This is a genomic window from Streptomyces sp. NBC_00859 (genome assembly GCF_045161865.1).
Lineage (GTDB): Bacteria > Actinomycetota > Actinomycetes > Streptomycetales > Streptomycetaceae > Streptomyces.
Map to the genome: position 1 here is coordinate 567,278 of NZ_CP108826.1, position 57,671 is coordinate 624,948.

Annotated in this window: 42 protein-coding genes (2 of these 42 running past the window's edge); 22 read left to right on the plus strand and 20 right to left on the minus strand. The window is 68.8% G+C overall.

Going from position 1 to position 57,671, the window contains the following annotated elements:
- From OG584_RS02615 to OG584_RS02630, 4 genes are all read right to left on the minus strand, one after another.
- A protein-coding gene (locus tag OG584_RS02615) for a SpoIIE family protein phosphatase (protein ID WP_405774551.1) crosses the window boundary here: on the minus strand, positions 1–1,731 show its 5' portion. 342 nt of this gene lie to the left of the window's left edge; only the first 1,731 of its 2,073 coding nucleotides appear in the window; its start codon is at positions 1,729–1,731; its stop codon lies beyond the left edge, outside the window.
- Positions 1,732–1,854: 123 nt separating this feature from the next.
- Positions 1,855–4,242: an alpha-L-fucosidase gene (locus tag OG584_RS02620; RefSeq protein ID WP_405774553.1), complete on the minus strand. Its 2,388-nt coding sequence runs from the start codon at positions 4,240–4,242 to the stop codon at positions 1,855–1,857.
- Between the two features lie 203 nt (positions 4,243–4,445).
- On the minus strand, positions 4,446–4,610 hold the full coding sequence (locus tag OG584_RS02625; RefSeq protein ID WP_405774555.1) for a hypothetical protein: 165 nt from the start codon (positions 4,608–4,610) through the stop codon (positions 4,446–4,448).
- A gap of 779 nt (positions 4,611–5,389) precedes the next feature.
- Complete coding sequence (locus OG584_RS02630) at positions 5,390–6,844, minus strand: SDR family NAD(P)-dependent oxidoreductase (RefSeq protein ID WP_405774557.1); 1,455 nt, start codon at positions 6,842–6,844, stop codon at positions 5,390–5,392.
- 283 nt (positions 6,845–7,127) lie between these two features.
- Between OG584_RS02630 and OG584_RS02635 the strand changes: the two genes are divergently transcribed.
- Positions 7,128–7,538: an SH3 domain-containing protein gene (locus OG584_RS02635; RefSeq protein WP_405774559.1), complete on the plus strand. Its 411-nt coding sequence runs from the start codon at positions 7,128–7,130 to the stop codon at positions 7,536–7,538.
- 404 nt (positions 7,539–7,942) lie between these two features.
- Positions 7,943–8,983, plus strand: coding sequence for a fatty acid desaturase family protein (locus OG584_RS02640; protein ID WP_405774561.1), 1,041 nt, complete (start codon positions 7,943–7,945; stop codon positions 8,981–8,983).
- Positions 8,984–9,031: 48 nt separating this feature from the next.
- Here OG584_RS02640 and OG584_RS02645 read toward each other — a convergent pair whose 3' ends face one another.
- On the minus strand, positions 9,032–9,805 hold the full coding sequence (locus OG584_RS02645) for a helix-turn-helix domain-containing protein (protein ID WP_405774563.1): 774 nt from the start codon (positions 9,803–9,805) through the stop codon (positions 9,032–9,034).
- A gap of 49 nt (positions 9,806–9,854) precedes the next feature.
- On the opposite strand from OG584_RS02645, the gene OG584_RS02650 reads away from it, so the two are divergent.
- Complete coding sequence (locus tag OG584_RS02650) at positions 9,855–11,234, plus strand: MFS transporter (protein WP_405774564.1); 1,380 nt, start codon at positions 9,855–9,857, stop codon at positions 11,232–11,234.
- Here the strand turns inward: OG584_RS02650 and OG584_RS02655 are convergent.
- From OG584_RS02655 to OG584_RS02665, 3 genes are all read right to left on the minus strand, one after another.
- On the minus strand, positions 11,128–13,470 hold the full coding sequence (locus OG584_RS02655) for a GH92 family glycosyl hydrolase (protein ID WP_405774566.1): 2,343 nt from the start codon (positions 13,468–13,470) through the stop codon (positions 11,128–11,130). The two genes, OG584_RS02650 and OG584_RS02655, sit on opposite strands and share 107 nt — an antisense overlap.
- Positions 13,471–13,554: 84 nt before the next feature.
- Positions 13,555–16,713, minus strand: a complete 3,159-nt coding sequence (locus OG584_RS02660; RefSeq protein WP_405774568.1) for a discoidin domain-containing protein — start codon at positions 16,711–16,713, stop codon at positions 13,555–13,557.
- Positions 16,714–16,899: 186 nt separating this feature from the next.
- Entirely contained in the window at positions 16,900–19,443 is a 2,544-nt protein-coding gene (locus tag OG584_RS02665) for a PA14 domain-containing protein (protein WP_405783838.1), read from the minus strand.
- Between the two features lie 198 nt (positions 19,444–19,641).
- Between OG584_RS02665 and OG584_RS02670 the strand changes: the two genes are divergently transcribed.
- The 6 genes from OG584_RS02670 (at position 19,642) to OG584_RS02695 (ending at position 26,545) form a co-directional block, all read left to right on the plus strand.
- The gene (locus tag OG584_RS02670) at positions 19,642–20,691 is read left to right on the plus strand and encodes a LacI family DNA-binding transcriptional regulator (protein ID WP_405774570.1); all 1,050 of its coding nucleotides are present in this window, start codon (positions 19,642–19,644) and stop codon (positions 20,689–20,691) included.
- Positions 20,692–20,846: 155 nt separating this feature from the next.
- Positions 20,847–21,932, plus strand: coding sequence for an ABC transporter substrate-binding protein (locus OG584_RS02675; RefSeq protein ID WP_405774572.1), 1,086 nt, complete (start codon positions 20,847–20,849; stop codon positions 21,930–21,932).
- A 23-nt stretch (positions 21,933–21,955) separates the two neighbouring features.
- Positions 21,956–23,467, plus strand: a complete 1,512-nt coding sequence (locus tag OG584_RS02680; RefSeq protein ID WP_405783840.1) for a sugar ABC transporter ATP-binding protein — start codon at positions 21,956–21,958, stop codon at positions 23,465–23,467.
- Entirely contained in the window at positions 23,460–24,422 is a 963-nt protein-coding gene (locus OG584_RS02685) for an ABC transporter permease (protein ID WP_405774574.1), read from the plus strand. The genes OG584_RS02680 and OG584_RS02685 overlap by 8 nt, the downstream gene beginning before the upstream one ends.
- A 5-nt stretch (positions 24,423–24,427) precedes the next feature.
- Complete coding sequence (locus tag OG584_RS02690; RefSeq protein ID WP_405774576.1) at positions 24,428–25,438, plus strand: ABC transporter permease; 1,011 nt, start codon at positions 24,428–24,430, stop codon at positions 25,436–25,438.
- 138 nt (positions 25,439–25,576) lie between these two features.
- Positions 25,577–26,545, plus strand: coding sequence for a DMT family transporter (locus OG584_RS02695; protein ID WP_405774578.1), 969 nt, complete (start codon positions 25,577–25,579; stop codon positions 26,543–26,545).
- Here OG584_RS02695 and OG584_RS02700 read toward each other — a convergent pair.
- On the minus strand, positions 26,535–27,842 hold the full coding sequence (locus tag OG584_RS02700) for a transglycosylase family protein (RefSeq protein WP_405774579.1): 1,308 nt from the start codon (positions 27,840–27,842) through the stop codon (positions 26,535–26,537). The genes OG584_RS02695 and OG584_RS02700 overlap by 11 nt on opposite strands.
- Before the next feature lie 147 nt (positions 27,843–27,989).
- Here OG584_RS02700 and OG584_RS02705 point away from each other — a divergent pair, with 147 nt between their 5' ends.
- Together OG584_RS02705 and OG584_RS02710 are read left to right on the plus strand one after the other, a co-directional pair.
- Positions 27,990–30,518 carry a glycoside hydrolase family 3 C-terminal domain-containing protein gene (locus OG584_RS02705; protein ID WP_405774581.1) on the plus strand — a complete coding sequence of 843 codons (2,529 nt, stop codon included), beginning with the start codon at positions 27,990–27,992 and terminating at the stop codon, positions 30,516–30,518.
- Positions 30,519–30,624: 106 nt separating this feature from the next.
- Positions 30,625–31,407, plus strand: a complete 783-nt coding sequence (locus tag OG584_RS02710) for an SAM-dependent methyltransferase (protein WP_405774583.1) — start codon at positions 30,625–30,627, stop codon at positions 31,405–31,407.
- A 104-nt stretch (positions 31,408–31,511) separates the two neighbouring features.
- Here OG584_RS02710 and OG584_RS02715 read toward each other — a convergent pair whose 3' ends face one another.
- Entirely contained in the window at positions 31,512–32,837 is a 1,326-nt protein-coding gene (locus tag OG584_RS02715) for an ROK family protein (protein WP_405774585.1), read from the minus strand.
- Between the two features lie 142 nt (positions 32,838–32,979).
- Between OG584_RS02715 and OG584_RS02720 the strand changes: the two genes are divergently transcribed.
- The 5 genes from OG584_RS02720 to gndA all read left to right on the plus strand — a co-directional run bounded on the left by OG584_RS02720 (position 32,980) and on the right by gndA (position 39,523).
- The gene (locus tag OG584_RS02720) at positions 32,980–34,305 is read left to right on the plus strand and encodes an ABC transporter substrate-binding protein (RefSeq protein ID WP_405774587.1); all 1,326 of its coding nucleotides are present in this window, start codon (positions 32,980–32,982) and stop codon (positions 34,303–34,305) included.
- A 12-nt stretch (positions 34,306–34,317) separates the two neighbouring features.
- On the plus strand, positions 34,318–35,379 hold the full coding sequence (locus OG584_RS02725) for a carbohydrate ABC transporter permease (protein WP_405774589.1): 1,062 nt from the start codon (positions 34,318–34,320) through the stop codon (positions 35,377–35,379).
- Complete coding sequence (locus tag OG584_RS02730; RefSeq protein WP_405774591.1) at positions 35,372–36,280, plus strand: carbohydrate ABC transporter permease; 909 nt, start codon at positions 35,372–35,374, stop codon at positions 36,278–36,280. Before OG584_RS02725 ends, OG584_RS02730 begins: the two co-directional genes overlap by 8 nt.
- A gap of 59 nt (positions 36,281–36,339) precedes the next feature.
- The gene (locus OG584_RS02735) at positions 36,340–37,695 is read left to right on the plus strand and encodes a GH1 family beta-glucosidase (protein WP_405774593.1); all 1,356 of its coding nucleotides are present in this window, start codon (positions 36,340–36,342) and stop codon (positions 37,693–37,695) included.
- A gap of 388 nt (positions 37,696–38,083) precedes the next feature.
- The gene (gndA, locus tag OG584_RS02740; protein ID WP_405774595.1) at positions 38,084–39,523 is read left to right on the plus strand and encodes an NADP-dependent phosphogluconate dehydrogenase; all 1,440 of its coding nucleotides are present in this window, start codon (positions 38,084–38,086) and stop codon (positions 39,521–39,523) included.
- A gap of 734 nt (positions 39,524–40,257) precedes the next feature.
- Here the strand turns inward: gndA and panD are convergent.
- Entirely contained in the window at positions 40,258–40,683 is a 426-nt protein-coding gene (gene panD, locus OG584_RS02745) for an aspartate 1-decarboxylase (protein ID WP_405774597.1), read from the minus strand.
- A gap of 514 nt (positions 40,684–41,197) precedes the next feature.
- Between panD and OG584_RS02750 the strand changes: the two genes are divergently transcribed.
- Positions 41,198–41,449 (plus strand): helix-turn-helix domain-containing protein, encoded by a 252-nt coding sequence (locus tag OG584_RS02750; RefSeq protein ID WP_328540694.1) that lies wholly within the window; start codon positions 41,198–41,200, stop codon positions 41,447–41,449.
- A gap of 637 nt (positions 41,450–42,086) precedes the next feature.
- Here the strand turns inward: OG584_RS02750 and OG584_RS02755 are convergent.
- The 3 genes from OG584_RS02755 to OG584_RS02765 form a co-directional block, all read right to left on the minus strand.
- Positions 42,087–42,877 (minus strand): IS5 family transposase gene (locus OG584_RS02755; RefSeq protein ID WP_405783841.1). Its coding sequence is split into 2 segments (ribosomal slippage): positions 42,087–42,562 and positions 42,562–42,877, totalling 792 coding nucleotides; the frame shifts between segments, so codons are not numbered across the junction.
- A 242-nt stretch (positions 42,878–43,119) separates the two neighbouring features.
- Positions 43,120–44,337 (minus strand): hypothetical protein, encoded by a 1,218-nt coding sequence (locus OG584_RS02760; protein WP_405774599.1) that lies wholly within the window; start codon positions 44,335–44,337, stop codon positions 43,120–43,122.
- Positions 44,338–45,283: 946 nt separating this feature from the next.
- Positions 45,284–46,783, minus strand: coding sequence for an FUSC family protein (locus tag OG584_RS02765; RefSeq protein ID WP_405774601.1), 1,500 nt, complete (start codon positions 46,781–46,783; stop codon positions 45,284–45,286).
- Between the two features lie 444 nt (positions 46,784–47,227).
- On the opposite strand from OG584_RS02765, the gene OG584_RS02770 reads away from it, so the two are divergent.
- A complete protein-coding gene (locus OG584_RS02770) occupies positions 47,228–47,917 on the plus strand; it encodes a 4'-phosphopantetheinyl transferase family protein (protein WP_405774603.1) in 690 nt (229 codons plus the stop codon).
- A 124-nt stretch (positions 47,918–48,041) separates the two neighbouring features.
- On the opposite strand, the gene OG584_RS02775 is transcribed toward OG584_RS02770, so the two are convergent.
- Positions 48,042–48,437, minus strand: coding sequence for a siderophore-interacting protein (locus tag OG584_RS02775; RefSeq protein WP_405783843.1), 396 nt, complete (start codon positions 48,435–48,437; stop codon positions 48,042–48,044).
- Between the two features lie 122 nt (positions 48,438–48,559).
- Here OG584_RS02775 and OG584_RS02780 point away from each other — a divergent pair, with 122 nt between their 5' ends.
- Together OG584_RS02780 and OG584_RS02785 are read left to right on the plus strand one after the other, a co-directional pair.
- Complete coding sequence (locus OG584_RS02780) at positions 48,560–49,339, plus strand: phosphotransferase (protein WP_405774605.1); 780 nt, start codon at positions 48,560–48,562, stop codon at positions 49,337–49,339.
- A gap of 46 nt (positions 49,340–49,385) precedes the next feature.
- Entirely contained in the window at positions 49,386–50,153 is a 768-nt protein-coding gene (locus OG584_RS02785; protein WP_405774607.1) for a transposase, read from the plus strand.
- Between the two features lie 234 nt (positions 50,154–50,387).
- Here the strand turns inward: OG584_RS02785 and OG584_RS02790 are convergent, their stop codons facing one another.
- The 5 genes from OG584_RS02790 to OG584_RS02810 form a co-directional block, all read right to left on the minus strand.
- Positions 50,388–50,621 (minus strand): siderophore-interacting protein, encoded by a 234-nt coding sequence (locus OG584_RS02790; RefSeq protein ID WP_405774609.1) that lies wholly within the window; start codon positions 50,619–50,621, stop codon positions 50,388–50,390.
- Positions 50,622–50,808: 187 nt separating this feature from the next.
- Complete coding sequence (locus tag OG584_RS02795) at positions 50,809–51,909, minus strand: prephenate dehydrogenase (RefSeq protein WP_405774611.1); 1,101 nt, start codon at positions 51,907–51,909, stop codon at positions 50,809–50,811.
- 132 nt (positions 51,910–52,041) lie between these two features.
- Positions 52,042–53,082 (minus strand): transcriptional regulator, encoded by a 1,041-nt coding sequence (locus OG584_RS02800; RefSeq protein WP_405774613.1) that lies wholly within the window; start codon positions 53,080–53,082, stop codon positions 52,042–52,044.
- A gap of 507 nt (positions 53,083–53,589) precedes the next feature.
- Positions 53,590–53,871, minus strand: a complete 282-nt coding sequence (locus tag OG584_RS02805; protein WP_405774615.1) for a hypothetical protein — start codon at positions 53,869–53,871, stop codon at positions 53,590–53,592.
- A 1,289-nt stretch (positions 53,872–55,160) separates the two neighbouring features.
- A complete protein-coding gene (locus tag OG584_RS02810) occupies positions 55,161–55,928 on the minus strand; it encodes a transposase (RefSeq protein ID WP_405773694.1) in 768 nt (255 codons plus the stop codon).
- Between the two features lie 142 nt (positions 55,929–56,070).
- Between OG584_RS02810 and OG584_RS02815 the strand changes: the two genes are divergently transcribed.
- Positions 56,071–57,069 carry a LuxR C-terminal-related transcriptional regulator gene (locus OG584_RS02815; protein WP_405774617.1) on the plus strand — a complete coding sequence of 333 codons (999 nt, stop codon included), beginning with the start codon at positions 56,071–56,073 and terminating at the stop codon, positions 57,067–57,069.
- Positions 57,070–57,442: 373 nt separating this feature from the next.
- On the plus strand, positions 57,443–57,671 hold the 5' portion of the coding sequence (locus OG584_RS02820) for a threonine/serine dehydratase (protein ID WP_405774619.1). 809 nt of this gene lie beyond the right edge of the window; the window shows 229 of its 1,038 coding nt (coding positions 1–229); its start codon is at positions 57,443–57,445; the stop codon falls past the right edge of the window.

Sequence of the window (57,671 nt, forward strand, 5' to 3'; positions counted from 1 at the left end):
CGCGGCGGTCAGCGCCTCCGGGTCGGACTGCGCGACATGCTGCTGGAGCCTTCCACCACTCTGCGGGGCGTCCAGCCCCTGCCTGCGCAGCAGCAGGAGCGCGACATCGTCGTCGCCGCCCCAGCCCTCGACGACCTCGCACAGCTGGTCGGCGAGCAGCTGGAGATCCCGGGGGCCGCTCTGGACCAGATCGGTGAGCCGCCGCATTCCGTCGTCCAGGTCCGTGCCCGGCTGCTCCACAAGACCGTCGGTGAAGAGCAGCAGGGTGTGGCCGGGGTCCAGTTCCAGCGTGGCGACCGGGTAGTCGTGCCGGCCGAACTCGGCGGAGAGCCCCAGCGGCAGCCCGCCCTCCACCGGCACCCGGCGGCAGGTGCCGTCCGGCGCCCGCAGCAGTGGATCGACGTGTCCGGCACGGACGAGCTGCACCACTCCGGTGGACAGATCCGCCTCCGCGTATAGGCAGGTCGCGAACCGATCGGTGTCCAGGTCGTGCAGGAAGTCGGAGGCGCGCGCCATCACGGTCGCCGGGCTGTGCCCCTCGGCTGCGTACGCCCGCAGCACGATGCGCAGCTGGCCCATCACGGCGGCCGCGTGGGTGTCGTGCCCCTGCACATCTCCGATGACCGCCCCGAACCGGCCGCTGGGCAGTGGAATCACGTCGTACCAGTCACCGCCGATATCGCGGCCCACGCTGGCGGAGCGGTAGCGGACCGCGAGCTGCCCGCCGGGGATCTCCGGTATGCGGCGCGGCAGCATGGCCTGCTGGAGCCCCTGGGCGAGATCGTGTTCCTGCTCGTAGAGCATGGCCCGCTGGAGGCTCTGTCCGATGGAGCTGCCGAGCGCGATGAGCAGGTTGCGTTCGTCCGTGCTGAAGCCGACCTTGTCGCGGTAGAGCAGCCCGAGGGCGCCGATCGGCCTGGCCTGCGCGATCAACGGCAGATAGGCGGCCGATGTGATGCCGAGACCCTTGATGTCGGGCCACAGCCGGGGGTAGGACCGGGCGAAGTCGTCCGCCGACTCGATGAATCGCGGGGCGAAGGTCCGGATCACCTCGCTCATCGGGAACTGCTCGTCCACCCGGGTGTACCGGGTGCCCGGTACGAAGCTCCCCTCGGGCCCGTCCGCGACGAGATGGATCCGGCCGGCCTCGACCAGCCCCATCACCAGGCTGGTCGCACCCAGGTATTCGAGTCCCTGGGAGTCGTTCAGCACGTCGATGACGTCCTGCACGGTGCGGGCATGCGCCAGGGCCGCGGTGGTGCCGGCGACGACACTGGTCCGGTGGTGGCCCTCGTTGTCCAGAGCGATACGCACCGAGGCGTCGGCCAGTTCCTGGGCGGCGTGTCTGACGATGCCGATGATCCGGTGCGGACGCCCCGAGACGTCCCGCCGGACGGCTCCCTGCGTATGGGTCCACCTCAGCGATCCGTCACGGCGCCGGATGCGGAAGTACGCTCCGTAGAACGTGCTTCCGCTCTTGAGCGCCTGGGACACCATGGCGTCCAGCCGGGTCGACTCCTCCGGGGGGACCCGGCGGGCGAGAGTCTCCGGGCGGCCGTCGTACTCGTCGGCGTAGAGGTCGAACACGTCAAGGGCGGCCTGATCGAGGTGCATCAGCCCGGTGTCGAGATCCCAGTCGAAGCTGCCCATACGGTTGAGGGCAAGGCTCAGATCGGGGTGGGCGGGCCAGTCCGACGGTAGGGACAGGGCGCCCTGTGCCCGTTCAACCATGCGATCACTCTGTCATGGTTCGTCCCAATCTTCGAGGGATCCCGCCATCGATAAGGGAACTTGTGTTCTATTTTCACCGGACGGGAAGGTCCGCCGGAACGGTACCCGGCGGACCCGGCCCGGCTACCCGGCCTGCTCCACCTTGAAGACCCAGACGTACTCCCCTGCGGAGCGCGCGCCCGCGGGGACATCGATCACCAGCTTGTCCCCGCTCGTACGCCACCTGAGCGGCCGCCGGTAGCCGAGCATGGTCACCCGGTCCCCGCTGCGGATCGGCACCGGCGCCTCGACGGTCAGCGCGGCACCCGGCCTGACCAGTGAATGGATGTAGAACGCCTTGCCCGGCCGGACCGTGAAGCGCAGGTCGTCACCGAGCTGGGGCATCCGAGCCCAGTAGGTGCTGCCGTGGATGGCCTCACCGTTGACCTCCAGCCACTTGCCCGTCTGACGCAGCCTGGTCTGCATGATCTCCGGAATGGTGCCGTCGGCGCGCGGGCCGATGTCGAGCAGGAAGTTCCCGTTCTTGCTCGATGTGTCGACGATCGTGTGCACGATCTCCTCGGCCGACATGTACATGCTGTCAGGCGTTGCCTGGTTGTAGCCGTAACTGTACGGATCGAGCCCCCGGCTGGCCTCCCACTTGTCGGTGACGATCGAGTCGTACGTCGTGTACTCGGGTGTCGTGAAGTCGTGCGGGCCGATACCGGACCGGTCGTTGACCGCCACCCCGATCGGCCGGGCCCGTTCCTTCGCGTGGTTGTAGTACTCGGCCACCACGCGGTGGCTGTCGTTCGGCCCCCCGATGTCGCACCAGAGCACCTCGGGGTCGTATCCGTTGATCAGCTCCAGCATCTGCGGGGCCTGGTAGTCCTTGACGTAGTCCTTGCCCGCCGTGTAGCCGGTGTAGGGAACGGGCTCCAGGGTGTACGGATTGCGCGGCGGATAGAGTTGCCCGCTCCAGGGGTTGTCCGGGTTGAACCACTCGGGCATGGAGAAGTAGAGCCCCCGGTGCAGCTCCGGCGTGTACTGGCGCGAGGCGTCGAACAACGCCTTCACCAGGTCGCGCTTCGGCCCCATCTTCACCGCGTTGCGGTCGGAGACCTTGGTGTCCCACAGCGCGAAGCCCTCGTGATGCTTGGAGGTGAGGACGTGGTACTGCGCCCCCGCGTCCCGGAACAGCTCCACCCAGGCGCGCGGATCGAACTTCTCCGCCGTGAACCTCGGGATGAAATCGTCGTAGTTGAAGTTCTCACCGTAGACATCGCGGTGGTGGGCGTAGGCCGGATTGTTCGGGTCCTGCATCTGGTTCCAGTACCACTCGGCGTACTGCTTGCCGACCGGGGCCCAGGCGGGCACCGAGTAGACACCCCAGTGGATGAAGATCCCGAACTTGGCGTCCTGGAACCAGTACGGCGCACGGTGCGTGGCGAGCGAGGCGTCCGTGGCTTCGAACTCCGGCACGCCGAGGGTGAGCCTGCTGCCGGCAGCGGCCGCGTCGGCCCCCCGTCCGTGCGCCACGACTCGGCCGTCGCGCTCCGTCCCGGGCTTCACTCCGGGCTTGCTGCGGATACCGATCCGGACTCTGGCCTGGTCACCTGGGGCGAGCCGGGGCACCCGGGCGGGCGCGACCGTACGGGCTCCCTCGACGTCGACGGAGAGCGTGAGCGCGTCGGTCCCGAGGACGGCGACCGTGCCCGCGTTCACGACCGTCGCCTCGACGCTCTGTGCTCCCGAGTCGAGCAGGCTGGTGGTGGAGCGGGCGTCGCGTACGGCCAGCGCGCGGCCGTCGGCGGCAGGCTGGAGTGACAGCGCGAAGACGTGCAGGCACGACTTGCCCGCCTCGGCCGGATTGGTTTTCGGCAGGGTGACCCCCACCAGTTCCCTGGCCGCGTCCACCGCCAGTTCGGACATGCCGATGACGACCTGATGCTCGTCCTTCCCACCGCCCGGGGTATAGCGGTACGGAGCCGAGAGCGGACCGCTGCCGGCGTACCAGTCGGGCCCGCCGAGCCCCCCGGTGCCCGTGGAGCCGTCCGCGTAGTGCAGGGTCGCCTGTCCCGACGTCTGCCCATAGCTGCACGCCACCAGGAACGATCCGGACAGATAGCGGCCACGGGGCAGGTCCAGCCGCTGCCCGAGGGCGACGATGTTGTTCTTGGCCCCTGCCGACCCGTCCGGGAAGTCGAACTGGATGCCGTTCAACCGCACGGCACCCGAGGGCAGTTCCTCGCCGGGGAAGGTGTAACCGGATCCGTCGAAGTCGCCGCCGCGGGCGCCCTCGGTGTCGATGCCGTCATTGTCGAACCACTTGTCGAGCGATACGGGGACAGCGGCCGGGACCGCCCCCCAGCCTCCCGTCGCTCTTCCACCGGCAGTCCCCGCTTGCCTGCCGGGAGCCTCGGCTCCCGGACTGCCGGTGTCCGCGTCGGCCGTGGCGGGGGCGAGAAAGGCGGCGCCGACTGCCGCCCCCGCCGTCATTCCGAGTACATGGCGTCTTGGAAGTTCGGTCATGAGGTCCGATGATTGGAGCATGACGAGTGCCTGTCAAGACACCTGACGCCGCAGAACGACACTCGGAGAAATAATCCTCCGCCAGACATCCGATGCTTATTCCGTTCCCCGAACCCGGCAGGAACGTGCCGTCGCAGTGGGAGTCAGCAACGCGAACGGCCCGCTCCAGGATGGGAGCGGGCCGTGAGGCGTGCGTGCAGCGGTCAGTCGATCCCCTGCAGGATGTGGGGCTCGGCGAGGTCGTCCTCGTATCCGGCCAGCCGGATCGGGGCCGACCTGGCCCAGACGTCCAGATTGAGGAGCTTCTCGGCCCGGCCGATACGTTCGGCCGGGTGCTGCTCGCGCTTCGTGATGGTCTCTGATGTCACCGCGCACTCCTTTGTGTCGCGTAACCGCGTGGACAGGGGCAGTTCGGACGCGGTGGCGCCGGTTTTCTGGCGGGACCGCGGCCGTGGTGCGTGCCTGTCCCAGACGGGACGAGAGATTTGGTGGAACCCCATCGACTGTCCGTCCACAACAGAGTAACCAAATGAGCGGGGTTCCGCTCGGTAGTGGCGGCAGTCGGATGGCCAAGTTTTCTTTGCCTTCCGTCCGGAGGGATGTTCACCCCGCCATGATCTGCACATCCACCGCTGTTCCGCAGATCAGAGAGGCCGCCGGGGCCACCACGGAGTCTCCGCCCGTCTTACCGCCGGTGCCGCCGGCACTTCGCCGGCACTCGTGCGGCCGCAGAACGGATCCGGCGGTCGAAGACGGTTGGCCGATCTCATCGGATGGCCGGAGACATGCCGGGTCGCGGACCCGGCCGAGGTATCGGGAGCGTCGGCCGAGACACCGGAACTGCCGGGCAGCGGAACGCTGTTACGCGGCGGTAGTGACGAGCGGCCCGCCCTCCGCGCGGGACGTCACCGCGGAGAACCCGGGCGTCCGAGGACCACCGCGGGAATCCCTCCGTGGCCGGTACGGCGCCGCAGGCCCGGTCGTCTTCGCCGGTCGGCCCACGCCACCGCGGACCCGCCCGGGGCAGCGGGAACACCGGCCGAGCGTCGCAGCACCCATCAGGACGAAGCCGTACGCGACTGGCCGCGTGGGACCCTCTCCGTCCCGGCGGCGCCCTGCGTCCCACGCACGGGCCGCGTGCGGGGGCCTACCAGTTCGCGGGGGCGTAGTCCTTGAGGAAGACGCTGTGCAGATCCTCGCCCGCCTCACCGCGCACGATGGGGTCGTACACCCGGGCCGCGCCGTCGACCAGGTCCAGCGGAGCGTGGAAACCCTCGTCCGCGAGGCGCATCTTGTCGGGGTGCGGGCGCTCGTCAGTGATCCAGCCGGTGTCCACGGCGGTCATCAGAATGCCGTCGGCCTCGAACATCTCCTGACCGCTGGTGCGGGTCAGCATGTTCAGCGCGGCCTTGGCCATATTGGTGTGCGGGTGACCGGCCCCCTTGTAGCCGCGGCTGAAGACACCCTCCATCGCCGAGACGTTCACCACATAGGTACGGCCGGCCTTCGCCGCGGCCATCGCCGGGCGCAGCCGGCTGATGAGGATGAACGGAGCGGTGGAGTTGCAGAGCTGGACTTCGAGCAGCTCGACCGCGTCGACCTCCTCGACGGTCTGCACCCAGGTGTTGGTGTCGTGCAGATCCGGCACGAGTCCGCCCGCGTCGATCGCGGTGCCTGCCTCGATCCGGGCAAGCGACGCGGACCCGGTGACCAGGGCGAGCTCGGCGACGTCCTGGGCGCTCAGCCCACCGGGCCTGGCGCTGGGCAGCGAGACCTGCGCCCCACTGCCGAAGGCGCCGATGACCTGCGACGAGGGCAGCTCACCCGCGGGCAGCGGGGCGGTCTCCGCGGTGATCAGTTCGCTGTACGCCTGCGGGGAGCGGCGCACCGTCTGCGCGGCGTTGTTGATCAGGATGTCGAGCGGGCCCGCTGCCGCGACCGAGTCGGCGAGCGCGACGACCTGGGCGGGGTCGCGCAGGTCGATGCCGACGACCTTCAGACGGTGGATCCACTCGTCGCTGTCCGGCATCGCCTTGAACCGGCGGATGGCGTCCTTCGGGAAGCGGGTGGTGATGGTGGTGTGGGCGCCGTCGCGCAGCAGCCGCAGCGCGATGTACATGCCGATCTTGGCCCGGCCCCCGGTGAGCAGGGCCCGCCGGCCGGTCAGGTCGGTGCGTGCGTCGCGGCGCGAGCGGTTCTCCGCGGCGCAGTCACGGCACAGCTGGTGGTAGAAGACGTCGACCTCGACGTACCGGGTCTTGCAGATGTAGCAGGACCGGGGGCGCTGGAGTATGCCCGCGATCTCCCCGACGGCGGACGACGACGGGAGCACGCCCTGCGTCTCGTCGTCGATGCGCTCGGCGGATCCGGTGGCGGTGGCTTCGGTGACGGCCTTGTCGTGAGCGGTCTTGGCGGCGCGGCGCTCCTGGCGGCGGCGCTGCTTCACGGTGCGGTAGACGCCTGCGGTGGCCCGGCGCACGGCGATGGCGTCGGGGTGGTCGACGTCGATCTTGTCCAGCTCGTCGAGCACGCTCAGGCACAGGGCCAGTCGCTCCGGGTCGATGCCGGGGCCGAATGCCTGGCTGTCCTCTGTCACCGTCATCGTCGTTCCTCTGTTGTTCCGTAGCCCAGGGTCAGCCGTCGGCCATCGACCAACTGACGAAGATATACGCAGCTGGTCAGGAAGCCAAAACCGCTGACGGCACACCGCAGGGGCGGCAGGGGCCGCGCGACGCTCCCTCTGACCGGCCACGACGGAATCCGGCCTGACACGTTCGGCCCAACACCGCGTTTTCCGCCGGTCGTTGGGCATTTTGCGACGTAATGTCTCATTTGCGCCAATGAGTCTCATTGCGCACCGCAAGATCGAGAAACAGGAGAACCTCTTGTCCACAATCGCAGTCCTCCGTACTGTCCGCGGCCGGAACCTCATCGCCGGCGCAGGCGCGCTGGCCACCGCCGCGACCCTCGGAGCCACGCTGATGGCCGCCCCGGCCCAGGCCACCCCGCAGAGCTCGTACGGCACGGTCACCGCCGGTAACGGCCTGATCAAGCGCCAGTTCCCCAGCACGGACTCATCCGTGAAGGGCTCGCTGCGCTACCACCAGCAGGTGAGCCTGACGTGCAAGGTCCGCGCCCAGAACATCGAGGGCAACACCATCTGGTACCTGCTCCGTGACAACACCTGGGTCTCGGCGAAGTACGTGGACAACCACGGCTACGTGAACTACTGCAAGGACGTCCTGCGCACCAGCCGTGACATGCTCAACTCGGTGCCGAAGGGTGCCAAGGGCTGATCACCTCAGTCACCTGAGGGCGTCCGGGAGCCGCGGGACACCGCAGTCGCGCGGCTCCGGGCGAGTACGCTGGAGCGAGGATGCCCCAAGGCTGCACCCTCCCCCGGACCCGGGCGGGAGCACTGGCGCCGGCACCAACGGCGGGAAGCACCGGTCGCACGGGCCGCCGAAGGTACGGGCCCGATCTGCTCCAGCCGGCCCACGGCCGGCATCACACGCACCGCACACCGGTACCTCCAGAACCGCGTCAGCCCTACGGCGACGCGGCTCCGGCCGTCCGGGTCCGGGAATCGAGGCGCCATGCCGTACAGCTCCCGTCACCACCACCACCGGACCCGCCCGGCGAGCCGGGCCGTCCGCCGTTCGCGCGGCCGCGGCGCCGGGCCCGTGTCAGGGGTGCGGGGATGAGTGTCCAGGAACTCCCCAGGCCCGCGGGGCCGCCCGCCACCGCTGGAAGCGACTTCGCCCGGCTCTCGCAGCGGATCAGGGATGCCGGTCTGATGGACCGCAGGCCCCTCTACTACGCCGTGCGCATGGCACTCGTCACCGCGCTGTACGTGGCCGGCTGGGCCGCGTTCGTGCTGGTCGGCAACGACTGGTGGACGCTGGCCGTCGGCGCGTTCCTCGCCGTCACCTTCGGACAGGTGGCCCTCGTCGCACACGACGTGGGCCATCGCCAGGTGTTCCGGCTGAGCAGGGCCAGTGCCCTCGCCGGGCGGATCGCCGGGAATCTGGGCATCGGCATGGGATACGGCTGGTGGCAGGACAAGCACTCCCGGCACCACGCCAACCCCAACCACGAGGAACTCGACCCGGATGTCACGCCGGACATCCTCGTGTGGAGTCAGAAGCAGGCCCGCGAGGCCACCGGTCTCCCCCGGCTGATCGGCCGGGCCCAGGCATTCCTGTTCTTCCCGCTCCTCACACTGGAGGGCTTCAACCTGCATGTGTCCGGGGTACGCGCGCTGGCGAACCGGTCACTCAAGCAGCGACGGGTGGAAGGCGCCCTGCTGATCGGGCACTTCGTGCTCTATCTCGCGGCACTGTTCCTGGTGCTGCCACCGGGGAAGGCCCTGGTCTTCCTGGTGGTGCACCAGTGCCTGTTCGGCGTCTATCTGGGCTCGATCTTCGCCCCCAACCACAAGGGCATGCCCACACTGACCGGTGAGGACCGGCCGGACTTCCTCCGCCGGCAGGTACTCACCTCGCGAAATGTGCGCGGTGGCCGGCTCACCGATGCCGCGCTGGGCGGGCTGAACTACCAGATCGAGCACCATCTGTTCCCCAGCATGCCCTCGCCGAATCTGCGCCGCGCACAGGTCATCGTCCGTGCGTACTGCGAGGAACTGGATGTGCGCTACCTCGAGACCGGCCTCTTCGCGTCCTACGGGCAGGCACTCAGAAGTCTGCACCGCGCGGGAGCCCCCATCCGCCGGGGCGCCTGAGAAATACCGGAGCCGAGGAACCCCCGGGCTCCCGGCGGACGGCCGCGCTCACCGCCCCGAGGCGAAGTACGCCGTGGGGCTGGTACCGAGCGCACGGCGGAACATCGCGGTGAAAGCACTGGGAGTCGCATATCCCAGCGCGCCGGACACCGACGTGACCGGTGCTCCTCCGGCGAGCAGCGTCACCGCGTGGATGAGCCTGGCCTGCTGCACCCAGCGGGCCAGGCTCATCCCGGTGGCGGCCGGGAATCTGCGCTGCAGGGTGCGCGGGCTCAGATGCGCCAGTGCCGCGGCCTCCCCGGTCCGCCACGTGGCGCCGGGGTCCCGCTCGATCGCCGCGCAGAGCGGCACGAGAGCGGCGTCGTCCGGAGCCGGGAGGTGCAGCGCGGGGACCGGGTGCGGGGCGAGCAGGAGGAGAAGCAGCTCCATGACCTTGCCGTCACGGCCCTCGCGGTCGTACTCCACGGGCAGCCGTACGGCCTCCTCGATCAGTTCCCGCAGCAGGGGGGAGACGGAGACGACGGTCGGCTCCCGGGGCAGTTCCGGCCGCGGCTCGACGTAAAGGGTGCGCATGGCGACCGCCCCCGCGCAGCTCATCCCGTGGCTGAGGCCGGCCGGCACCCAGACCCCGCGGGTCGCCGGGACCACCCACGTCCCGTGACCGGTGACGACGGTGATGGCGCCGGTCGTGCCGTAGATCAGCTGGGCGCGCCGGTGGTGGTGCGGCGGGATGCGGTGACCGTCGGGCAGGTCCCTGGCCATCGCCGCCAGTGGTCTGGGAACCGACTGGTAGTCGTCGCGCTGTTCGCTCTTTCCGTACATTGGCGCATTCTCGATAGACATTGGCGTACCGGCGAAAGTATGCCCGCCGGTGTCCGTCCTAGTGTCGGCCCATGTGATCGAGTCCACCGTTTCCGCAGGCCACGACCGTTCGAGCGTCCGCAGGCTGACCTCGCTGCTCACCGCGACCAGCGCCGTCACGGCCGCCAATGTCTATCTCAGTCAGCCGCTGCTGGGAGCCGCGGCCGTCTCACTCCATGCCGGGCCCGACACGCTCGCGGCCGTTCCGACGGCCACCCAGCTCGGCTATGCGGTGGGCATCCTGCTGCTGGTGCCGGCCGGTGACAGCCATGACCGGCGGAAGCTGATCCTCGGCCTTGTCACGGCGTCCGCGGTCGCACTCGCCGGCTGCGCGCTGGCCCCTTCGGTGGGCCTGCTCGTCGTGTCCGGGTTCGCCGTCGGTCTGCTGTCACCGGTCCCCCAGCTGATCACCCCGCTCGCCGTGGCACTCGCGCGTGACATGGGGACAGCGGGCGCGGGCGCGGGGCGGATCGTCGGCACCGTGCAGGGCGGACTGCTGGTGGGGGTGCTCGCGTCCCGCGCCTACTCCGGCGCCCTGGCCGAACTGGCGGGCTGGCGAGCAGTGTTCGGATGCTCGTGTCTGCTGACCCTGCTGCTCGTACTCGTACTGCGCGGCGCCCTGCCGCACGTACCGGCCGCCACGTGCGCCACCTCCTACCGCGCCACCCTCTCGTCGCTGCCCCGGCTGCTCCTGCGCCATCAGCCGGTCCGCCGGATCACGGTGTCGGGGGCGCTGGTCGGGATCGCGTTCGGCGCCTTCTGGACCACTCTCACCTTCCTGCTGGAGCAGCGGTACCACGTGGGCCCGACCGGCATCGGGCTCTTCGGCCTTGTCGCAGCGGCAAGTGCTCTTCTCTCGCCGCTCGCCGGACGGCTGGCGGACCGGGCCGGCCGTCGCCGTGCACTGGCCGCCCTGATCGGGCTGGTTGTCGCGGGGTGGCTGGTCCTGCTGCCCGGCGGCACCCGGTTCTGGTGGCTGGTGGCCGGGGTCGTCGTGCTCGATGCAGGGGTGTGGGGCGGTCAGGCCGTCAGCCAGACCGTGCTGTTCACGCTGGATCCGCGCATCCACAGCCGTCTCAACACCCTCTACTTCACCTTCCGTTTCCTCGGGATCGCGCTGGGATCACTGGCCGGTTCACTGGCGTGGGCGGCCGGCGGATGGCCCGCCGTGGTGGGCACCGGGCTCGTCGCGGCCGTGGCCGGACTGGTCGTCGGTGTCCTGCCCGGCGGCGACGGAGACCGCCCGCCCCCGGATGCGGGAGCGGGCGGTCCTGGTCAGCCGGTCAGCGGATGGCGGGCGGGGCGGCGGACGGGTCCGTACCCCAGTCGGACGGCTTGGCTCCGACGTCGAAGGACAGCGTGCGGCCCGAGCGGATCTCGTCCGTCGTGAGATACGTCTTCGCGTGCGCCGCACCGTCCACGGCGGCCGACTGGATGTACCGGTCGGTGTCCGAGGCACCCGGCGCCTTCACGGTGAAGCCGCCGTGCGGGTAGTAGCGGCGGTCCAGCTTCAGGTCGACGCGCTGGAAGGCAGGTGTCGACAGACCCCAGGTGTCGGTGCCGGGCTGGACCGGGAAGACACCGATGGAGGACAGGACGTTCCAGGCGGACATGGTGCCCAGGTCGTCGTTGCCCGTCATACCGGTCGGAGCGTCCGTGAAGAGCGTCAGAGCGGCGTGCACCACGTCGGTCGTCTTCCACGGCTGGCCGGTGGAGAGGTAGGTGTACGGGGCGATCAGGTCGGGCTCGTTCTGCGGGTTGTACTTATCCGCGTTGTAGTAGTCGTACGGGCCGTTGACCCACACATCGGTGGCCGTCTTCGCCGGGTCCGCGAGCAGCTGGTCGTAGGCGAAGAAGGAGTCGAGGCGCTGGTTGGCCGCGTCCTTGCCGCCGATCAGGCCGACCATTCCGGACAGGTCCTGCGGGACCATCCACTGGTACTGCCAGGCCGTGCCCTCGTGGAAGCCCTCGCCCTGCGCCGGGTCCGCGGGGCCGGTGAAGTTCCCGTTCTCGTCACGGGCCCGGAAGAAGCCGGTCGACGGGTCGAAGATGTTGCGGTAGTTCTGGGCACGGGCCGCATAGCGCTTGGCGTCCGCCTTGTGGCCGAGGTCGCCCGCCATCTGGCCGAGCATGGCGTCGGAGAGCGCGTACTCCAGGGTGGCCGATGCACCGTGGTCGAAGTCCGAGTCGCCGGGCTTCACATGGGTGCGGTCCTTGATGTACGGCGCGAAACCGTCCTTCAGATACTGGACGTTGGCCTCACGGCCGACCGCCGGTGAGTCCGCCGGCGGGGTGCCGTCGGCGTTCTTCTTGAGGGCGCGGTAGGCCTGGTCCTCGTACCCCTTGAGGAGTCCCTGCCGGTAGGCGTTCGTGAGGAACGGGGTGACCGGGTCGCCGGTCATGATGTTCGTCTCGACCGTGCCGTACCCCCACTTGGGCAACCAGCCGCTCTGCTCGTCGATCTTGAGTACGGAGATCGCCATGTTCCTCTCCTCGCGCGGCGCGAGGAGGGAGAGGAGCTGGGTCTGGGTGCGGTAGGTGTCCCACAGCGACCAGTTCTGGTAGTAGTCGAACCCCTTCGCGCGGTGGATCTTCTGGTCCCAGCCCGTGTAGCGGCCGTCGGCGTCGCTGCCGATGTTGGGCGCGAGGAAGGACCGGTAGAGCGAGGAGTAGAAGGTGCGGCGCTGGGTGTCACTGCCGCCCTGGGCCTGTACGTCGTCGAGCCGGTCCTCCCAGCTCGCCTGCGCGGCGCGCTGGACCCGGTCGAAGCTCTTGCCGCCCTCGGCCCGCAGGTTGCGGGCCGCGCCGGTCGCGTCCACGTAGCTGATGGCAGTGGTGGCCTCGACCGTACGGTCCTTGGAGGTGTCGAAGCGCACCCAGGCACCATTGCCGCCCGTACCCGTGGACTTGTCCGAGCCCTCGGTGACCTTGCCGTCCTTCCACGTGCCCGATGTGGTGAAGGGGCGGTCGAAGTGCGTGACGGTGTAGAGGGTGTACGGCTTGGTGTCCTGGCAGAATCCGCTGCCGGTGATGGCGGTGCGGATGGTGCGGGAGTCGAGAACCTCGACGGAGGTCGACACCGTCTTGTGCAGCGACTGGCCCGCGTTCAGCAGGATGTTGGCCTTGTCGGTGGCGGGGAACGTGTAGCGCTGCACTCCGGTGCGCTTGGTGGCGGTGAGCTCGGCGGTGATGCCGGAGTCGAGGCCGACCTTGTAGTAGCCGGGGCTCGCCTTCTCGTTGTCGTGGCTGAACTTCGCCGCGTACTTGGCGTAGTCGGTCTCGGTGACGTCACCGGTGGTCGGCAGAGTCGGCAGGTCGCCGCCGAGTCCGCAGCCCACTCCCGAGATGTGCACGCTGGAGAAACCGCGTATCTCGTTCTGGGCGTGGTCGTAGCCGGTGTTGTGGCCGGTGTCCGGCGAGAGCTGCACCATCCCGAAGGGCACCGCGGCGCCCGGATAGGTGTTTCCCTCGTTCTCCGTTCCGATGAACGGGTTGACCAGGTCCGTCAGCCGCCCGCCGTGCGGAGCGCCCGCGGCCTCGGCCGTCGGCACGGCGAGGACCCCGCCTATGAGCGCGGCGGCGGCTACGGCCGTCCCTGCTCCGCGCAGCCGTTGTGTCCAGTACATGGGTGGAAACCTCCGGGAGGAAGAAGGCGAACGGTGTGTCCGGACTGTGGGCTGTGGGGGATGGAACGTGCCGGGAGCGCCGGGTCAGGAGACGCTGAGCGAGACGAGCGTGGCGTCTCCGTGGCGCCAGCCGGTGACGGCAAGGGCGACATAGCGGGCTGTGCCGTCCGCGGTCAGTGCGCTGTCGTGACCGCGGCGGGAGAGTTCGCCCGCCGGCCGGTAGCTGATGCCGTCGGTGCTCAGCTCCGCGTGCGCCACCGGTGCCCTGCCGCCGGCCCACACGGCCCGTATCCCGGTCAGCGGCCGTACGGAACCGAGGTCGACGACCATCCGGCCGCCGGGCCCCGGCGTCCACGAGGTGTCACGCGACCCGTCGACGGCAGCCGCCGGATCCGACATCCCGGGCGGCAGCGGCGCGGTCGGGAAGGTGGTCCGGCCGAGCGCCGCGTCGTTGAGGGGGTAGGGGGTGACTCCGGGGACACCGACCGTGCGCGGGCGGCCCTGGCGCAGCGTCACCCGGGTGCTGTGCCCGCCGGATGCGGTGACGGCGTAGCGCCCGGAGGGACCGGTGAGCCGTACGGTGCCCGCGTCGGTCACCTCGGCCCGCAGGCCGGAGGGGACACGGCCGCCCGACGACGTACGCAGGGTGAGGCGCGCCGGTGCGAGTACCGCGGCCGCGGCGCCGAGTTCTGCCACGTACGTGGTGCCCGAACCGGTGACGCTCTGGTCGCCCGGATAGAGCCGGACGGATCGGGTGTCCTGCGGGAGCGTCACGGTGGTGGTGACCGGCTTCCCCGAGAGGTTGAAGAGACTCAGCCAGCCCTCAGCGTCGCTGACCAGGACGCTCTCGTGGCCGGACGCCGGGACGGCCCTGGCGGCGGCCTCGCGGGTCCGGCCGGCGCCGACCGACGGATAGCCCTCCACGAGCAGCGGCTGCGCGGGCCCGTCACAGAGGACGACGGTGTCGCCGTACACCGAGAGCGGGCTGTGCGCGCCACGCACGACGAGTCCTGCCCGGCCGTCCACGCAGAGCCAGCCCCCCTCGCTGGTGAGGTCGGGGCGGGGGTAGCGCGCGAGGTCGGTCCACCGCTGCCCGTCGGACGATCCCTGCACGGTGTACGCACGGCCGGCCGCGGACTCCCAGTGCAGCGTGACACGGTCGAAGCGGTGCTCCGTGCCGAGATCGACGGTGAGCCGGCTGTCCGCGCGGCTCCGGTCGGCGTGCGACACCGCCCAGCGGGTGGCGGGGTCGCCGTCGACCGCGAGGGCCGCCTCCTTGCCGGTGTCCGAGGAGGACGCGGTCGCGGTGGCGCCCCTGGCGAGGTCGGTGCCGGACGCGCCGTCACGTACCTCGAAGGAGTAGAGCGAGTATCCGTAAGCAGGGTCGGGGGTGATTCCCTGCATCCGAACGTATCTGAACGTTCCTGCTTCCAGGGGGAGTTCGTCGGTGCGGCCGCCCGTCGGCGCGGGGCCGGCGCTGTCCCCGGCGGGCACGGTGGCCGCGCCGTCGGCCGCGGTGTAGGTGCGGCTGCCGTTCAGTCCCGGGATGCCGGGCATGGTCAGGTTCCGGACCTCCAGATGCCCCTCCCCCACGCCGGTGCCCGTGGTGGCGTAGACGACCGTGCCGGAAGGCAGTGTGGTCAGACCCGCGAAGCCGGTGCCGAGGGTGAGCAGACTCGCGCTTCCGTCGAAGCCGTCGCGCAGGGCGCTGTACGTCACAGCGGTGCGGGTGGTCACCGTGGTGCCGCTGCTGGGCAGGAACATCGGAGTGTGGCCGCTCAGCGCGAAGAGCCAGTCGTCGTGGGCGGGTTGCCAGGCGAACTTCACGAAGCCGGGTTTGGTGACGGTGGCGGCCCAGGCACCCGGTGACTGGTGGGCCAGCAGCCCCGGTCCTGTCCCGAAGTCCTTGGCGCCGCTCGCGCGCGCGAACAGCTCCTGTTCACCCAGCGGTCGCACCGGCGAACCGGTGCGGGCCCGCCACTCGTGCAGCAGATAGCTGATCGCGATCTCGGCGCGGGCCTCGGGTTCGTACTTGGGCTCACCGGAGAACTTCGCCATCCGGTGCTCCGGCGGATACGCCTGGTACGCCAGGAGGCGCCCGGCCAGCGCGGCCTCGGCGGCGGCCGCCGACCGGTCGCCCGCGACCTGGGCGAGGAACGCGAGCGGGATGACGTCGCGTCCGTACAGGTGCTCACGGTCCTCGACCATGGGCATCAGCGGTTCGCCCGCGTCACTCATCACCGTGAGCAGGGTGTCCCAGAGCAGGCCCGCGTTCGGCTGGGCGGTGAGGACCTCGGGCAGCGGCTGCCCCGCGGTGATGAAGTGGGCGGCGTTGCGGCCCGAGGTGCGCCAGAGTTCCGCCTGGTAGTGGGGGCCGAACGAGCCGTGGTTCTCGACGATGAAGGTGTCGTACAGATTCTGCGCGGTGTTGTCGCTGACCGGGACCGAGTCCACCCGTACCGGGTTGGCGCGGTCGGCGGCCGGCAGCCCGGTCTCGTTGCGGCTCCAGCGGCCGAACGCGGCCCGCCAGTCGCCCTGTTGGCCGTCGCCGGGCGCCCAGGCGATTCCCGGGGCCAGCGACTGGGCGTAGACGCCCATCTCCTCCAGCTTGGTGTCGCCCTGGAATCCGCCGGTGAGACCGTGCGGGGTCCAGTCACCCGACCCGGGGTCGTCGGCCGTGCCGAGGGACGTCGTGTACGCGGCCTGCGCACGGGCGATGGTGTCGATGTTGCGCCGGGTGTCCTCGTCGAGGCTGGTCCAGAGCAGCCTCGCGGCGAGGATGAAGTACGACTGGAATGTGGTGTCGAAGAAGAGCGTGCGGCCCCACTCGCTACCGCCGGTGAGCCGGTTGGAGGCCGCGAAGTGCTTCAGCGTGGCCAGGGTCCGGGCCCGCAGGGTCTCCTCGTCGACCCCGGCCGCGGTGGAGTCGTAGGTGCCGCGGGTCAGCAGCAGGGCGTTGCCCAGGACGACGGCGAAACCGAAGTCGGTGGCGGTGTAGTGGCCGAGCTTCGCGTCCCACTGGGTCTCGGACCAGCGGGTGTGGGCCAGCAGAACCTGGTAGTAGGTGTGGGCCACGTCGTCCGGGGCTTGCGCGCTCCCGTGCTGTGCGTCCGGGGCCGGCGAGCCGGGCTGCGCGGCGGCCGGGGCCGCCCCAGTCGCGAGCGGAACGGCGCTCAGTGCGGCTGAGAGACCGAGCAGTTGGGCGAATCGGCGTCGGCTCAGCTCGTACGGGTGATGAGACACGCCGTTCAACCTCCCTGGACAACGTTGTCAGAACGCGATCATTGTTGGTTCCTGTCGGGCTCGCGTCAAGAGTGGCGACCGGAATGCTCCGTGCGGTGCCGGACCCGCCCCCGCGCCTGCTCCCTGCGGCTGTGCACCGCAGGGAGCAGGAGGCGCGAGGCGCGAGGCCAGGGGCACACGGCCAGGTCAGGAGGACGGGCACCCTGCCGGAACGGCCTGGGACGCGTCATGGACCAGCGCGTCCTGGGCGGCCTTGACCCGCTTCACGTCAGGCTTGACGATCTTCCGGTCGTAGGTCATCAGACCGTTCAACTCGCCCTCCACATCGGAGATCTGGGTGTAGACGGCACCGTTACTGCCCTGGCAGGCGAGCTTGCGCACCTCGCCCAGCTTGTCCAGGTAGTCGTCGGTGTACGTGGCCGGGTCGACCGCGACGTACGACTGCTGCACCGCCCACGCATGACCGGGGACGGCAAGCCCCAGTCCGCCGTACTCACCACTGACGAGCGCGCGTCTCCCGTCGGGTGCGGGCAGTGCGGGGCTCGGATAGCCGTGCTCGTCGATGATGTCCCCGGTGCCGCCGTCGGCTCCCAGGTTGATCCCCGACATGCTGTTGACCAGTCGTGTCGGGTCCCACGCCTTGGCCTGATCAGCGATGCGCGCCATGTCGTACTGGCCCCAGCCCTCGTTGAAGGTCACCCACATGACGACCGAGGGATGGCTGCTGTGCTGGTCGATCATCTGCTTCATCTCGTGCTCGTACTCGGCGCGAGCGGCCTTGGACGGATTGGTGCCCGCCTCCATGGCCGGCATGTCCTGCCAGACGAGCAGCCCGAGCTTGTCCGCCCAGTAGAACCAGCGGTCGGGTTCGACCTTGATGTGCTTGCGCACCGAGTTGAAGCCCATCGCCTTGTGCATCTTGAGGTCGTGGGCGAGGGCCTCGTCGGTCGGCGCCGTGTACAGGCCGTCCGGCCAGAAGCCCTGGTCGAGGGTGGCCATCATGAAGACCGGCTTGCCGTTCAGCACGGTGCGCGGGGTGCCGTTCACCTTTTCGACGGCGATCGAGCGCATCCCGAAGTAGCTACCGACCCGGTCGGAGCCGACCGTGACCTTGAGCTGGTAGAGATGCGGATCGTCCGCCGACCAGAGATGCGGCTTCGGCACGGGTACGCTCAGCGCCGCGCCGGTCCGGCCCGTGGCGGTGCCCACCTTCCGCTTCCCGTCGTACGCCGTGGCCGTGACAGGGACACCGCTGCGAACGCCCTGCACGTCGACGGCGACCTTCTGCGCGGTGATGTCCGGAGTGAGCTTCAGCGAGTCCGCGTGGTCGGGTGCGACCGGCTCCATCCACACGGTCTGCCAGATACCGGAGGACGGCGTGTACCAGATGCCGCTCGGGTCGAGCCGCTGCTTGCCCATCGGCGGGTTCTCGCCGTCCTTGGCGTCGGTCGGGTCGTAGACGCCGACGATCACTTCCTGGGTACGGCCGGGTTTGAGCGCGTCGGTGATGTCCGCGCTGAACTTGTCGTAGCCGCCCTTGTGTTCGGTGACCTTCTTGCCGTTGACATACACCTCGGCCTGCCAGTCGACAGCCCCGAAGTTGAGCTGGAGGCGCTTGCCCGAGCCGACCTTCCAGCCCTTGGGCACGCTGAACGTACGCCGGTACCACATCCGGTCCTCGTGCCGTTCGATCCCGGAGAGCTGGGACTCCACCGGATAGGGAACGAGGATCTTCTCCGCCAGCTTCTTGCCGACAGGTGGCTTCTCGCCCGCCTTGGCGGCGGCGAACTGCCAGCTGCCGTTGAGGTTCTGCCAGGCGTCACGGGTGAGCTGGGGCCTCGGGTATTCGGGGAGGGCGTTGGAAGGGCTGACGTCGTCGGCCCACTTGGTGCGCAGTTCGTACTCGGAGTTGTTGGCACCGCTCGACCAGAAGGTTCCGACCGCCTTGCCGCCCTGGGACTTCAGTGCTCCCTGGCCGTCGTAGCGGATGTCGGCGAGGCCGGTGGCGCCGCCGCCCTTCTTGCCGACGACCGGCTTCTTGAGCGCGACGGTGAGGCTGTGCGCGTCGGACGGATCCGCCTTGACCGATCCCAGTGGCCAGGTCGCGCCACCGATGACCGCATCGAGGTGGCCCGCGAGCCCGGCGGGCGGGGGCGCGAGCTTCTGCGCGAAGTCCAGTCTGAGGCTGCGGCCGGACTTCTGGACGGTGGCGGCGATGGCCCCGTCGTAGTCGTAGCCGTCGGGCAGCCGGAACGCGGACTGCGGGACCGGGCTCTTGGTACCGCCCGGCGGGGTCCAGTTCAGATGGAGGTCGGACCCGCCTTCGTGCTCGAAGTACTCGATCCTGATGTCGTAGGCCTTGCCTGCGGTCAACTCGACCGGCTGGGAGGTCTGTTCCTTCTCCCAGTCGTCGACCCAGTGGTCGATGACGGGCTTCCCGTCGATCCACAGCCGGAAGCCGTTGTCGCCGATCATCGAGAACGTATGGGCACCGGACTTCTCCGGAACGATCTTCCCGGTCCAGCGGACGCTGTCGTTGTCCGACTGCCCGGTGGCGGACTGGAGCCGTGACTCCAAGGTGGGGAAGTCGATGTCCGGGTCGAACCCGGTGGCCTTGAGCTGCGCGAAGTCAAAGGCTCCGGGGGCTGATTGGGTGTAGTACTCCCCCTTCAGACCGTGGGCGGTCACGGTGGAGCTCGTGGGCTCGGGCGCCGCGGAAGCGGCCGGCATGGCGGAGAGGCCCGCGACGCCTGTGGCGGCGGCGAGGAGTAGGGCCAGTCTTCTTCGGATGCGCACGGATCCTCCTTGGTGAGGAAGGGTGGCGGCTCGTTGCAACAGTCTGTACAACGTTGGAAGGAACGGCAGTTGGCATGACAGCACGACTCCTGCCTGCTGTCCAGCGGCATGACCATTCGGAGGGGAGACTCAGTGGGCGTAAGCCTCAAGGACGTCGCCGAGCTCGCGGGCGTCTCGATCAAGACCGTCTCGAACGTCGTGAACAACTACCAGCACGTCACGCCGGCCATGCGGACCAGGGTCCAGGCCGCGATCGACGAACTCGGCTACGTACCGAACCTCACGGCCCGCCACCTGCGGAAAGGGCGTACGGGAATCCTCGCCCTCGCCGTCCCCGAACTGGGCAACCCGTACTTCGCCGAACTGGCGGGCGCCGTCATCGACGCGGCGGCTGAGCACGACTACACGGTGCTGCTCGACCACACACGCGGCGAGCGCGAACAGGAGATCCTCGTCAGCCAGGGGTTCCGCGGACGGGTCATCGACGGGCTGATCCTCAGCCCCATCGAGCTGGAGGCCGACGATCTGCGCAGCCGGATCCATGACGCCCCGCTGGTGCTGCTCGGTGAGCGTGAGTACGACCTGCCCTACGACCACATCGCGATCGACAACGTCGCCGCGTCCCGCATGGCGGTGCGACACCTGATCGGGCTCGGCCGCACCCGCATCGCGTATCTCGGCGCGCGCACCGACCGCATCAACCGGCCCGCCCAGCTGCGGCTCCGCGGCTGGCGCGACGAACTGACCGCAGCCGGGCTGCCGGCGCCCGACGCGCTGGCGGCTCCCACCAGCGGCTGGGACCGCGGGGACGGTGCGCAGGCGATGGCCTGGCTGCTGGACGCAGGACAGCGGCCGGACGCCGTCTTCGCCTACAACGACCTGGTCGCGGTCGGTGCGATGCGGGTGCTCTCGGAACGGGGGCTGCGTGTGCCGTGGGACGTGGCGGTGGTGGGCTTCGACGACATCGCCGAGGCCAGGTTCGGTGCGGTCACCCTCACCACGATCTCGCCGGACAAGCAGTCCATCGCCCGCCTCGCCGTGGAATCGGTCATCGGGGGTCTCCGGGGCCCCGAAAGAGACCCCGGCGGACGCTCAGAAACGGTGTCCACCGGGGCTTTGGGACGTGAACTCATCGCGGATTTCAGGCTGGTGGAACGCGAGAGCACCCTGGGGCGCCGGTGACGCCGTATCGGGAAGACACTGACGCGGAGGGTTTACAGGACCCTTCTAACGTTGTAAAAAGTGGCCCGGAACGCTGAGTCGACTCGTATGAGCCCACCTCCCGTGCCTAGTTGGCACGGGCCTGCGCCAAATCTGGGGACGCCATGAATCCGACCATGCTCCTTCGACGTACCACCAGCAAGGCACTTCTTGCCACCGGCCTCGCCGCGAGCCTCGCGCTCGCGTCCGGCTGCGCCAAATCCGAGGATTCCGGTTCGAAGGACACTTCCGCCTCATCCGGCAAGGGTTCGGGCCAGGTCGTCGCCACTCCTTCCGCCGGCGACGCCAAGACCTGCACCATCGGCCAGTTCGGCGGCAAGAAGCTCGACATCAAGAACGCCACCATCGGCTTCTCCCAGTCCGAGAAGGAGGCCAACCCCTTCCGGATCGCCGAGACCGCATCGATGAAGGCAGAGGCCAAGAAGCGCGGTCTGAAGCTGCTCACCGCCAACGCGCAGTCACAGTTCTCCAAGCAGATCAGTGACGTGCAGGACCTGATGGCCAAGGGAGCGGACCTGCTGGTCATCGCCCCGTTGAACTCGGACGGCTGGGGGCCGGTACTGCGGACGGCGAGCGCGAAGCACATCCCGATCGTCACCGTGGACCGCAAGATCAACGCCACCGCGTGCAAGGACTACGTGAGCTTCATCGGCTCCGATTTCATCCAGCAGGGCAAGCGGGCGGCCGACCAGATGATCGCGTCGACCGGCGGCAAGGGCAAACTCGCGATCCTCCTCGGGTCCGCGGGCAACAACGTCACCACCGAGCGCACCAAGGGCTTCAAGGACGAGCTGAAGGCGAAGGCGCCGGGGCTCAAGGTGACCGTCGAGCAGACCGGTGACTTCGTCCGCGAGAAGGGCCAACAGGTCACCGAGCAGCTCATCCAGTCCAACCCGGACATCTCCGGAATCTACGCGGAGAACGACGAGATGGGTCTCGGCGCGGTCAACGCGCTCAAGGGCGCGGGCAAGAAGGCCGGTGCGATCAAGATCGTGACCGTGGACGGCACCCGTAACGGTGTCCAGCAGATCGTGGACGGCTGGATGAGCGGCGACGTGGAGTCCAACCCCCGCTTCGGCCCGCTGGCCTTCGAGACGCTCGACAACTTCACCAAGGGCCAGAAGGTCGCACAGGACATCGTCATCCAGGACAGCGAGTACACGAAGGACAACGCCAAGTCCGACATCGGCAAGGCGTTCTGAGCATGGGGGCGCCCGAACCGCCGGTGCTGTCCGTCACCGGCCTGACCAAGACATTCCCGGGTGCCCGCGCGCTCGACGGGGTGGACTTCGCCGTACGGCCCGGCGAGGTCCATGCCCTGATCGGTGAGAACGGCGCCGGGAAGTCCACCCTCATCAAGGTGCTGACCGGCGTCTACCACCCCGACGAGGGGACTTTGACCTACCGTCAGCAGCCGGTCTCGTTCGCCACCCCGCTGGCCGCCCAGCACGCCGGAATCTCCACGATCTACCAGGAGGTGAACCTGGTCCCCCTGCTGAGCGTGGCCCGCAACCTCTTCCTTGGCCGTGAGCCCCGCAACCGCATCGGGCTGATCGACTTCCGGCGGATGCACCGCGAGGCCGCGGAAGCGCTGCGCTCGCTGGGGGTCCGGGCCGACGTCCGCAGGCCGTTGCGCTCGGTCGGTATCGGAACGCAGCAGATGGTGGCGCTCGCCCGCGCGGTCTCGGTCGACGCGCGGGTGGTCATCATGGACGAGCCGACCTCGTCGCTGGAACCCGCCGAAGTGCGGACGCTTTTCGGAGTGATCCGGATGCTGCGCGAGCGCGGTATCGCGGTGATCTACGTCAGCCACCGCCTCGAGGAGCTGTACGAGGTCTGCGACACCGTCACCGTGCTGCGGGACGGCGGTGTCGTGCACACCGGGCCGATCGCCGAACTCGACCGGTTGCGGCTGGTGTCGCTGATGCTCGGGCGTGAGATGGGCGAGGTCCGCAGTGAAGGCCTCACCAAATTCTCCGGCGGTCACGAGACGGCGGAGGAACCCGTCCTGCGCGCAGCGGAACTGACGGTCCGCCATGTCCTGGAGGGTGTCTCGCTCGCCATCCGGCCGGGCGAGGTGGTGGGGCTCGGCGGCCTGCTCGGCTCGGGCCGCAGCGAGACCGCCAAGGCCATCGCTGGGGCACTGCCGCCCGATGCGGGCCGGGTACTGGTCGCGGGTGCTCCCGTGCGGACCGGATCGACCCCCGCGGCGATCCGGGCAGGCATCAGCCTGCTGCCGGAGGACCGCAAGGCCGAGGGCATCGTGCCGGGCCTTTCGGTCCGGGAGAACATCGCGCTCGCCGCGCTGCCGGGGCTCTCGCGCTTCGGCCTGGTCGACGAGAAGCGCATCGACGCCATCGTGGAGACCTTCATGGCGCGGCTGCGGATCAAGGCCGCGAGCCCGCACCAGAAGGTGGGAGAGCTCTCCGGCGGCAATCAGCAGAAGGTGCTGCTGGCCCGCTGGCTCGCCATGCAGCCGAAGGTGCTGCTGCTCGACGAGCCGACCCGCGGCATCGACGTCGGCGCCAAGGCCGAGGTGCAGAGGCTCATCGACGAACTCGCCGACGACGGGCTGGCGGTGCTCCTGATCTCCTCCGACATGGAGGAACTGATCGAGGGCTCCGACCGGGTGGTCGTCCTGCGGGACGGCGCCGTTGTCGCGGAACTCTCCGGCGACGACGTCACCGGGGAACAACTGCTGCAGGCCATCGCCGCGAAGGGCGGGGACCATGACTGACCTGGCGCTCAGGCGCACCTCCCTCGACCGCGACCGGCTGCTCCGGCTCCTCCAGGAGTACGGGGTCTATGCCGGCGTGGCCGTACTGATCCTGGCCAACGCCGCCTTCACGCCGCACTTCCTGTCCGCGGAGAACTTCCGCACCCAGGCCGTGCAGGTCGCACCGGTTCTCATCGTCGCCCTCGGGATGGCACTCGCCATCGGCAGCGAGGGCGTCGACCTCTCCGTCGGCTCGGTGATGGCCCTCTCCACGTCGCTCGTCTCGCTCTACCTCGGATACGGGGTGTGGGTCGCTCTGATCACGGCCGTCATCGGCGGGATCGTGGTGGGGGTGGCCAACGGCTCACTGATCGCGTTCGTCGGCGTCCAGCCCATCGTGGCGACGCTGGCCCTGATGGTGGCGGGACGCGGGATCGCCCTGGTGCTGCTTCCCCAGCTCAAGGACATCCACGACCCGGACATGGCGTCGCTGGGATCCGGGGACGTGCTCGGCGTCCCGTATCTGGTGCTGATCGCGGCGGCCCTCTCGCTGGTTGTCGCTTTCACGGTGCGGCGCACGACGTTCGGCAGGCAGCTGCTGGCCATCGGGGACAGCCGGCCGGCCGCGCAGCTCGCGGGCCTTCCGGTGCGGCGGGTTCTGATCCTGGTGTACGTCTGCTCGGGGGTCCTGGCCGCTGTCGCCGGCGTGCTCGCGTCCGCCCGGCTGCAGGCCAGCGATCCGACTTCGCTCGGCAATCTGATGGAGCTGTCCGCGATCACCGCTGTGGTCGTCGGCGGCACGCCGCTGAGCGGCGGCCGGATCAGGATCGGCGGCACCGTGGCGGGGGCCGTCCTCATCCAGCTGCTCACCGCCACGCTCATCAAGCACGATCTGCCTCCGTCCTGGACGCAGATCGCTCAGGCCGTGGTGATCGTGCTCGCGGTGTACGCGGCACGGGAACGGGGGAAGCGGTGACCGCCGTGCAGACCATCGGAACCGGTCCGTCGACCGAGGGGGACGAGCCGCCCGGCTCGACCCGCGGCGAACGGATCAGCGCTCTCGCCCAGCAGCACGGCGCCCTGGTGACCCTGGTCGTCGCCGTGATCGCGGCCTCGCTGAGCTTCGACACCTTCCTCACCACCGACAACCTCGGCAACATGGCCGTGTCGTCGGCCTTCCTCGCCGTCGTCGCGCTCGGCATGACGTTTGTGATCATCACCGGCGGGATCGATCTGTCCGTGGGATCGCTCTTCGCGCTGGGAGGTGTGCTCGGGGCCTGGGGCTCGCGGTACGGGTCGCTGGTGGCCCTGCTGCTCCCGCTGGCGGTCTGCGGGCTGATAGGCCTGGTCAACGGCCTGCTGATCGCGAGGGCCCGGCTGGCACCCTTCATCGTCACGCTCGCCTCCCTCCTCGCCGCACGGGGCATCCTGCTGGCGATCACCAACGAGGGTGCGACCACGTATCTGGTCGACGACTCGTCGTTCTTCGCGCACCTGGGCCAGGACAAGGTCCTCGGTGTCGGTGTGCCGGTGTGGATCACGGTGGTGCTCTTCGTGCTGGGCGCGGTGTTGCTGCGCCGCAGCCGCTTCGGCCAGTACGTCTACGCGGTGGGCGGCAACGAGGACGCCGCCGCGCTGATGGGCGCGCCGGTGGCCCGTACCAAGACCACCGTGTACGCGCTCTCCGGGGTCTGCGCAGGCCTCGCGGGGGCCCTCAACGCGGCCTGGCTGGTCTCCGGCGTCACCATCCTGGGCTCCGGCATGGAGCTGGACGCGATCTCGGCCGTGGTCATCGGCGGCACCCTGCTGACCGGCGGATTCGGCTTCATCAGCGGTTCACTCGTCGGCGTGCTGCTGCTGAAGGTCATCCAGAACGTCATCAACCAGATCGGCTCGCTGGACTCCGCGTACCAGCAGGTGGTCAGTGGCGCTTTCCTGGCGGCCGTCGTCATCGCGCAGACCTGGCTGGGCCGGCGCCGCCGAATGCTGTGACGGCCGGGCCTGTCCCGGTCTCCGGGGCCACCGCCGCGAGGACTACATACGGTGGTGTCACGTACTGCTCTGGTAGTACGCAGGATTAGGTGCCTGGGGACGACGACTTTCCGGCCGAAAGGAGAGATCGTTGAGTACATGAGTGCCCTCGCGCTGTCCGTGCTGCTGTCGCTGGTCTCCGCGGTCGCGTATGCGGCCGGGGCCATCGTGCAGGAACGCGTCGCCGTGGCCACCCCCGGCAGCCCGTACGCACCGCTGCGTCACGGCGGCTGGTGGGTGGCCATGGCACTCAACGGCGTCGGGGCAGGACTGCACGTGGTGGCCCTGGCCTACGGGCCGCTGAGTCTGGTGCAGCCGCTCGGTGCGCTGACCATCGTCTTCGCGCTCCCGATGGCCGCCGTGTTCGTACGGCGCAGGGCCGGGGCAGCCGCCTGGCGCGGCGCGATCATGGCCACCGTCGGCCTGGCCGGGCTGCTGGCGCTGACCGGGGGCGCCGACAGCGCCACGCTGCCGGGCGGTGAGCGGACCGTGCTGGCGCTGGCGACCTTCGGCGGGATCGCGGTGCTGTTCCTCGTGGCGCTGCGCATGCACAAGCCGGTCGTGCGGAGCATCGTGCTCGCGACGGCGGCGGGTGTGGCCTTCGGCGCCGCATCCGTCTTCACCAAGACCGTCGCAGTGGACTTGACCGCGCACGCGTCGACCACGGAGTGGCTGAGCCTGCTGGCGATCGCGGGGTTCGCCGGGACCGGGGTGCTGCTGTCGCAGGCGTCGTACCGCGGAGCCGGACTCGCGGCCCCGCTGGCCACCGTCACCGTCGTCAACCCGGTCCTGGCAGCGGCGATAGGCATCACGCTCTTCGGTGAGCAGTTCCGTTACGGCGTCGCCGGTACGGTGCTGGCGCTCGGGTGCGGCATCGTGGCGGCGGGCGGTCTGATCCTGCTGACGACGGAGCGGCTCTCCGCCACCCGGCAGGGGTCCGGGTCCACGCGCGGGTCACAGTCACAGGGCCGGCCGCCCGGCGCCGTGCCGCCACCGAGTGGGGCGTCACCACGGCTGGTGGCCGCGCCCGCGCCCGCACGCTCCGACGACGACACGGTCAGACGGTGACACCGCCCGCCCTGAGGTAGGCCAGCGGGTCGATATCACTGCCGTACTCCGGACCGGTGCGTGCCTCGAAGTGGAGATGCGGCCCGGTGGCGTTACCGGTCGAGCCCGAGCGGGCGATGCGCTGCCCCTGCTGGACGTTCTGGCCCGTCCGGACCGTCAGTGCGGACAGATGGGCGTACTGGGTGTACTTGCCGTTCGCATGCCGGATGACCACCTGGTAGCCGTAGGCGCCGCCCCACCCGGCTGCTACAACGCGTCCCGCCGCGACCGCCTTCACCGAGGTCCCGGTCGCGACCGGGAAGTCGATGCCGGTGTGGTGGCCGCTGGACCAGGATCCGCCGGACGCACGGTAGGGCGTGGTGTGGTGGCCCGGCACGGGGGCGACCAGGGCCGTTGATGTCGTGGGCGCGTGGTGCGGCGCGGGCGGCGCCGTCCGGTGCGGTTTCGCCGCCGGAGCGGCGGGCTTCGCCGGCGCGGATGCCGTCCGTGCCGTACGGGGGCTCGCGGGCCGTGTCTTCGCGCCGCCCGCCGGGTGCCCGGTGGCGGTCGCCCCCTGCGTCCCCTCGATGGTCAGCCGCTGACCGGGGAGGATCAGGTCGGGATCGGCCCCGACCACCTTGCGGTTCCCTTCGTACAGCTGGTGCCAGCCGCCGCTGACGTCCTCGGCCTCGGCGATCCTGGAGAGCGAGTCACCGCTGACCACCGTGTAGCCGGCGCGGTGCGCGGTGGAGGGCGCCGGTGTTTCGGAACTCGCCGGTCCGGCGCCGGTTCCCGGCCCGCTGCGGGGCTTCGCGGGAGCTGTGCGTTCCGGCTTCCCGGTACGTGGCCGCGGTTGCGTCTTGTGGTCCGGCGCGCTCCGCTGCTGCGGCGCGGAGCCCGCCCGCGTGTCCGTCCGTACGACGGCCTTGGGTGCGGCGTCGCCCCTGCTGAGCCCGGCCCGCACCGAACAGACCGGCCAGGCGGTGGGCCCCTGTGCCCGGAGCACCTTCTCCGCCACGGCTGTCTGCTGCCGCCGGGTGGCCAGGTCGGCACGCGCCGCGTAGACACCGCCGCCGTACGCCTGCCAGGTGGACTGGCTGAACTGGAGCCCGCCGTAGTAGCCGTTGCCCGTGTTGATCTGCCAGTTGCCGGTGGACTCGCAGCTCGCGACCTTGTCCCAGACGTCCGGCGACGCCGCGGTGGCCGAACCGGCGGTGAGCAGCGGCAGCGCGATACCGGCGCCGCTCGCGGTGACGACCAGCGAGGCGCGGTTGATCCGGCCCGGCTCATAACGGCGATGACGACCGGATGCGGCCATGCTCGGCTCCCCCACTCGCGCGTCGGACACGTGACTGGGCGCAAAAGTAAGGCCGCCGTGGAGGGAATGACAAGAGCGCGTGTTCACCGTAACCTTGCAGCCGATACGGGAGAGCGCTCTCCGACCGGTGGGCGCGGAGGGGTCTTCATGACGGACGAAGAGCTGGACACCCTGGTCGCCGCGCTGGACCTTGCGGCCAAAGTGCGTTTGCTGAGCGGGGCATCCGGGTGGCGGACCCACGCCGAACCGGCCGCCGGACTGCGCGCGATGGTCACATCCGACGGGCCGGTGGGTGTACGCGGGGAGTCGTGGGACGAACGGGAGACCTCACTGGTCCTGCCGTCCCCCACGGCGCTCGCAGCGGCCTGGGACGAGCAACTCGCCACGGAGCTGGGCGGGTTGCTTGCCGCCGAGGCGCGCTACAAGGGCGTCGACGTGCTTCTGGCGCCCACCCTGAACCTGCACCGGACGCCGCTCGGCGGCCGTCACTTCGAGTGCTACTCCGAGGATCCTCTGCTCACCGCCCGCATCGGCGCCGCGGTGATCCGCGGAGTACAGGCGGGCGGAGTCGCCGCCACGGCCAAGCACTTCGTGGCCAACGACGCGGAGACCGACCGCCTGACGGTCGATGTCCACGTCGGCGAACGGGTCCTGCGCGAGGTCTATCTGGCACCCTTCGAAGCCGCCGTCGAGGCCGGCGTATGGGTGGTGATGTCGGCGTACAACCAGGTCAACGGCGTCACCATGTCGGCGAGTCCGCTGCTCGCCGAACCGCTGAAGGGCGAGTGGGGCTTCGACGGGCTGGTGGTGTCCGACTGGGGGGCGGTGCGCACCACCGTGGAGACCGCGCGGGCCGCCCAGGATCTCGCCATGCCGGGGCCGGAGAGCGCCTGGGGGGACGCTCTGCTGATGGCCGTACGAACGGGGGCAGTGGCGCAGTCGGCGGTGGACGACAAGGTACGCAGGCTGCTGCGGCTGGCGTCCCGGGTGGGCGCTCTGGGCTCACCGGCACCGGTGTGGCGCCCAGTGGTGGCGGAGGCAGGCCGGCGCGCGCTGCTCCGCAGGGCGGCAGCGGCCGGAACGGTGCTGGTGCGCAACGCGGGGCAGGTGCTCCCCCTCGACCCGAAGGGACTGCGGACCGTCGCCGTGCTCGGACCGCGGGCCGCCGGGCCCCGCATCCAGGGCGGCGGCAGCGCCGAGGTCTTCCCGGCCACCGTCGCCTCCCCGCTGGACGGGATCCGAGCGGCGCTGGATCCCGGAGTGCGATTGCTGCACGCGCCCGGCGTGCCGCCGGAGCGCAGGCCCGCGCCCCTCACGAGAGAGGTGACGCGCAATCCGGTCACCGGCGAACCGGGCGTCCTCGTCAGCCTGTTGGACGCCGACGGGGCCGTGCTGCACTCGGAGCACCGGCTGTCGGGGCGGATCGTGGAACCGGCCAGGGCCGACGACGCCGCCACCGTGGAGATCCGCACGCTGCTGCGGCCCGCGGTGTCCGGCGAGTGGACCCTGGCGGTCGGCGGATTCGGGGCGGTCTCACTGTCCGCCGGCGGACGGACCGTCGTGGACGGTGTGTTCGCCCGGGACACCGACGATCCGACCCTTGTCCACGTGTCGCCGCCGTACCGGTGCGGCCGCGTCGCCCTCACCGCCGGCGAGGAGACGGAGATCGTCGCGCGGCGCGAACTGGCGCCGGACACCGGCATCGCCACGATCCTCGCCGCCGCGCCGCCTGCGGCCTCACCCGCCGCCGCCCTGGCCGAGGCGGTCGCCGCGGCCCGCACCGCCGATGCCGTCGTGGTGGTCGTCGGGACCACGGAGGAGACCGAGTCGGAGGGCAGCGACCGCGTCTCGCTCGCGCTGCCCGACGGGCAGGACGATCTGGTGCGGGCCGTGGCCGGCGTACATCCCGGCACGGTGGTGCTGGTGAACTCCGGCGGTCCGGTGGCCCTGCCCTGGCGCGACGAGGTGGCGGCGGTACTCATCGGCTGGTTCCCCGGCCAGGAGGCGGGCCATGCGGCGGCCGACGTGCTCTTCGGCCGCGTGGAACCGGGCGGACGGCTGCCCACCACCTGGCCGGCGGGACAGGATGACGTACCGGTGCCCGACCCCACTCCCCGCAACGGCGTGCTCCCCTACACCGAGGGCCTGCACATCGGCCACCGGGCCTGGCTGCGGGGACCGGTGGCGCCCGCGTACTGGTTCGGGCACGGCCTCGGGTACACCGACTGGGAGTACGAACGCCTCGACGCGCCCGAAGTGGCTTCCCGCGACGGCTCGTTCGACGTACGGGTACGGGTCCGCAACACGGGCGGGCGGGAGGGGCGCGAGGTCGTACAGCTCTACCTGGCGCGCCCGGGGTCGGCGGTGGAGCGCCCGGTCCGCTGGTTCGCGGGGCACACTGCCGTACGCGCGCGGGCCGGCGAGACGGCGGAAGCCGTCGTCCGGGTGCCCGGAACGGCCTTGCGGCACTGGTCCGTCGAGGAGCGGCGCTGGCTCGTGGAGCCCGGCGTGTTCACCGTGTACGCGGGCCGGTCGGCCGGGGACGTGCCTCTCGCCACGGAGGTGGCCGTGCCGGCTCCCGCGCCCATGGCCGGCGCGCTGCTCCGGCCGGAGCGCGGCACCGGCCGGGCTTCCGGTGTCCGCCCGGTCTCCCGGCGCCCCCGAATGCCGGGATGACACACTCCGGGGTGAGGACGGGCGGTGGAGCTGTGTGCGGACGCTGCGGATCCGCCGCCCGCCCAGCCCGTTTCCTCGCCACGTTCGTACCGCAACGGAGCCCCCCATGACGGCAGGCAGCCCCAAGCACCAGATCGACACCAGCAAGCCCCACCCCGCACGCGTCTACGACTATCTGCTGGGCGGCAAGGACCACTATCTCGTGGACCGCGAGCTGGGCGAGAAGCTGGACGACTTCATCAGGGTCGGCGCGGAGCAGAACCGCGCGTTCATGCACCGCGCCGTAGCCTGGGCCGCGCACCAGGGCATCAGCCAGTACCTGGACATCGGGACCGGAATCCCGACCGAGCCGAACCTGCACCAGATCGTCCAGAAAATCATTCCGGCGGCCCGGGTCGTCTACGCGGACAACGATCCCATTGTGCTGCGCCACGCGGAGGCTCTGCTGGTCAGCGCCCCGGAGGGGGCCACGCACTACATCCAGGCAGACGTCCGTGAACCTGAGCTGATCCTCGACCACGCCCGGAAGTTCCTGGACTTCAGCAGGCCCATCGCCCTGTCCCTCATCGCCATCATGCACTTCATCCTCGACGAGGAGGACCCGCACGCGATCGTGCGGGAACTGGTCGGCCGGCTGCCGTCCGGCAGCTGCCTCATCCTCGCGCAGGCCAGCCTCGACTCGTTCCCGGAAGCCGAGGAGCATGTGGCCAGCACTTACTCCAGCCACATCCCGTTCCAGCCGAGGCCGCGCGCCGAGATCGTGCCGTTCTTCGACGGACTCGATCTGGTGGAGCCGGGCGTGGTGACGGGGCCCGAGTGGTTCAAGGACACACCGGCACCCGCGATCACCCCGTATCCCGGCTATGTGGGCGTCGCCCTCGTGCCGTAGGTGCCGGCCCGGCCGGCACCGCACGTACGCGGCGCCGGCCGGGCAGACCTGAGGTGTCCTCGCGCCATGAGCGCGCGAAACAAGTGGTCATCGCGCGAGGACCCCTAACGCCGGTCGACCACGACGGGCCGCCAGCTCCCCTGCCTCAGCAGGGCGGCCGGGTCGGCGTCCGGGTCCTGCACGTCGTGCCTGCGGTGTCTGCCGCCGCGGGCGAAGAAATCAGCGAGTGGCAGGGTGGCCGCCCCCAGTGTGACCGCGTCGGCGCCCAGCGTGCCCAGGTCGATGGTGACGCGCTCCGCCGGATGGTGCATCGCGTACTCCTTCGCGTACCGGCGCACAGCAGGCAGCAGCACCGGCCCCAGGAGCAGTCCGGCCCAGCCGCCCACCAGGATCCGTTCGGGGCGGAAGAGGTTGATCAGGTCGGCGATGCCGGCCCCCAGGTACTCAGCGGTCTCGTCGAGGAGTTCGGCGGCCGCGGTGTCACCGGCCAGGCCCCCGGCCGCGGGCAGCGCCGCCGCGAGCAGGGTGGCGAGAGCCGTCTCCTCATCGGCCGCCGCGGCCGGCGGGCCGCCCGACTCCAGCCACCGCTCCCGGATGGCATCGGCGCCCACGTACGCCTCCAGGCAGCCGGGCGAACCGCAGCGGCAGCGCCGCCCGCCCACCGTCATGGTGGTGTGGCCCCATTCGACGGCCCTGCTGTCCGCGCCGCCGTAGAGTTCGCCGTTGACGACGATGCACGCACTGACGCCGGAGCCGAACAGCACCACGGCGGCGTCGCTCGTACCGCGCCCGCCGCCGAACCACATCTCCGCCTGTCCCAGCGTTTTGGCCCCGTTGTCGATGAAGAACGGTACGTAGGAAGGGAGTTCGGCGGACTCCCGGAGCATGGCTTCCAGCGGGACGGCGTCCCAGCCGACCGTCTGCCCGTGCACAACGACCTGATCGGACGCGTCGCGGGCGATGATGCCGGGCACCCCGACCCCGACGCCGACGAGCTGATCGGCGTTCACCTGCGCGTCCCTCAGCACATCGGCGACGGCGGCCCGGATATGACCGACGATACGGCCGACGTCGTAGCCGTGGTGCGCCAACGGGCGTTCGGAACGCGCCAGTTCCCCGAGCGACAGGTCGAAGAGCTCGACCCGGACACGGGTCTCCCCCACGTCGATACCGATCAGATGGCCACTGCCGGGGGCGACGCGCAGCAGTGTGCGTGGCCGCCCTCCCTCCGAATCGACCACTCCGGCCTCTTCGAGCAGCCCGTCCGCAGCCAGCTCGGCGACGACGTTGCTGATCGAACCGGAACTCAGTCCGGTGGCCGTGCCGAGCTCCTGGCGGCTGAGCGGCCCGTCGAAATACAAACGTTGCAATACCGCCGCCCGGTTGCCCCGCCGCAGGTCACGCACAGTTCGCCTGCTCTGTTCAGCCATGTGGCTCCTTCCCGCTAGGCAACATACCCCTGTGAAAGCTCTTGACGCGACCTTCTCTCACTACTTAACTCACGATCTGAATTAAGTCGTGAAGGCCGTTCGAATCCTGAACGCAGCCCTCCCCGGGAAGGGGCCAACGCACATGCGCAGTATCAGAGCCGCAGCAGCAGTAGCGATCACCATCTCCACCCTCGCCGGAGTCACGGCGTGCGGCGGAGGCGGTGATTCCGCCGGCGGTGGCAGCAATGCCTCCCCCAAGACCCTCACCTACTGGGCGTCGAACCAGGGGCCGAGCATCCCCGCCGACAAGAAGACCCTCACGCCCGAGCTGAAGAAGTTCGAGCAGCAGACCGGCATCAAGGTCAAGCTGGAGGTCGTGCCCTGGGCCGATCTGCTCAAGCGGGTCCTCGCTGCGGCGACCTCGGGACAGGGCCCCGATGTGCTCAACATCGGCAACACCTGGTCGGCCTCACTCCAGGCCACCGGCGCCCTGCTGCCCTGGAACAAGGCCAACTTCGCCGCGATCGGCGGCCGTGACCGGTTCGTCGACGCGGCGGTGGCCTCGGCGGGCGCAGCGAAGAAGGACCCCTCCGCCGTTCCGCTGTACTCCCTCTCGTACGCGCTCTACTACAACAAGAAGATGTTCGCCGACGCGGGCATAGCCAAGCCGCCGGCCACCTGGGACGAGCTGGTGGCCGACGGCCGGAAGATCTCCAAGAACGGCACGAGCGGCAAGTGGGGGCTCGGCGCCGAGGGCGGCAACCTCTCCAACAACATCCACCAGGCGTTCGTACTCGGCCAGCAGCACGGGGCCGACTTCTTCGACTCCTCGGGCAAGCCGACCTTCACGTCTCCCGGCGCCGTCGCCGCGGTGAAGCAGTACGTCGACTTCATGGGCAAGGACAAGATCATCGCCCCGGGCAACGCGGAGTACGCCCAGAACCAGTCGCTCAGCGACTTCTCCAAGGGCAAAACCGCCATGGTGCTGTGGCAGGCGGCCGCGTCCACCTTCGCGTCCCAGGGGATGAAGCCGCAGGACTGGGGGGCGGCGCCGGTCCCGGTCGCGTCCGGCACCCCGGGACAGGGCAAGAACGTCAACTCCATGGTGGCGGGCATCAACATGGCGATCTTCAAGAACACCAAGAACACCAAGGGTGCACTGAAGTTCGTGAAGTTCATGACCAGCGACGACGAGCAGAAGATCCTCAACAAGGCATACGGCGCGGTACCGCCCGTCACGGCCGCCCAGTCCGACCCGGCCTTCAACCAGCCCGGTGTGAAGGTCCTCAAGGACACACTGACCAAGAGCGCGGCACCGCTGCCGCAGGTGGCCTCGGAGTCGCAGTTCGAGACGACGGTCGGCACCGCCATCAAGGACCTCTTTGCCGATGCCGCTGCCGGCAAGACCATCACGACCGCTTCGGTCAAGGACGAGCTGACCAAGGCTCAGCAGCAGATGACCCAGTGAGGCACTGATCCGATGACCTCCCACCCGTCGCCCGACCAGCACCCCCTCACGAGAGGCTCCGCCTCCCCCCTCGTCCTGGAGACCAGCCCCCCGGTGCCCCCGGCGGCCGGCGGTGATGTCCTGAAGTCCGGGGGTGCGCGGGGACGTTTCCCGCGCATCCCCGACCGGGTCCGCCGCGGCGGCCTGCCGTATCTGCTGCTCCTGCCCGCGCTGCTGCTGGAACTGCTCATCCACATCGTGCCGATGGTCATCGGCATCGTGATGAGCTTCCGCGGACTCACCCAGTTCTTCATCCGCAACTGGGGCCAGGCACCCTGGACGGGTCTGCACAACTTCCGGGTCGCCGTGGACTTCAACGCCCCGATCGGCAAGGCCCTCCTCCATTCCTTCTATGTCACCTGCGCGTTCACGGTGCTCGCTGTCGGCCTCTCCTGGCTGATCGGCACGGGTGTCGCGATCCTGCTCCAGGAGAACTTCCGCGGCCGGGGGCTGCTACGGACGATCTTCCTCATCCCGTACGCCCTGCCGGCCTATGCGGCGATCATCACCTGGGCGTTCATGTTCCAACGGGACAACGGCCTGGTGAACCACGTCCTCCACGACCAGCTGGGCGTCACCGACAAGCCGTCGTTCTGGCTGATCGGCGACAACAGCTTCTACGCCCTGGTCATCGTCGCCGTCTGGAAGTCCTGGCCGTTCGCGTTCCTGATGGTGATGGCGGCGCTCCAGAACATTCCGCGCGAGCTGTACGAGGCGGCCTCGATCGACGGCGCCGGGATGTGGCAGCAGATCCGCAAGATCACCCTCCCGTCGCTGCGCTCCGTCAACCAGGTCCTGGTCCTCGTGCTCTTCCTGTGGACCTTCAACGACTTCAACACGCCGTACGTCCTGTTCGGCAGAGCGGCCCCCGAAGCCGCGGACCTGGTCTCCATCCACATCTACCAGTCCTCGTTCGACACCTGGAACTTCGGTAGCGGCTCGGCCATGTCCGTGCTGCTCCTGCTCTTCCTGCTGCTGGTGACGGCCGTGTACCTGATCTTCACGTCGCGCGGGAGGAAGAGCACCGATGTCTAGTACCAGCACCGCACAGCGGTCCTCCACGGCGCACCGCCCGGCCGCCGTCCGCCGCTCGCCCACGGCGCCGCCGCAGTCCTTCATCTGGACCCGGCGCGTGCTGCTCACCCTGGTGTCACTCTTCACGCTGGTACCCGTGTACGTCATGGTCAGCAGCTCGCTGAAGCCGCTGGGCGATGTGTCGGGCAAGTTCTCCTGGGTTCCCTCCGGCTTCACCGTCCGCCCGTACATCGACATCTGGAGCACGATCCCGCTCGCCAGGTACTTCATGAATTCGCTGATCGTGGCGGGTACGGCGAGTGTCTGCTCGGTAGTGGTCGCGATCTTCGCCGCGTACGCCGTGAGCCGCTACCGTTTCCGCGGCAAGCGGGTCTTCACGGTCGCGGTGCTCTCCACCCAGATGTTCCCCGGCATCCTGTTCCTGCTCCCGCTGTTCCTGATCTTCGTGAACATCGGCAACTCGACGGGAATCGACCTCTACGGCTCCCGCGGCGGCCTGATCCTCACGTATCTGACGTTCTCGCTGCCGTTCTCCATCTGGATGCTCATCGGGTACTTCGACTCCATCCCGAAGGATCTGGACGAGGCGGCGATGGTGGACGGCTGCGGGCCGCTCGGGGCGCTCTTCCGGGTCGTCGTCCCCGCGGCGGTCCCCGGCATCGTGGCCGTCACCCTGTACGCGTTCATGACCGCGTGGGGCGAAGTGCTCTTCGCGTCGGTCATGACCAACGACACGACGCGGACGCTCGCGGTGGGGCTCCAGGGCTACTCGACGCAGAACGACGTGTACTGGAACCAGATCATGGCCGCATCGCTCGTCGTCAGCGTGCCGGTGGTCGCCGGTTTCCTGCTTCTCCAGCGGTATCTCGTCGCCGGTCTGACCGCCGGCGCCGTCAAGTGACCGCCCGTCCCGTCGCACCACTCGGCACAAGCCGGCACCGCGCAGCAGAAAGGCAACCCGTGAACGAGTACAACGCCCTTCCCGCAGACTTCACTTGGGGGGTGGCCACGGCGGCTTACCAGATCGAGGGGGCGGTGGCCGAAGACGGCCGTTCACCCTCCATCTGGGACACGTTCTCGCACCTTCCCGGAACGATCGACAACAACGACAACGGCGATGTGGCCTGCGACCACTACCACCGCTGGCGCGAGGACATCGGGCTGATGAAACAGCTCGGCGTGGACGCGTACCGGTTCTCCGTTGCCTGGCCGCGCGTCGTGCCCGGTGGCGACGGGCCGGTCAACGAAAAGGGGCTCGCCTTCTACGACCAACTGGTCGACGGTCTCCTCGAAGCCGGTATCACCCCGTTCCCGACCCTGTACCACTGGGATCTCCCGCAGGCCATGCAGGACCGCGGGGGCTGGCCCGCGCGGGAGACGGCCGAGCACTTCGCGGAGTACGCGTCCGTGGTGGCCCGGCGGCTCGGTGACCGTGTGAAGGACTGGACGACGCTCAACGAGCCGCTCTGCTCGTCGTGGATCGGCCACCTCGAGGGCCGGATGGCACCCGGCCTCACGGACATCACCGCCGCCGTCCGGACCTCGTACCATCTGCACCTGGGCCACGGCCTGGCCACGCAGGCGATACGGGCAGCCGTTCCCGGCGCCCGCGTCGGCATCGTCAACAACCTCAGCCCCTGCGAGGCGGCCACCGAACGCGAGGAGGACCGGGCGGCGGCCGTCCGCGCCGACGGGCACACCAACCGCTGGTGGCTGGACCCGCTCCACGGCCGGGGCTACCCGCAGGACATGCTCGATCTGTACGGCGTCGACCTGCCCGTCCGGGCCGGCGACCTCGACACGATCGCCACCCCGCTCGACTGGCTGGGTGTGAACTACTACTTCCGCAATGTCGTCACCGACGACCCGACAGGGCCGCTGCCGCACGCCAAACAGGTCTATCTGCCCGGCGCCCGCCACACAGCGATGGACTGGGAGGTCAACGCCGACGGCCTGGAGAACATCCTGCTGCGGCTGACCGACGAGTACGGCGCGCAGAAGATCTATGTCACGGAGAACGGCTCCGCCTATCCGGACGTGGTCCGCGCCGACGGCTCCGTCGACGACCCGGAGCGGGTCCAGTATCTCGACGAGCACCTGGCGGCCTGCGCCCGCGCCGCCCGTAAGGGTGTCCCGCTGGCCGGTTATTTCGCCTGGTCGCTGCTCGACAACTTCGAGTGGGCGTACGGCTACGACAAGCGCTTCGGCCTGGTGCACGTCGACTACGCGACGCAGAGACGCACCGTCAAGAGCAGTGGTCACCGGTACGCGGACATCGTCCGCTCCGCTCGCGGCCGTGGCCGCCGGGCCGCCTGAACCGCTCCCACCGCATACCCGTCCGATGAGGCTCCGGCACCGCCGGGGCCTCATCGGCGTGCCCGTTGTCCCGCGGCCCTTCCCGGACGGCGGCCCGCCCCCCGGGTGCCACGCCGCCGGCGGGGTTGGGACGGCGTGGCCCGAGGGCTGGGAGAGCGCTCTCCGAGACACTCACAGTGTCACTCCGCCGCCGAGCGGGAGTCAAGGCCGCTCAACGGGGCACCCTCTCGGCGTAGTTGGATCGGAGCAGTGGGCTCGGACCTCATGGTCCAGGTGCGGCAGCCCGTAGCCCGCCCGGCCCACGGATTCCGGCAGGAACGTGTCGCCGGACGTACGGTCCAGATACATGCACGGGCGCGACACCCAGACGATTTCGAGGAGCACGGCCATGAGTGGAACAGCCCAGATCGGCGTCACAGGACTCGCGGTGATGGGCCGCAACCTCGCCCGCAACTTCGCGCGCAACGGACTCACCGTCGCGCTGCACAACCGTACGGCGGCCAGGACGCACGAGTTGGTCGAGGAGTTCGGCGAGGAGGGTATGTTCGTGCCCGCCGACACGCCGGAGGAGTTCGTCGCGGCCCTGGAGCGCCCGCGCAGGCTTGTGATCATGGTGAAGGCCGGCGATCCGACCGATGCCGTGATCCAGGAGTTCGCGCCACTCCTGGAAGAGGGTGACGTCATCATCGACGGCGGCAACGCGCATTTCGAGGACACCCGGCGCCGCGAGAAGGAGCTGCGGGAGCGGGGCATCCACTTCGTCGGCACCGGGATCTCGGGCGGCGAGGAGGGCGCGCTGCACGGGCCGAGCATCATGCCGGGGGGCTCCGCCGAGTCCTACGAGTCCCTCGGGCCGCTCCTGGAGAAGATCGCGGCCAAGGCCGCGGACGGTTCACCGTGCACCACGCACATCGGCCCCGACGGCGCGGGGCACTTCGTGAAGATGGTGCACAACGGCATCGAGTACGCAGACATGCAGCTGATCGCCGAGGCCTACCACCTGCTGCGCGAGGTCGCCGGCTACTCCCCCGCGCGGATCGCCGAGACGTTCCGCTCCTGGAACACCGGCCGGCTCGACTCGTACCTGATCGAGATCACGGCGGAGGTACTCGCGCACGAGGACGCCGCCACCGGACAGCCCTTCGTGGACATCGTCGCCGACGAGGCGGAGCAGAAGGGCACCGGCCGCTGGACCGTACAGATCGCGCTCGATCTGGGCGTACCGGTGTCGGGCATCGCCGAGGCGGTGTTCGCCCGCTCGCTCTCCGGCCACGCCGAACTGCGCAAGGCGTCGCGCGGACTGCCGGGGCCTGTACCGAAGCCGCTGGACGAGGCGGCCGCCGCGGAGTTCGCCGCGCAGGTGGAGCAGGCGCTGTACGCGTCGAAGATCGTGTCGTACACCCAGGGCTTCCATCAGATCACCGCGGGCAGCGAGAAGTACGACTGGAACATCGACCTGGGCGCGGTCGCCGCGATCTGGCGCGCGGGATGCATCATCCGTGCCGCGTTCCTGGACCGTATCCGTGCGGCGTACGACGCCAGTCCCGGTCTGCCGAGCCTGCTCTCGGACCAGAAGTTCGCCGACGAGATCGGCGGGACGCAGGACGACTGGCGCGCGGTGGTCGCTGCCGCCGCGCGCCAGGGCGTCCAGACGCCGGGCTTCTCGGCGGCGCTCGCCTACTACGACGCGCTGCGGGCCGAACGGCTGCCCGCGGCGCTCACCCAGGGCCAGCGCGACTTCTTCGGCGCACACACCTATCGCAGGGCCGACCGCGAGGGTACGTTCCACACGCTCTGGGGCGGCGACCGTTCCGAGGTGACCGGCTGACGGCTCCCTCTGCCGCGCCCCGGCCGTCAGGCCTGGTCACACGGGGCCGGGCTGCGGCTCCGGTTCCGGTGTCGGGTCCGGGGCCGGCGGGGGCGGGGTCGGCTCGGGGCCGGGCGGCTGCGGGACGGGGTCGGGCAGCGGATCCGGCAGCGGCGGCGGCACCGGTGCCGGGCCGGGGCCCGGCACCGGGGTCGGCGAAGGCGGCACGGGATCCGGGCCGCCCGGATTCGGCGGCACAGGGCCGGGATAAGGATGCGTCACGGTGGGCCTCCCACAGTACGGCTGCATGTCCTGACCAATGTCTCCCGCTTCGCCTGCCCACGCGCGCCGGGCCCAACCAGCCGGGCTGCTGCCCGGACCTTTGAACCCGAGACCTCCGAATTGGACCCGGCAGCGGCGTTCTTGTGCGCCCGGTCACGTACGCCATGGACACATGGGCCGACGGCGACGACACGGGTGCGGGCACGGCGTCAGCGGTGCGGGCGGACTCGCACGCCTGTCGCGGCCTCCCACATCGAAGCGCTCGACGACGCCATCCGCCAACAGGGGGACGCCCCGGTGTCCGGCCCGCCTCACCCCCACCGCCCCACCGAAGCGGTGCGGCGTTCGGTCTCGGTGCCCACTCCGGGAACAGCGTCGGCTTCGCCCCCGGCCCCGCGACAGGGCGGGGGCATGCCGACGTGCGGCACCTGCGCGACTCTCCGGTCAGGGTCCGGCGGCCACGGGCGCACGGGTCAGACCTCGGCGGCCACCGCATGCGTGCCGCGCACCTGATCGGTACCCGGTACGGGCGCGGACGCGTCGGCGCCGAGCGCGACGATCCGGTTGTCCGCGTCGACGTGCACGACGCTCGGCCGGAGCGCACGCGCCTCGGCGTCGTCCACCTGGGCGTAGCTGATGAGGATCACCAGGTCGCCGGGGTGTACGAGGTGGGCAGCCGCGCCGTTGATACCGATGACGCCCGAGCCGCGCTCACCCTCGATGACGTAGGTCTCCAGACGGGCACCGTTGTCGATGTCGACGATGTGCACGAGCTCGCCGGGCAGCAGATCGGCAGCGTCCATCAGATCGGCGTCGACGGTGACCGACCCGACATAGTGCAGGTCGGCCTGGGTCACTGTGGCACGGTGGATCTTGGACTTGAAGATTGTTCGTATCATCGAGGTACTCCTGGACGTAGGCTCCCTGCCTGCGTTTTTGCAGGTCAAGTGCTGTTTTCCCACCCTACAACGAGTCGCATGTTCGGGCAGCATTCCCCAGGTTTTTCAGGACTCATGCTGACCACTTGCTGACATTCCTGACGTGTCATCAGATTGGGGTGGGAGGGTTCCGCTCGATCTCCCGGACCCCATCGCGACGAGTTCCAAAGTCTACGCAGCACTCTCCCTCGGGTATCCGTGATCGCCATCACCCCGACGAGCTGACAGCACCACGGCCGTCCATGACCACACGGAAGCCCTCCTAAGCATCACGGGGGGCTCGATGCAGCGCGGCAACCTAGCAACAAATCACGGCTCGGCGAAGGCGGCGATTCCCAAGACCATGGCCACGGCCCGACCGGTGACCCTTCGGAGACACGGGGCGAGTGCCAAGCATCTTCGAAACCCGGCCAACGCAGAACGCGGCCCACCGCAGCGATCAGCTCCGGCATGCCTCAAGGAGTCCTCCGTGCCCATGGAACCGCAGCCGCACCCCAGCGAGCGCCACACCGAGATCAACCGATCGCGCAGGCGCCCGCCCGTCGAGCCAGTCCTCATCGACACCTCCGAGGTCGCCGCGATGCTCAGCATGTCTACGAGCTGGGTCTACAGGGAGGCATCAAAACTGGGCTTGAGGGGCTACAAGCTCGGCCGAGGCAGGAACGCCAAGGTCCTGTATAAGAGGGCCGAGGTCTTCAAGTGGCTGGAGCAGCAAAAGATCCATTAAGGGGCCTCGACCTGCCCAGCGGCCGACCTAGCACCTCCGTAGTTCACCAGCGTCTCTCCGAACCACACCGCTAGCGTGACGTCGGCCTGTGGCAGGAATTTCCCGAAAACCGCCGCAATGCCCAAGTAAACCGTTTCCGGGCGCAATATCCTGAAATGCTGGCGGTACGCGTGCTGAGCGCTTGAACGGAGGTCGCGAACGGCCGCCCGAGTGGTTGCTGGGGCAGTCACACAGGTGTTCAAACGGTACGCCCTGGCACCCGTCACCCAGCTCAAACCGCAGACCTACGCATTACAAGGCCGTGAGCGATTATGCCGCCGTGTGCTGCGTGATGCCGCCAGGTGATGTCGTGCCTGCTCAGAGCAGATGCGATGGGTTGACCCCTGCTACCTCGTGATGCACCGCCCAAAAGCGTCCGGCCACCGGTTGGCCGCCGGAGGGACAGTGATGACGAGGAGAAGGGGTGCCGCACGGGTTATAGGGCTTCAACAGTTAGTGCCGGTACTGGTGGTTGTAGTACGCAATGAAAGGGTCGAACCACTCGCAGGAGTGGGCTAGCAAATCAAACCTTTCGAAATAGGCCGACATGTACTTCGTGGTCTGGAACTGGGCCTCGCTGTAAGAGCTCGTAACACGATCATGGTCGGGTCTTCTTGAGGCGTCGGTAGCAGATGAGGCTGCAGGCCAGGGAGACGAAGGCGTCGTGGAGTTCGGTGCGGCGTTCCCAGCGAACGGCGAGTCGTTTGAAGTGGTGGAGCAGGGCGAAGGTCTGCTCGACGACGTAGCGCAGCTTGCCGATGCCCTTGATGTTCGGTGATCCCTTGCGGGAGATGACGGGCAGGATCCGTCGGCGACGGAGCTCGTCGCGGTGGGCGTTGGAGTCATAGCCTTTGTCGCCGAGCAGGGCCTCTGGTCGTCGGCGGGGCCGGCCGGGTCGGCCTGCGACGGACGGTATGCCGTCGACCAGGGCGAGGGTCTGGGTGACGTCGTTGACGTTGGCCGCGGTCGTGATGACCTTGAGCGGGGTGCCGCGTCCGTCGCAGATCAGGTGGTGTTTGCTGCCCGTCTTCCGCCGGTCGACCGGCGACGGACCGGTGTCGGCGCCCCCTTTTTCGCGCGGATGTGGGAACCGTCCACACACGCACGTGACCAGTCGAGCTCGCCGGCCGCGTTCAGCTCGGCGAGCAGGACCCGATGCAACTGGTCGAAGACTCCTGCCTCCTGCCACCGGTCCAGCCGGCGCCAGCAGGTCTGTCCCGAGCCGAACCCGAGTTCCAGGGGCAGGAGTTGCCAGGCTATGTCGTTGTAGAGGACGAACAGGATGCCCTGGAGGCAGAGCCGGTCCGGCACTGGCCTCGGCCCCGGCGACCGCTCCGGCCACGGCGGCAGTAACGGCTCGACCAGAGCCCACAACTCATCGTCCACGATCCACGGTCGGGTACCCACACCCTCACGAACAGCCGAATCATCACACCGGTAACGGCCTACCAGGACGATTCAGCAAGATCGTGTTACGAGCTCTTCGGCAAGCCGAACCAACTCGTCTACGTGAGCGCCCTCCTGCTCACCATTAACGGCAGCGATAACACAACACGTGTCCAGGGTGCATTTAAGAGTCATTCTTCCTCCAGCCCGAAAGAGTCCACATGTCCATTGTCGCACCCACGCGGTCAGCCATCATCGACACGCGTAGAGCTCGTAACAAGATCATGGTTGGGTCTTCTTGCGGCGCCACCAGCAGATGAGGCTGCAGGCCAACGAGACGAAGGCGTCGTGGAGTTCGAGTCGTCGTTCCCAGCGCACGGCCAGTCGCTTGAACTAGGAGCGATCGGCTCATGCGTGCCGGCGTTCGGCGTCAGCTCGCCACGGTCGCCGTGTGGGGTATCAGTGTTCAGCCTTCGGATGCCGCGGCCAGGATGCGGTAGGCCGGGGACCGGGATCGCCGGGTTGGTGACCGCCACGCTTGCCGTGTCGCGGTCGTGCAGCAGCCGGGCCAGGACACGGGCCGGCAGCCGCGGATTGCACATCGCCATCCGGCGAATGTAGTCCGCAGGGTCGTTCAGCAGCCGCACCGCGTCGTCCGGTTGCAGCCGAGGGTCCTTGGCCGCACGGCATCGCACCTCGGCCTCGGGGTCGCGGGCCAGGCGTGCGACGTCGGCCGGCGTGGACTCCGGATCGTTCAGGGCCATGCGACGCATCCGCCCGCTGGGGTCGTCGGCATAGCAAAGCAAGCCCTTACGGGGGAAGTTGTGGTGACTGCGGGGGCGGTCGGGATGGCTGAGGCTGCCGTCCCACCAGCGCCAGACCTCCAGCAGCAGGTCGGCCGGTACGCCGTCGCACGATTCGGAGAGAAACAAGCGGACCACCCGGTCCTCGTCCCGCGCCAGACGCTCCACGACATCCGGAGGGAGATGCCGGGCACGGGCCACGCTATGGCGGATGAGCGGATGTGACGAGGCGGCCAGCCGGCGCATCGCGACGGCGTCGCCGTGCAGGTCCGCGACCCAGGGCAGGGTGTGCGATCCCAGTTTCGGGTCGAAGTGGTAGCGCACCGCGGCGCGTTGCTCCTCGGTGAGATCGGGGCGCAGCGCCACCGCTGAGCGAATCTCATCCAGCGGGTCCTTTGCCAGTCTGGCGACGCCGTGCGAGCCCAGGCCCGGGTTAGCGGCCAGCGCCCGGAGTACCTCCGCGTACGGGTCCTGGACCAGCTCCGCCTCCAGCTCGAGCTCCAGACGGCCCTGTTCGAGCGCGTGCCGGGGCGCGGGCAGCGCGGCAAAGACCTTGCGGGCATGGGGATGCCGGTGTGGCGGGCAATGAGCGCCGCCGTGTGCACCGCGTCGTCGGTGTCGGCCAGCAGCCGCTTCGGCAGCGCGGCGATGTCCTCCCACCACGTGCAGGCGACAATCCGTACCCGGGGATCGACGTCGGCCGCGAGGCCGGGGATGTGGTGGGCGGGGAGGTCGGCGGCTTCGGCGCGGGACTGGTCGGCGAGGAGGTCGTCGTACAAGTCCCCGGGAGGTTCGGCGCCCCAGGCGCAGGCATGCTCGGCCCAGAGCACGCGGCGGTTCGGTGACGTCTCGGCGCGGATCAGGCGGGCCCATTGATCGGATGTGAGCTTGGGCCGGAAGGTGTCGGCGGGCCTCGACCGCACCCGCGGATCGGGGTGCGCCACGGCGGCGTCGAGGACGGCGGTCCGATCGCAGCCGTGCAGGGACCCCTCGTACACATCCATCAGTTGGATCAGCAGGTCGTCAGGCGCCGCAGAATTGGAGCCGATCCCCTGTGCCCAGTGCAGAGGCCGCGCAGGAAGGCCGGGCACCGCCGCCCAAACCTCGGCGCGCTCGGCCTCCGTCTCGCGCCCGGCCGCGATGGCGGCCTCCTCCAGCCGCGCGGGCAGCCGGTCATCCGCAAGGCGGCGCCACCACGCGTCATCGAGTGCTTCCCGGACTACGCCGTCCGGCACCGCGAGTCCGGCGTGTGAGAGCAGTTCGTGGAGTTCCTCTCGGTGTTGCACGCGGTCATGATCCTTGCCGACTCACGGTGGGACAAGACGCAGCCAGATCAGAGGGGCGACGTCTGGTCCATCGACGTGTGGTGACCAGCTGGCGACCTCCCAGCAGCATCCGCGATATCTCTTCGCTACGAGGAGCGCCGGGCAACGAGCTGAAGAGCGCGCGCCACCCCGGTGATCAGCCACACCCAAGCCCCTCGTGCCGCATCCAACCGGCTAGGCCGCGGGCCAATCTGGGTTCGGCATGCCGTCATCGCTCATGTGCGCCCGCTGCCAGATCCCCTTCCAGATGCAGGCCGAGCCATCTGAAAGGCGCAGGTCCGTCAGGTAAGAGCGGCGGGGTTTCGCAGGGGGATTGCAAGTGCTGTCAGCGCGTGTTCCAGGCCGTGCAGGTGCTCCAAAACCCCATCACCGCCAGGGAAGCACGATGCAGCAGGACGCATATCGATCTCGTTCGTTACCCCATGAGGTGCGGTGAGTGCCTTCACCGCCTCCTCCACGCGCCAGCAGGCGGCAACCAGTCGGGCATCGTGCGAAGCGTCCACATCGCCTGCAATCGATACCAGGGCGCGGACTTCCTGGGCGCACTGATCGAGAAGTTGCAGGACCTGGTGGGCTCTCGCTTTGCGGGCGCGCAGCGGGGTGAGTGGGTGCACGAGTGGGGCCAGCGAAAGCCTCACGCGTCCCAATAGTGCTTCCAGTTCCGCGACATGCGGGGCCGGGTTCGCGGTCGGGGATCCGGCGAGACGGTCGGCGGCTTCCAAGGTGCAGGCGCGAATGCAGTGCAGGGCGCGCTGGATCCACGCATTGGTCGTGTCATCCGTGCTTACCGGCGCGATGAAAAGTACAGCCAGCGCGGCACCGAGGGCTCCTACACCCGTTTCCATCACCCGTAGTGCAAGCAGCGGGGGATCGAGTACTCCGAGCAGGCCGTAGAGCAGGCCCGCCATGACGGTCACGGACAGCATCATCCACGTATACGACACTGCGGCCGTGTAGAAAATGCCGAACACGCACACCGCAACCAGCACCGCGGTGGGGATGGGTGCTCCGGCCAGCGGCACCACCACAACCAGACTGACACACATACCGATCACCGTGCCGAGAAAGCGGCGGAAGCTCCGCACAAGAGTCTCGCCACGGGATGTGGTGTTCACGAAAATCCACCACACCGCACCCACCGCCCAATACCAGCGCTCCTGCGACCCGAACTGCCCCACCAGCAAAGCGAACGCACCCGCCGCCATCCCCTGGAATGTCTGGCGCGTACTCACCCGAGCCCAGCCCGTGCCCCCCGGCGCCAGCAGGGGCGCGGCTGCCGGTGGCAGCTTGCGCTCGTAGCACCACAGGCCGAAACGGACCGTCGAGGTCGCCAGCAAGGCAAGGGCCACCGCCCCATAGAGCTCCGGGAGCTGTTCCGGCACCGCGTGCAGGAATTGCGCGGTGAAGAAGGTCATGAAGGCGAAAACGCCCAGCGCGTGACCGCGCGGTCCCCACCGGCGGGCATACATGCCCGCACCCAGAACGGCAACAAAGGCCGCGTCCCGCACCCACGGGAAATCGTGCAGAACAGCCGCGAGAGCGAGCACCGGGAAGCCCGCGACCGACAGCAAAGCAGTAGTAAGGGCCTGTCCGCGCACCGAGGTATCAGCAACGGTGAACAGTGCGAGCAGCGCGGCAAGCCCGGCCGCGATCGCCGCCGGCAATGACTGCGTCACCCCGCCCGCCACCGCCACCGCGAGACCGATCCCCGACACACCCCGCGACGCACTGCGCAACCGCAGTCGCCCCGGATCCGGCGCGACCAACATCCTCTTCAGCACAACTCTTCTCCGACCCCGCAACGATCAATCCACAGAACTGACACACAGTCAGGAAAGTCAGCAAAGGGGCAGCATCCGCCCACCCACACACTCCCGAACACGACCACACCCGCGCCTCAAGCGAAGTCCGGAAAGTGGGTTCTGATCTGCAAAAACACGTCCCAGGCCCGGTGTCACCGCGCCCCGCACGGTTGACACCACGAAGAAATGGGGACAGTTGTTGGTGCGGTGAGGCGTGTTGCTCGGCACTCTGCTGCTTGTCGGTGTGGCAGCGGAGAGGGGCCTGGCGATGCTCTTGGATGCGGAGCGTTGGTTGGAACTGCGGCGTTTCCGTGGGTTGTTGGAGTCCGGGGCATGAATCTCGCGGCGGCCACGCTACCGGCGATCTGTGCGGGACCTGGACCACTCTCCCCACCACGGTCCATTCCGCTTAGAGTCGGGCGCGTGATCGACACCGGTGCCCTCCCGAAAGAATTCGGCCACGTTCGGCTGCCGAGCGGACCACTCCGCGGAGTTGAGATGTGGCTGGCGTCCTCCAGACATTCCCCCTCCGGCGACATCTCGGTGCTCGACGTCGAGGAACGACGTCGAGCCGAGGGGTTCCGGCGAGCAAGCGACCGCAACGTCTACATCACTGCGCACAGTGCGCTGCGGTCCCTGATCGGCGCCTATCTCGGGCGCGACCCAGCGGCACTCAGGTTCAGGCGCGAGAATTGCCCGGGTTGCGGAGGCAAGCACGGGCGACCTGCTCTGGCGGGCGAAGCCGGATCACTGCACTTCTCGCTCTCGCATTCAGCGGATCTCGCCCTGATCGCGTTCGCACTTACCCCCGTCGGCACTGACATCGAGGCTGTGCCCGGGGCCGAAACGACCAGCGAGGCGAGCACTGCCCTACACCCGGACGAGCAGCGCGAGCTCTCTCACCTCCCCGACCGTGAGCGTCCGTTCGCCTTCGCACGGTGCTGGACACGTAAGGAGGCGTACGTGAAGGGGACGGGCGAAGGGGTGGCAGGACCCGGGTTCGCCGCCACCATCGTGGGCTCGGGCGAGCGTCCTCTGCCGCTGCCTGGTTGGACGCTCATCGACGTGCGGGTACCGAAGGGCTTTGCCGCTGCCTGCGCGGTACGCCGCTGAGGCAGGGTCTGGTGCGGCTCAGGGCATGCACCGAACCGGTGCGGGCTTCGCACCTGAGCGCCGCAACTGCCGTTGTCCTCCAGTCCTCAGCTCGAGGTGCCCGTCATGTGCGTCTCCGGTTCCGTCATGGCCTGGGCGTTTCACGTGGGTGGGACGCGCGCCATCGCTCGCCGGTTGGGCCCAGACGCCAGTAGCCGGATGCGGAGATGTCGCCGCAGTGGACGCCGCGGTCGAGCAACAGGTGACGGCGTATCTCGCGGACGAAGTTGGCTTCGCCATGGACAAGGGCCTGCAGTTCCCCCGTGGGAAAGCTGAGGTTGTGCACCGCTGTGACAAGGCTGGCGCCCGCGGGGTGATGACCGCGGTGCAGCCATGTGACGTCTGCTGCGGCGGGGGCGTCGATGCTTTGTTCCTCCGAGGGGTTGTCCACCTCGAGCAGGGCAATCGCCTGTGCGCCCTTGGGGAGGCGTTCGACGCTGGCAGCGATCGCGGCCAGCGAGGTTTCGTCTCCTACGAGCAGATGCTAAGGGCTGTCCCGTAACTGGCGACATAACCACATGTGTTGTCAGCCGGACTTGGGACGCGGATCTGGCGCGCTGATATTCAAGGCGCCGACTGAGGTAGCCGGACTACGCTGGCCAAGTGATTGAGGACGGCTCCACCGACCGCGGCAGTGTCACGACAGTGCGACGGATCGGCGCGACGATCCGTAGGCCGACAGGCGTGTGGACACCTGCCGTACACGCCCTGCTGAGCCACCTGGAGGCGGTGGGATTCAGCAGGGCTCCGCGCGCGTTGGGCACTGACGGCGCCGACGAAGTGCTGTCGTTGCTCTATGGCGAGCCCGCATTCATGCCCTGGCCAGAAGCTCTGCGCTCCTCACACGGAGTCGCTGAGCTGGGCCGCTGGCTGCGGGGCTACCACGATGCCGTTCGGACCTTCCGGCCGCCGGCCGATGCTCACTGGCAGGGCCAGGAAGAAGAGTGGCGGCCAGGCATGCTGATCCGACACGGAGACCTCGGGCCGTGGAACTCGATCTGGGACGGTGGCCAGCTCGCCGGCTTCATCGATTGGGACTTCGCGGCACCCGGCCATGCCATCGACGACTTGGCCCAACTCGCCTGGTACGCCGTCCCACTGCGACCCCTGGAGCAGCAGCGACGAGCGTCGGTCACTGGCTCCAGCACCCTGCGGGCTCGCCTTCATGCGCTCTGTGCCGCTTACGGGGAACGGCCCGTAGCCGTGATCGAGGCGCTGGGCGCCCTTCAGTCCCGCGAGGCCGCGCGCATCGAACGCCTCGGCAGGCGGGGCACCGAGCCATGGGCGACCTTCCTCGCCCGCGGTGACGCGGCTGAGATGCTGGCCGAGCAGTGCTGGACCCACTCGGAAAGTGACGCACTCTTGGACACTGGGCGCCAGTGACAGCAGCCACCTCCAACCCGTAGACCACGGGTGAGATGATCTTGGTGTGGCTGGTGTGATCACGGCGTCGGAACCGTCCTGGATAGCCCCGTTCACCGGGATGAGCCCACGAGGCTTCGGAAAGTTGGTGACCGCGCTGCGCCGCGAAGGCGCCGACGAGGTGCGGCGGGGGCGGCCGTGGGGCCTGTCCCTGGAGGACCGGGTGCTGCTGGTCGCGGCGTACTGGCGAACCAACCTGACGATGCGCCAACTCGCGCCGCTGTTCGGCATCTCGAAGTCCGCCGCGGACCGCGTCATCGCCCAGCTCGGACCGCTGCTCGCGCTCCCACCCCGAAAGCGGTTCCGCAAGGACACCGTGCTCATCGTGGACGGCACGCTGGTCCCCACCCGGGACCACGCGGTGGCCGAACAGTCGAAAAACTACCGGTACTCCACCAACCATCAGGTCGTCATCGATGCCGACACCCGTCTCGTCGTGGTGGTCGGCCGCCCGCTGCCCGGCAACCGAAACGACTGCAGGGCGTGGGCGGAATCTGGCGCCAAGAATGCCGTCGGGGCCACCATGACGATCGCCGACGGCGGCTATCCGGGCACCGGCCTGGTCATGCCGCACCGCCGCCGCAAGGGCGAGGAACTGCCCGCCTGGAAGGAAGCGCACAACAAGTCCCACAAACAGGTACGAGCCCGCGTCGAGCACGTCTTCGCCCGCATGAAGTGCTGGAAGATCCTTCGCGACTGCCGCCTCAAAGGCGATGGAGTCCACCATGCCATGGGCGGCATTGCCCGCCTGCACAACCTCAACCTCGCGGGCTAGGAGAGCGGTCCCCACCCCCGCTGATCACACCCTGGCCGCACCGAAGATCATTTACGGGACAGCCCTTAGTCGGCGCTCGGCTGGGGAATGTAGCCGCCGTTCGGCCCCATGAAGTGCACGACATCGCCGGGTTCAGTCCTTGCGGCCCACGCGGCGGCCAGGCAGGGCGAAGTCGAGGGTGAGTACGGAGGCGTCGGGGCCCCACGCCCGGACCGTGGACAAGCGTAGCCGGGGCTAGTGCTCGTTTGGGTAAGCGGCTTTGATGTGGTCAAGGCCGAACGGCTCGCGGTAGGTGATGCCGGTCGGCGCGAAGAGGAGCATGAGGTACTGATCGGTATAGGGGCTGAAATGAAGGTTCTCCAGGTCAATACCGCCGAGCACCACGCGCCGTCTGCGCGGCGTGAGTTGGTGGACGCTTTCGACATGTTTGGTGCCCACCTGGCACCGGCCGGCAGGGTGTTGTGGCATGTGGTCCTCCGCCGAGGCGATGAGTGAGGACCATCTACATTAGGAATGCGCGGCGGACGTGTCGACCGTGACCGGTTGAACGGATCGGGCTGCGGCGCTTCCCCGTCGGGGCCTGTTCAACTGAAGCCGACCGCAGTTGGGCACAGGCATACAGCGCCATCGTTCTCTTTTTTGCGAGAGAGCCTGCTCACCGGGCCATGATGGTGCTCGGTGCTCTTAGCCTCCGGGTGAGCTTCTCCGCCGCCTCGGCGGTGACCAGCATCTCGACAAGGCCCGTCACCTGGCCGGGGGCGTGGTCGATGAAGACGTCTTCGATATTGACGCCTGCGGCTCCCACGTCTGTGAAAAGACGGGCCAGCTCGCCCGGTTGGTCACCGACGAGTACCGAGACGGTGACGTAACTCCCCAGCGGGGCCCCTCGCTTGTGTGACAGCCGAGCCTGGCCGGCGCAGCCTCGGTCCAAGAGCCCGATGAGCGCTTTCGTGTCGTGGTCGTCTTCTGCCTTGTCCATGACGGTCAGTTCCCTGAGGGAATCGATCACATCGTTCAAGTCCAGGGCCAGTTCGCTCAGGATGTCTGCGACGGTGTGGGCATTGGCGGCGAGGATCTCTCCCCACAGCCTGGGGTCGCCGGCGGCGATGCGCGTGGCGTCCCGAACACCCGGGCCTGCCATGCTTACTTCGGACTCGGTAGCGTGTTCGAGACGGGCTGCCATCAGGCTGGCGACCAGGTGCGGAGTGTGCGAGACGAGGGCAACGGCCCGGTCATGCCCCCGGGGGGCCATGACGAGAGGGGATGCCCCGCAGAGATCAACAAGTGTGCGGACTGTGTGCCACGTCTCCTCTGACGTCTCATCGGTAGGCACAAGAGCCCAGACTCGGCCCTCGAAGAGATCTGCGCGCGCGGCCAGGGGCCCGGAGCGCTCGCGACCCGCCATGGGGTGCCCGCCAAGGTAGGTGCGCAGGTCGCAGCTCAGCTTCTCGAGCGCGTTGAACGTCTGAGTCTTGACACTTGCCACGTCGGTATAGGCCCGGGCCATACCGAGCCGCTGGGCTTCGGCGAGGGTGGCTGCTACGTCCCGGGGCGGCACCGCAATGATGGCAAGGTCGACAGGGCCCGGCGGCTCCTCGGCTCGGCCTGCCCCCAGCGCGGCAGCGGTCAGGGCAGCCATGGGCTCACGGTCGGTCAGGTAGACAGTGACACCTCGGGCCGACAAGGACATCGCGATGGACGTGCCGATCAGGCCGGCGCCGATGACGACGGCGGATTGCAGCATGGTGTGCCTCATTCGCTCAGCGACATGCCGGCGTGACGATCCGGGCGGGGTGGGGTGGAGGCTCAGCGTCCTGTGCGGGCGTCCGTGTACGGACTGTTTGCTGGTGGTGTCGACACACCAATGCCGCAGGTCGAAGGTTCGTTGTCAGGCGCTTTCGGCCTCGATGTGTTGCTTCAACTCGTGTGCGAACAACTCCCAGATCTCTGCATAGCCTTGGACCAGCTCCGATATCTGGATCTTGCAGTGGGACGGGACGCTCTCGACGATGCGCTTGCGGTCTCGAGCCACGAGGGCCGCGGCGTCAAGCATCCGCAGCATATGGCGACCCGTCTCGTTGAACCGCAGCGACGGGTCACGGCGCAGAGTTTCGAACAGGGATCCGAGCTCGGCAGGGGATCTGGCACTGACCGGACGCTGTTGGGGCGAACGGTAGCCGGGTGGGGATGCCAAACGCTCTCCGGCCGTGCGTCCGCGCTGGCGGGCCGGTACGGGATCGTCGCCGCGCATTACCCTGCTGCGGACGTCCGCGACGGTGGCGGGCGAGATGCCAGCCTCACGGGCGATGGTACGCAGGGAGGCGGTGGGGTTCTCTCTGATCAGGCAGCTGGCGAGCTCCCGGCCGTGCGTGGAGTCCACCGGCCGGGCGCGACCGTCGAGCCCGATCCTTCGGTCTGTGTGCAGAAGGGTGCCCGATACGTTCTGGCGTATCTCCGCGACCTTCCGGGCGGAGAGCCCGGCCACGGACGCCACTGCTCGGTCGGACCACTGGGGGTGGGAGGCGAAGATGCGTTCAGCAGCACTGGCGCGGTCCTCGGTGGACAGGGGACGGCCGTGCGAGACGTTGAGGGCGACTGCCAGCAGGTCCGCGTCGGTCGTTTCGCCGTCGAAGTAGCGGACTTTGATAAGGATTTGGCCGTTGGCCTGAGCGGCTTTGAGCCGATGGATACCGTCGACAACCCTCATGGTGGGGCGGTGGACGAGAATCGGCGGAAGCTCGGACTCGATTTCGGCGAGGGTACGGGTGTACTCGGTGTCGACACCGCCCGTGCGCGGGGTGGAGGCGACGTGCAGTTCCTCGATGTAGACAAGTTCCACCGGGGCGTCGTTGAGTCCCTTGTCACGGAGGGCCAGCAGGTATTCGGAACTGTTGTGGGAGTGTGGTCTTTCGATCTGTTCGACAGTCACAGCGCCAGCTCCTGGACGGTCCGTACGGAAGGGACGGGGGACAGAAACCCCGGCGTCACGCGAGCCACGCACCATCGGTTATCCCGTTCGGCATGGGGGGCGGACCCTGCCAACCGTTGTCGTCCGGACCCGCACCATCCGTGGCCTCGTTCGGCATGGGGGGCGGACCCTGCCAACCGTTGTCGTCCGGACCCGCACCATCCGTGGTGGTCGCTGCTATCTGGGTTCCCTGGACACCAGTTCCGGCTCCGGATGGTGCGGTGCCGACAGCTGAGGCGGACTGCGCACCCAGGAAGAACACGTCAAGGGCAACGCTGCTGAGAAATACCTGGCGGATCATTTTGTTTCCGTATCTGCTCGGGACTTGCTGCGATGAAGAGGAGTCTTCTCCGCAGTCCAGGGGAAGCAGAAGGGGCATACGGACGGGCAAAGCGGCCTTGGCGCATTCAGTCCACCGGCGCGCAGCTTGGAAGCTTGAATTCCCCCGCCTACATGGTGATTTGGGCATCAGGAGTCGGGGTCCTGGCGCATCAACGGGACCTCCGCAGACACCATGCGCCACTGGGCGAGGGCTGGCTGGGCTGCTGTGGCGCGCTGCCAGGCCCTGGCGGCGCCCGCTTCGGCCACCGCCAGGCTCGCCGCTTGTATGAAGAGGCCGACGACCGGGCCTGGTTGGGCGTGGGGATGCAGGCTGATGTGCTCAATGCGGTACTCGTCAGCGGGCTCGTTCCCGGCCAGGAGGCCGGCGACGCTCGCAGGAAAGGGGGCACCCTCTGGGTGCGGTGCCAAGCAAATGTGAACGAGGTACACAAACTAACCTTTACTGGATGAATAGGGTTATTGCGCATGGGTAGTCGGCGCGGCTCAGCCACGGGACAACGAGCGAGCTTTCAGCATCACAGTCCCGGTATCCGGCTTGCCTGATGTGGGCCTGGTGATCGCTGGCGGGGCCGGATGCAGGAAAAGCACGTTCCTCCAGGTCCGCCCCGCCGCCGGACGCGCCAGGTCCGACCGTCTCGCCGGTCTGCGCGGACCCGGTCGCTCCCAAGGGGGTGCTGCAAGTCCTGGCAAAGGTGACGAGCTCTCGGGATCCGCGCGCAGTCCAATATCACCGGGCTGCCCTGTTGGCGACCGGCGTTGGCGCAACGGCCGCGGCAGGCCGCAGCTCCCACGTCGCGGTGGGTGAGGTCCACCGCTGCGATCAGTGCCCCCAGGCCGACCCCGGATGTACCTGTGTTCTGCCGGTCGGGTGCATCTGCCGGCCCGACGAGAAGACACTGCTCGCCGCCCACGCCAAGGTCAGCCACGGCGAGTTGACCCCCATCGGCCATCAGTGCCTGGCCGCCCCGGCCGAGAGGTCGGCCGCCGTTCCCGCGGGCGCACCGGCACTCGAGGGCCCGCCCGAACGAGAACAGCGTCGCGCCAAGCGCGCCGCCCGCCTCGAGCCGCCACACCCGCGCAGATAGGCTGTGTTCGTCGCGATGGCAAATGCCTGCACGGGGCCATGTGCCCGGACGGCTCCCGCCTCCGCATCTTCTCCGCGGTCCGCCATCAGAACGCGCCGACCGAGGCCGCCCGCGAGGCTGGCACCAAGACCGGCGCAATGTGCGAGTTCCAGCCGCTGACGGAACAGATCGGTCTGAGCGACGCGGTAGTCACCGTCGTCTGCATCCGCCGCGAAAGCCGGCCTCCTGGCCAGGAGAAGCGGGCCGCAGAGACTCTCTGCACGGGCACCGACATGCCCGTCAACCAGGCCGCCCCCGCCGTTCTCGTCGCCCTGAACGACGTCGTCCGTGGGGCGCTGCTGGGTGTCGGCCGGCCGAGCCTTGCCGGCGCCACACGCGCCCACACCACCCCTCCCAGCACCCTGCGGCTTCACGGCATCACATGCCCAAACCGGACAGCCTCGGCGCATTCCGGCCATGGTGCCGGCCATGCTTTCGGCGTACATGAGGGGAACCGAGCCGGGGCGAAGCAAATTCGCCGCTCACAACTCGCTCCTCGGTTAGTCTAAGACCTGTCCCGTAAATGATCTCTGCCTGGTGTGGACGTGGGCGGTGACCAGCCCGACCGCTCGTCTATCCGGCGAGGTTGAGGTTGTGCAGGCGGGCGATGCCGAGCATGGCGTGGTGGACGCCGTCGCCCTTGAGGCGGCAGTCGCGGAGGATTTTCCAGGTCTTCATGCGGGCGAAGACGTGCTCTACGCGGGCGCGGACCTGTTTGTGGGACTTGTTGTGGGCGTGTTTCCAGTCGGGCAGTTCCTCGCCGTTGCGGCGCCGGTGTGGCATCACCAGCCCGGTGCCCGGATAGCCGCCGTCGGCGATTGTCATCGTCTTGCCGACGGCGGCCTTCGCGCCGGACTCCTCCCACGCCTTGCAGTCGTTGCGGTTGCCGGGCAGAGGCCGGCCGACCACCACAACGAGCCGAGTGTCGGCGTCGATAACGACCTGGTGGTTCGTGGAGTACCGGTAGTTCTTGGACTGCTCGGCGATGGTGTGGTCGCGGGTGGGCACCAGGGTGCCGTCCACGATGAGCACGGTGTCCTTGCGGAACCGCTTGCGGGGCTGCAGCGCGAGGGACGGGCCGAGGTGGTCGATGATGCGGTCGGCCGCGGACTTCGAGATACCGAAGAGAGGGGCGATCTGGCGCAACGTCAAGTTCGTGCGCCAGTAAGCCGCTACCAGCAGCACCCGGTCCTCCAGCGGAAGAGACCACGGGCGGCCCTTGCGGACCGGATCTGCACCTTCGCGGCGCAGCGCGGTCACCAGCTTGCCGAAGATACGCGGGCTCAGCCCGGTGAACGGGGCTATCCAGGACGGCTCCGACGCCGTGATCACACCAGACACAGCAAGATCATCTCACCTGTGACCAGCAGTTACGGGACAGGTCTTAGCCAAGTACTGACCCGACCGCGTACACGCGGCTGGGAAAAGCTCTGTTGCGTCGGCATTGCCTGGGCAGCTTCACGGGGATGGGAAATCTGGCTCTATGCTGATAGATCTCGGGCTCAACACCACCAGTGAGAGCGTCTACCGGGAGATGCTGGCCCACCCGGATGCTTCCCCCCCCGAGCTGAGCGACCGACTGCGATTGCCTGAAAGGCAGCTGCGGCTCGCACTGGACGAGCTCAGCGAACTCTCCCTGGTCCGGGTGTCTTCTGAGGATCCCAACCACGTGCATGCCGTCAGTCCCCAACTCGGCATGGAGATCCTCCTCGCTCGCCAGCAGGCCGAGTTGGCGGCCCTGCAGCAGCGAGTCGAAGTAGGTCGCATCGCCGCAGCGCGTCTCATCTCCGAGTTCACTCATGAACAGCCCTCCGATCCCAAGTCGGCGGTCCAGTACCTCCGTGGCCTGGATTCTATTCGCGATTATCTCGCGGCCATGACCACTCAAGTCGAGGAAGAAATCCTCACCTTCGCGACCGGAGGTGCCCAAACCAGAGCTAATATGCAGGCTTCGAGACCGCTAAATCTAGATTTGCTGGAACGCGGTGTCAGCATGCGCACGATATACCTCGACAGCATTCGCCGCGACCAAGCCAGTATCGAACACGCAGAATGGCTGACGTCCCACGGCGCACATGTACGTACCACGCCTTCACTGCCGAACCGAATGATCATTTATGACCGGCGAGTTGCCGTCATCGCTGCTGACAGCGACGACACCGGCGTGGGCGCCATCGCCATCACCTCGCCTGGACTTCTCGCGTCCCTGTGTGCCCTTTTCACAAGTGAGTGGCGCCAGGCCCAGCAGCTGGGCCAGCCCCTCACGCAGCAGCCCGGCGAGCTGACCCCGCAGCAGGTAACGGCGCTGCACCTGCTGGCGCAGGGGGCGACAGACGAAACGGTCGCGAAGAAGCTTGGGGTCTCACCGCGCACGGCGAGGCGTGTCGCGACAGGACTGCTCACCCACCTCAACGCGCGCAGCCGCTTCCAGGCAGGTGTCCACGCCGTTCAGGAAGGCCATCTGCCGGCGACGCGGGAGTAGCTGACACCGGCGAACGTCTGCTCTGCCATGGGCTTTTGTCCGTCGTCCATCCAAGGGGCCGACCGAAGGTGTCTGTACAGGCGCCGGCCCAAGCATCATCGCTGACTCCTGTTCAACCAAGCCTTTACGCCAGTTGCGCACCTTTCAGGAAAAGTCCGGACCAATAGATCCGCTCTCCCGGACCCCGGGATGCGAACACGTGCGTTTTCAGAGTGATCGCAGTAATTTGACGTTTCGGCACGGGTGCGGCGTCTGCGCCCTTCGTCGCAGCAGGCTCTTATCGCCGCTCGACCCATCCTCACGCAACGCCGCAATGTGCGCCGTGCTGTGAACAGTCTGCAATCACTCAGTGGCTTTTCTTGGAAGGACACCCATGCCTGCTCACAGGAGCGGTGGCATCACCGGTGCCACGCTGGCGAGGCTCACACGCGCGAACGTCGACCGCGCGCAACTCAGACTGACCGGGAAGGTCCTGCGTACCCCCGTCATACGCTCCGACCAGCTAGACGCGTCGAGCGGCGCTCGTCTGTGGCTGAAGGCCGAAAGCCTGCAGCGCGGGGGGTCGTTCAAAGTGCGCGGCGCGCTGCTGGCTGTCGAAGCAC

Excerpts from the sequence above, each read along its gene's own strand:
- OG584_RS02675 (WP_405774572.1), top strand. The coding sequence starts at position 20,847 with ATGCTCCTTCGACGTACCACCAGCAAGGCACTTCTTGCCACCGGCCTC.
- OG584_RS02750 (WP_328540694.1), top strand. The coding sequence starts at position 41,198 with ATGGAACCGCAGCCGCACCCCAGCGAGCGCCACACCGAGATCAACCGA.
- OG584_RS02640 (WP_405774561.1), top strand. The coding sequence starts at position 7,943 with ATGAGTGTCCAGGAACTCCCCAGGCCCGCGGGGCCGCCCGCCACCGCT.
- OG584_RS02705 (WP_405774581.1), top strand. The coding sequence starts at position 27,990 with ATGACGGACGAAGAGCTGGACACCCTGGTCGCCGCGCTGGACCTTGCG.
- panD (WP_405774597.1), bottom strand. The coding sequence starts at position 40,683 with ATGATACGAACAATCTTCAAGTCCAAGATCCACCGTGCCACAGTGACC.
- OG584_RS02720 (WP_405774587.1), top strand. The coding sequence starts at position 32,980 with ATGCGCAGTATCAGAGCCGCAGCAGCAGTAGCGATCACCATCTCCACC.
- OG584_RS02630 (WP_405774557.1), bottom strand. The coding sequence starts at position 6,844 with ATGACGGTGACAGAGGACAGCCAGGCATTCGGCCCCGGCATCGACCCG.
- OG584_RS02815 (WP_405774617.1), top strand. The coding sequence starts at position 56,071 with ATGCTGATAGATCTCGGGCTCAACACCACCAGTGAGAGCGTCTACCGG.
- OG584_RS02790 (WP_405774609.1), bottom strand. The coding sequence starts at position 50,621 with ATGCCACAACACCCTGCCGGCCGGTGCCAGGTGGGCACCAAACATGTC.
- OG584_RS02620 (WP_405774553.1), bottom strand. The coding sequence starts at position 4,242 with ATGACCGAACTTCCAAGACGCCATGTACTCGGAATGACGGCGGGGGCG.
- OG584_RS02710 (WP_405774583.1), top strand. The coding sequence starts at position 30,625 with ATGACGGCAGGCAGCCCCAAGCACCAGATCGACACCAGCAAGCCCCAC.
- OG584_RS02645 (WP_405774563.1), bottom strand. The coding sequence starts at position 9,805 with ATGTACGGAAAGAGCGAACAGCGCGACGACTACCAGTCGGTTCCCAGA.
- OG584_RS02795 (WP_405774611.1), bottom strand. The coding sequence starts at position 51,909 with ATGAGGCACACCATGCTGCAATCCGCCGTCGTCATCGGCGCCGGCCTG.
- OG584_RS02685 (WP_405774574.1), top strand. The coding sequence starts at position 23,460 with ATGACTGACCTGGCGCTCAGGCGCACCTCCCTCGACCGCGACCGGCTG.
- gndA (WP_405774595.1), top strand. The coding sequence starts at position 38,084 with ATGAGTGGAACAGCCCAGATCGGCGTCACAGGACTCGCGGTGATGGGC.
- OG584_RS02730 (WP_405774591.1), top strand. The coding sequence starts at position 35,372 with ATGTCTAGTACCAGCACCGCACAGCGGTCCTCCACGGCGCACCGCCCG.
- OG584_RS02665 (WP_405783838.1), bottom strand. The coding sequence starts at position 19,443 with ATGCCGGCCGCTTCCGCGGCGCCCGAGCCCACGAGCTCCACCGTGACC.
- OG584_RS02715 (WP_405774585.1), bottom strand. The coding sequence starts at position 32,837 with ATGGCTGAACAGAGCAGGCGAACTGTGCGTGACCTGCGGCGGGGCAAC.
- OG584_RS02695 (WP_405774578.1), top strand. The coding sequence starts at position 25,577 with ATGAGTGCCCTCGCGCTGTCCGTGCTGCTGTCGCTGGTCTCCGCGGTC.
- OG584_RS02700 (WP_405774579.1), bottom strand. The coding sequence starts at position 27,842 with ATGGCCGCATCCGGTCGTCATCGCCGTTATGAGCCGGGCCGGATCAAC.
- OG584_RS02655 (WP_405774566.1), bottom strand. The coding sequence starts at position 13,470 with ATGTACTGGACACAACGGCTGCGCGGAGCAGGGACGGCCGTAGCCGCC.
- OG584_RS02725 (WP_405774589.1), top strand. The coding sequence starts at position 34,318 with ATGACCTCCCACCCGTCGCCCGACCAGCACCCCCTCACGAGAGGCTCC.